The organism is Rhodococcus sp. ARC_M6 (assembly GCF_022810305.1).
Classification (GTDB): Bacteria; Actinomycetota; Actinomycetes; order Mycobacteriales; family Mycobacteriaceae; genus Rhodococcus_F.
Map to the genome: position 1 here is coordinate 1 of NZ_JALGQH010000039.1, position 47132 is coordinate 47132.

A 47132-nucleotide genomic window follows, 5' to 3' on the forward strand; every position below is an offset into this window, starting at 1 on the left:
CCGGACGGCCAATCCCCTTCGGCCATCAACAACAGCGACGAAATGCCAGCCATATCCGGCATCCCTGGGCGATCTAAGCCTAGAACTCGAAACCTCGTAGATCACCCTTCTTAAAACGTAAGGACTGGAATACGAACGTGCTTCGACGCTGCTTGCGCCGCAGTTGATGTAGCACCGACTGTTGCGCTCGAGGCCAGTAATCTGGGGATTATCGTCTCGCTCGCCGCACAGGGGTTGGGATGGCTGTTCTTCCCGAATCTGCGGTGGGGCAACTGCATCGAATTGATCTCGAGCCCGAGGCGCGCTCACGACTGGAGTTGGTGTGGCGCGTCGTCGGCGGTAAGAACCCCGCGGCGTCGGCACTTATCGATCTGGCGCGAGTTGCTCCCGCCGAGTGACTTCGGCCTGAGCGCGGTCGAGACCGCCATGTTCGAGCGCAGCCAGGTGAGAAGTGTCGGTCCAGACCAGGGTGCCGCGTTTACGTACCGTCACCGTCATGGTTCCGCCGAGATGCTCGAGTGCTCCGGGAACATTTCGGCGTTCTGCGGGTAGTGGAACCGGAAGGATATGGGCGTCTGAGAGTGGGGCGCTGCCTTCGATCTCGACGCTCCAGGTGCGGTTGCGCCCACGCAATGACCAACGGTCGTCGGAGACAACGGTTTCGACCGGTGACGTAACCGGGTTGCCGAGCCGGAACACAGTTCCGTCGGGTAGTGCCACAACAACTGCTGTGACTTCGGTATGGAATGGTCCGGCACTGATCTGGCCGCCGGCAAACGCGACGCAGGCAGTGGGATCCGTGAATCCCTGAGCCTGGCCCCACCACCAGGATTCGGGGAAACCGCCTTTGCCCCAGTTCTTCTCGCCGTACACGTGTGCTCCGGTGAGATCCCACTCCTGACCGTCCAAGACGGCACTGCCCTCGGCGCGGCCACCGAGAAGCCACGGGTGCCAATACTGATTGAGGGCAGGAACGGACTGGAAGTAGCTCGAACCACCGAAGCGTCGGCGCGGCCAGAATCGTGGCTCGGTAATCCGCACATCCAATTGCGCGTTCCCGAAGTCTGCTTGGACATGATCCGCGCTTCCGCGAAAAGCGTTGTCCGCGTAAGCGCCCAGCGTGTCGGGATCCGTTTCTCCGCTGGGATGCTCGACTGCGCACAGGAATCCGCCGGGATGCGCTCCGACTCCGAGTGTCGACCAGTGGTCGTCGGAGGCCCGATTGATCCCGGCAAGCGCGATCACGACTCGGTTGCTCTCGGGCAGGGTGAATCGCCAGAAGTAGCCCTCCATCGCAACGTCATGCGAAGCAAGGAGATTGCCGTACGGCACGGTGGCGCCGGAGGATCGGTACCCGGGAAGGTTCACGGCCTCAACACAGCCTGCGATGCCGTGACCTGAGCGACCAGACGGCCCTCGTCGTCGCGCAGTTCCGTCACAATCGCGATGGTGCTGCGGCCTGCATGGAGTGGCCGGGCAGTCGCGGTGACAGTGCCCTTGCGGACGCCGCGGGTGAAGACAGTCGAAGAACTGGTGGTGGACGTACCGGCGCCGGCCGGCAGGTTCAGGAATGCACAGACGGCGCCGACGCTGTCTGCCAGCGTCATCAGTGCGCCGCCGTGCATTCCATTGCCCGCGGTGGTGCGGTGGTCATCCCAATCCAGATGCCCGACAACCTGTTCGGGAGCCGCGCTGTCCAGCTCGATTCCGGTATGTACTGCAAACGGCATTGTTGCTACAAGCTGTTCGAGATCCATACCTACCGATGCTAACCAGATACCGAAGCCGATGTGAGGTTTACAAGGGCAACGTCTTACAAAGGCAGTGCAGACTCCGCCAGCCCGGCCGGCGCATTGCGTCGTCGGAACCACTCGGTGCCGAATGCTGCTGTGAGCATTTCCGTGGGCATTTCGAGGAACGGGCCGAAATCACCGACCTGTGTGGCGTGCGCGTACATGGCGGCCCGCTTGGAGCCGATCACCGAACTGACGTCGACAGCCGTCGTGAGCTGTTCGGCCGGTAGCCCGAAGGATTCGATGTCCGGCGGCTGCGCCTCGTCCGTCCATTCCGGGTTGGCCTGCATCAGCATCTTCATGTGATCTCGGTTGGTGGACGCTTCGTAGACGTACGGGGTGCCCGCGAGTTCCGCGGCGCGGATACCGACATAGTGGACCTGAATGTGGTCCGGGTGACCGTAACCGCCGTTGGAGTCGTAAATCGTCAAGATGTCGGCATTTTCTTCGCGAAGCACCTCGGCCAGACGCTCGGCAGCCTCGTCGACGTCGGCATTGCAGAAAGCGTCGGGGTTTTCGTTTTCGGGCGTGCCGACCATCCCGGAATCGGGGTAGTGCAGCGATACGACGCGGCTGGCACCCAGAACGTCGGTAGACGCCTCGAGTTCACGGCTACGACGCTGAGCCAACGTTTCGTGCTCATCGAGCAGTCCGTCGGGATATTCACCCAAGGCGCCGTCGGTGGCAGTGACAACTACGACGCGATGGCCTGCGTCGGCAGCCATTCTCATAACGCCACCGGTAATGAATACTTCGTCATCGGGATGGGCGTGGAACAACACCAGGACACTCATTCGCGCAATCGTAAGGCAAGTTACCGACAGTTCAACCTGAGCGCACACGAAAATCGATTTGTCGAGACGGCCTCGGCTCTGTGAACCTTGATCGGTGTACGAGAAGCAGTCATGACCGAATCCGCTGACAAAAGCCTGATGGGCGCCTATCGCGAGATCTTTGCCGCTCCCGGATCGGTGGCCTTCTCGGCCGCCGGATTCATCGCGCGACTGCCGATCGCGATGATCGGCATCGGCATCGTGACGATGATCTCGCAATTACGTGGCGACTACGCCCTTGCCGGCGCACTGGCTGCGGTGTTCGCGCTCTCGTGCGCCGTGATCGCGCCCGCTGTCTCCCGTGCCGTTGATCGCTTCGGTCAGCGGGCAGTACTGCCGTTGGCCGCTGCGGTCAGTGCCATTTCGATCGGAACCCTGTTGCTCGCCGTCCGATTCGAAGCGCCGGTCTGGCTGCTGTTCGCACTGGTCGTTCCGGCCGGTGCGACCCCGACCATCGGTGCCATGGTCCGAGCGAGGTGGGTGGCAATCTACGCCGGAAAGCCTCAGATGCGCACGGCTTTTGCCTTCGAATCCGTGGTCGACGAACTCTGCTTCGTGGTCGGCCCCGTCGTCTCGGTCGGATTGAGTATCGGCCTCTTTCCCGAGGCCGGACCCTTGGTGGGGCTGATCCTGCTGGTCGTCGGCACGCTCCTGCTGGTGGCGCAACGATCGACGGAACCCAAGATTCATCCGCGTCGACCGGGCCGTGGCCGTTCGGTACTCGCGAACCCGGCAATGTGGATTCTCATCACCGTGATGGTGATGCTGGGGACCATCTTCGGCGTCATCGACGTGGGTGCCATCGCATTCACCAAGGAACAGAACTCGCCGGGCTCCGCGACAGTCCTCCTCGCGCTGTTTGCCGGTGGATCGGGACTCGTGGGCCTGATTTTCGGCTCCATGCACCCGCGGAGATCCCTGCGCGGACAACTGATGATCGCTTCGGCGGCCGTCACGATTCTGAGCGTCCCACTCTTGCTCGTCGGCAATGTTGCGGCCCTGGCCGGTGCCTACGTACTGGCCGGCGCCACCATCGCGCCGACGCTCATCATCGCCACGGCCCTCGTCGAGCAGATCGTTCCACCCGAGAAACTCACCGAAGGTATGACGCTCACCGTCACCGGACTCGGTGTGGGCGTGGCGTTCGGATCGGCCCTGGCCGGGCAGTTGATCGACCGGTACGGCGTCCATTCCGCGTACCTGCTTGCCGTCGGTGCCGCTGTCACAGCCTCTATCGTGACGGCATGTCTATTCGTGAAGCCGTCAGCGTCGACGGCACGTCCATCGTCTATCGAGTAACCGGAAATCCTGATGCGTCGCCTCTCGTGTTGCTACACGGCTGGGCGCAGTCCTCGCAGTGCTGGGGCGAGCAGGTCCTGAGCGATCTGGCGTCGAGGTACCGGCTGATCGCCGTCGATCTCCGTGGACACGGCTACTCCGACGCCCCGGAAGCCGGCTACGACGAGTCCGCGAACTGGGCCGGCGACGTTGCCGCAATCCTGGAGGCCGAGGGCATCACCGAGAACGCCGTACTTCTCGGTTGGTCGTACGGCGGACTGGTGATCTGCGACTACCTGGCCGCGCATGGCACCGGCGCGGTTGCCGGAGCCGTTCTGGTCGGCGCGATCACCAGCATCGGACGCGGCGAGAAGGGCGGCAAGGTCGGATCGGCGATGCGCAGCGCAGTCCCCGGCGCGATGTCCGAAGATCCCCGCGAGGCGATCCGCGCGCTCGGTGCTTTCGGCAATGCGCTCACCGGACCCCCGGAAGGTAAGGGAGCTCAATCGCAGGCTCTGTTCGGTGCGAGTCTCGAGACACGCCCGCGCGTGCGCGCCGCACTGTTCAACCGTGCCGTCGGTCACGACGACCTGCTCCGCGACCTCGACATCCCGGTCCTCGTCCTGCACGGCACCGAGGACTCCGTCGTCGACGTGAGCGCAGGTAAGCACGCCGAGGAACTCATTCCGAAGGCCCAGGCGTCGTACTGGGAAGGGTGCAATCACGGGCCGTTCGTCGAAGATCCCAGTCGATTCGTGTCGGAAGTGAGCGACTTCATCACCGGCCTCGGTTAGAACTAGAACCCGGTGAGGGGGCACTATGGAACCGTGACTCCCACGCACACTTCGCGCCCTCGCCGGGTGGCCGTTCTCTCGGTCCACACCTCGCCCTTGGCGCAACCAGGCACCGGTGATGCCGGTGGGATGAACGTCTACGTCCTGCAAACCGCGATTCAGCTCGCAAAACGTGGCGTCGAGGTCGAGATTTTCACTCGCGCGACGTCGTCCGCCGACGCCCCCGTCGTCGACGCTGCACCGGGGGTTCGGGTGCGCAACATCGCCGCTGGGCCGTTCGAAGGCCTCGACAAAGCGGATCTGCCGACGCAACTCTGCGCATTCGTCGCCGGTGTTCTGCGTGAGGAAGCGCGTCACGAACCCGGCTATTACAGCCTGATCCATTCGCATTACTGGTTGTCCGGTCAGGTCGGCTGGCTGGCTCGCGACCGTTGGGGTGTGCCACTCGTCCACACCGCGCACACACTCGCCGCGGTCAAGAACCTGTCGATGGCCGAGGGTGATACTCCCGAACCGGCGGCTCGTCAGATCGGTGAGCAACAGGTGGTTGCCGAGTCCGATCGACTGGTCGCGAACACCACCGACGAAGCCAAGGCGCTCCACGAGTACTACGGAGCCGACCCGACGCGTATCGACGTCGTCGCCCCGGGAGCGGACCTGACTCGCTATCGACCGGGTAACCGCGATCAGGCTCGTGCGTCGTTGGGATTGAACCCGAACGAAGTGATCGTGACATTTGTCGGACGCATCCAACCGCTCAAGGCCCCCGACGTACTGCTGCGTGCAGCGGCCGAGGTCATTGGTCGTCAGCCGGGACTGCCGCTGCGCATCCTGGTGGTGGGCGGACCCTCCGGAACCGGGATGGCTCGACCGGACGTGTTGATCGAACTCGCGCGTAGCCTCGGCATCACGGCGCAGGTGACCTTCATGCCGCCGCAGGCGCCGGAGCGGCTGGTCGACGTGTACCGGGCGTCGGATCTTGTTGCAGTGCCTAGCTATTCGGAGTCCTTCGGCCTGGTCGCCATCGAGGCGCAAGCGTGTGGAACGCCGGTGATCGCAGCCGACGTCGGAGGTTTGGGTGTTGCCGTGCGCAACGGTGAGACCGGGTTGTTGGTGCAAGGGCACAAGACCGAGGACTGGGCCGGCGCCCTCGAATCCTTGGTCACCGAGCCGGCTCGACTGGCGGCCCTTGCGCAGCAAGCGCCCCGTCACGCCGAGGATTTCTCGTGGGAACACACCGCCGACGGATTGCTCGAGAGCTACCGCAAAGCCGGCATCAACTACAACAACGGAACCGGTCCCAGTGACTTCTCGCCTCGCCGTGCGCGGGGCCTGTGGCGCTTGCGACGGACCGGGGGAGTGCGTACATGAGCAGCATTTCGGACACGATCGAGCAGGCACTCACCGAGCGCGAACTCGAATTCACCAAGCGCGACGACGCCCATTTCATCGTCGAACTTCCCGGTGAGCACAAGCTCAAGACGTCGACGCTGCTGACCGTCGGCAACCACGGTGTCCGCGTCGAGGCGTTTGTCTGCCGCAAGGTCGACGAGAACTTCGAGGGCGTCTACAAGTTCCTGCTCAAGCGGAACCGTCGCCTGTACGGGGTGGCGTACACCCTCGACAAGGTCGGGGACATCTATCTCGTCGGCAAGATCTCCGAGCATGCCGTGACCGCCGACGAACTCGATCGCGTCCTGGGCCAGGTTCTCGAGGCAGCCGACGGCGATTTCAATGTCATTCTCGAACTCGGCTTCTTCTCGTCCATCAAGCGTGAGTGGGCGTGGCGCGTGTCGCGTGGCGAGTCACTGGCGAACCTGCAGCCGTTCAAGCACCTCATCGAATAGTTCACCCGAGCCTGAGCGCACACAAGGTGTACGCGAATGCGTTTTCCCGCGAATCGCGCGGACTTGTGTGCAGAAATACCCACGTGCGTACCGCAGAGCCAAGGTGGTCGGCGCTCTCGGATGCGCTCGTGCCAGGATTGACGGCATGACTATCGGAACCCTGGTCCTGCTCCGCCACGGCGAGAGCGAATGGAATGCACTCAATCTGTTCACCGGCTGGGTGGACGTCCACCTGACCGACAAGGGCATGGCCGAAGGTAAGCGCGCCGGCGAACTGCTCGCCGAGCACGATCTCCTTCCCGACGTTCTCTACACCTCGCTGCTGCGCCGTGCGATCAGCACCGCCAACATCGCGCTCGACGCCGCTGATCGCCACTGGATTCCCGTCGTCCGCGACTGGCGCCTCAACGAGCGCCACTACGGCGCTCTGCAGGGCAAGGACAAGGCGCAGACCAAAGAGGAATACGGCAACGAGCAGTTCATGCTGTGGCGTCGTAGCTACGACACCCCGCCGCCCGCTATCGAAGCCGGCAGCGAATACAGCCAGGACGCAGATCCTCGCTACGCGGACATCGGTGAGGTCCCGCTGACCGAATGCCTGCTCGACGTCGTCAAGCGACTCATCCCGTACTGGGAAGACACGATCTCGAAGGACCTGCTCGCCGGCAAGAACGTGCTCGTCACCGCGCACGGCAACTCGCTGCGCGCTTTGGTCAAGCACCTTGACGGAATTTCCGACGAGGACATTGCCGGTCTCAACATCCCGACGGGGATTCCGCTGCGATACGACCTGGACGAGAACCTGAAGCCGCTCAACCGCGGTGGCACGTACCTCGATCCTGCCGCCGCCGCAGCAGGCGCTGCCGCAGTCGCGAATCAGGGCGCGAAGTAGTCCTGACATGGTGACCTCCGAAACCCCTCGAACAGTGAGTTCGGGGGGTTTCGGCCAACAGAAGATGAACAGCACGCCAACGCAGTCCACCGGGCGGATTACGTGGGTGGAAATGCCCGAACCCGCCGTAACCAACCCGTCGCTCGAACGTACGATTGCGCCGTGAGTGTCGCAACGGGAGTGCTGCTGGTCGTGATCGGCGGCTTGGTCGGTTACCTCGTCGGGGGTGTGCTGATTCCGCGGTTGAACTCACGCCACAAACAACGAGTTGCCGAGCAGACCGGGTTGACCATGTCGCAGGTCCTGGACTTGATCGTGTTGGCTTCGGAGAGCGGCATCGCCGTTGTCGACGGTTTCCACGACGTGGTGCTGTTCAACCCCCGAGCCGAAGAACTTGGCCTCGTCAAGAATCGCCTGGTCGAGGAGCGGGCCTGGCAGGCCGCGCAGAAGGTGCTCGAGACCGGTCAACCCGTCGAGTTGGATCTGACCGCAAAAACCGTTCAACGTGGCCGCGAACGGATCGCAGTGCGCGGCACAGCGCGTTTGCTCAGCAAGGACGACCGCAATTTTGTGGTCCTTTTTGCCGACGACGACTCCGAGCAGGTCCGGATGGAAGCGACCCGACGCGATTTTGTCGCCAACGTCAGTCACGAACTCAAGACTCCGGTCGGCGCCATGAGCCTGCTGGCCGAGGCGTTGCTGGAATCGGCAGACGATCCGGAATCGGTGCGGCACTTCGGCGAACGAGTGCACAGTGAATCGATTCGGCTGGGCAAGATGGTCACCGAACTGATCGCTCTCTCGCGTCTGCAGGGAGCAGAAAAGCTTCCCGATCTCGATGTCGTCGATGTGGATACCGTTGTGTCCGAAGCGCTGTCGCGATCGAGGCTCTCGGCGGAGGCGGCCGGAATTACCGTCACCACCGACCATCCCAGTGGACTCGAAGTGCTCGGCGATCAGACGCTGCTCGTGACAGCACTGTCCAATCTCATCGAGAATGCGATTGCATACTCGCCCAAGGGTTCTCCAGTCTCCGTGAGTAGGTCGGTGCGCGGCGACAACGTCGCCGTTGCCGTCACCGACCGCGGGGAAGGAATCGCGAAAGCCGACCAGGAACGCGTATTCGAGCGATTCTTTCGCGTCGACAAAGCGCGTTCACGCCAGACCGGCGGTACCGGTCTCGGGCTCGCGATCGTCAAACACGTTGCAGCCAACCACAACGGCTCCATCGATTTATGGAGCAAACCAGGAACCGGATCTACCTTCACGATGCAGATTCCAGCGCATGTGGAAGAAGACGACATCGACTCTGACGATTCGGGAACCACTGGTTCCGTGCGGATCGGCAGACGAGACCCAGGCAGTAAAGATCAAGGCATGGAGGCCAAACGATGACGAGTGTGCTGATCGTGGAAGACGAGGAGTCGTTGGCGGATCCGCTGGCGTTCCTGCTCCGCAAGGAAGGCTTCGAGACGACCATCGTCACCGACGGACCGTCGGCGCTGGCGGAATTCGACCGCAGTGGCGCGGATATCGTCCTGCTGGACCTCATGCTGCCCGGCATGAGCGGCACCGACGTGTGCAAGGCGCTGCGCACCCGTTCGGGTGTCCCGGTCATCATGGTGACCGCACGCGACAGTGAGATCGACAAGGTTGTCGGCCTGGAACTCGGCGCGGACGACTATGTGACCAAACCGTATTCGGCTCGCGAACTGATCGCCCGTATCCGCGCGGTGCTGCGACGCGGCGCCGAGAACGAGGCTGATCTGGCGTCGGACAACGGTGTACTCGAAGCCGGACCGGTCCGGATGGATGTCGAGCGTCATGTGGTCCAGGTGAGTGGAAATCCGGTCACGTTGCCGCTCAAGGAATTCGACCTGCTCGAATACCTGCTCCGCAATTCCGGTCGGGTGCTCACCCGCGGTCAGTTGATCGACCGAGTCTGGGGAGCGGACTACGTCGGGGACACGAAAACCCTTGACGTACATGTGAAGCGGTTGCGATCGAAGATCGAATCCGATCCGGCCAAGCCGGAACACCTCGTCACCGTTCGCGGCTTGGGATACAAGCTCGAAGGCTGACCCGCATTACAAAATTCGGCCGCCCACGCAACTGCGTGGGCGGCCGAATTATTTTTTGAACTTGTCGATCAGTGCTGAGCGTTGTTCTGAGCGATTGTCGTCGCCGGATGGACTGCGATAAGCCCCAACCCCGCACGACGCCTACAGAGGCGCGACAGCTCGTCGTAAACGGCCTTGCCGAGCATCTCCGTCAACTCGGGACCGTACGACTGCCACACCTGCTTCTGGCCGACATGGGCGTCGGGCGAGCCTGAGCAGTACCAGGAAAGCTCGTCGCCGCCCTCACCCCAACCCCGACGGTCGTATTCGGTGATGGTGGTTTTGAGGATCTGGACTCCGTCCGCGCGGTCCACCCAGTCCTGGGTACGACGGATCGGGAGTTGCCAGCACACGTCCGGCTTCACTTCGAGGGGCTCGATGCCCTTCTTCAGCGCCATCGAGTGCAACGCGCAACCGGGACCGCCCGCAAAATCCGGTCGGTTCAGGAAAATGCACGCACCCTTGTAGCGGCGAGTTCGGAGCGCCGGCTCGTCCTCGAGATCGTCTTCCTCGACGTATCCCTTCTTGCCGAGACCCTTCTCCATGAACTGCCAGTCGTCAGCTGTGAGCATTTTCACTGACGCATCTAGCTTGTCCTGATCCTCCTGATCGGAGAGGAAGGCGCCGTGCGAGCAGCATCCGTCGTCCGGGCGGTCGCTGAGAATGCCCTGGCACGCCGGCGTGCCGAACACGCAGGTCCAATGCGAGAGAAGCCAGGTCATATCTGCGGAAATGAGGTGCTCGGAGTTGTCGGGGTCGACAAATTCGACCCACTCGCGAGGGAAGTCGAGGTCGACCTCGGGGCTAGGAGTCATCTTGTGGGACCGGTCTGGGTTACCTGCTGTCACAAGGGCAGACCGTAGACCCAGTACCGTGGCGATGTGCGACTAGGGGTACTCGACGTCGGAAGCAATACCGTCCATCTATTGGTTGTGGACGCCCATCGCGGCGGCCACCCCACACCCATGAGCTCCACCAAGTCCACCTTGCGGCTGGCGGAGAACACGGACGACCGCGGAGACATCACGGTTTCCGGAGCTGATCGCCTCGTCTCGACGGTGGCGGAATTTGCTGGAATCGCCAAGATGTCCGGGTGCGAGGAGATGATGGCGTTTGCGACCTCCGCCGTGCGTGACGCCAACAACTCCGAAGCCGTCCTCGCCCGGGTCCGCGAAGAAACCGGCGTCCGGCTCGAGGTTCTCTCCGGCGTCGACGAAGCCCGATTGACCTTCCTCGCGGTTCGCCGTTGGTACGGCTGGAGCGCCGGACGCATCCTCAATCTGGACATCGGTGGAGGTTCTCTCGAACTCACAGCCGGCGGCGACGAAGATCCGGATGTTGCGTTCTCACTGCAGCTCGGTGCCGGACGGTTGACCCGCGACTGGCTCCAAGCCGACCCGCCCGGCAAGCGTCGCGTCGCCGTACTGCGCGACTGGCTGGATGCAGAACTTCTCGGACCAGCAAAGGAGCTCCGCGCAGCGGGGGATTGGGACCGGACCGTCGGCACTTCGAAGACCTTCCGCTCACTCGCGCGACTCACCGGAGCAGCGCCGTCGGCAGCCGGGCCGCGCGCCAAACGGACCCTGACGGCCAGCGGACTCAGGCAACTCATAGCCTTCATATCCAGGATGACGGCGTCGGACCGTGCAGAATTGGAAGGAGTGAGTGCGGATCGGTCACAGCAGATTGTGGCCGGCGCGCTCATCGCGGAAGCAACCATGCGGGCGCTCGGAGTGGACGAACTCGAAATTTGTCCGTGGGCATTACGCGAAGGTCTGATTCTGCGAAAGCTCGACACAGAAATGGGCGGTGAATTGGTGGTGAGTGCTTGATGACCGAGGACAGTCAGCAGATTTCCGTAGCGGAACTGCTCAAGCGGAACGGTCAGACGGTCGAATCCCGAGGTGGGCGTCGACGCCGCGGTGTTGCCGGCGGCATCTCCGTAGCTGAACTGACCGGTGAGATACCGATCGTTCGGCCAGCCGCTTCCCGTTCGGCCGCTGAGCCCGACGCTGTTGAGGAACCGAAAGCTGTCACGGAACCGGAAGCCGCCGTCGAGACGAAGCCTGTCGAGGCTAAGCCCGCTGCGGCTAAGCCTGTCGAGACCAAGCCGGTCGAGACCAAGCCGGTCGAGACCAAGCCTGATGTGGCCAAGCCCGTCGAGCAGTCCGTCGACGAGACCCAGATCGATCTCCACAAGCCCGTCTCCAAGAGCGTGCCGGGTCAGTGGGTGAGCCGGACGCCGGCGAAGCAACCGGCCGCGCCGGCCAAGTCGATACCGGCCGCGCCGGCCAAGTCGATACCGGCCGGGCCGGCCAAATCGATACCCGTCGCTCCTGCCCGGGTGACGCAGGAGCCCGCATTGCTGTCGGGCCAGACGTTGGCCGGTGACCTCATGCGTCAAGAGCGTGAGGTCGCTCAGAACGCGCAGAGTCCGGCTATGCGAGCGCCTATCCTGCCTCCCCGAGTGGCTCCGGCTGCCCCGACTGCTCCATCCGTGGACGTCAGCACGGAGTTGATGGACAAGGTGACGGACAAGGTCGATGCGGATCCCGCAGAGACTGCCGCCGTTGATATGACGGGTGTGCTGGGTTCTTCGACGGAGAACCGGGTGGCGGACGCGGCGGCTGCACTGGTGGATGCACCAACCGAGGACGCGGAAACAGCAGAATCCGATAATCGCAGTTCCATCCGCGAATGGGCGATGCTGGGCGGGCAGGTTGTTGTTGCTCTCATCATCGGCGGCGCGATGTTCAAGGGCTTCGAGAAGCTGTGGGACATGCTCCCGTGGGTTGCGTTGGTGCTTGCGCTGATCGTGATCGTCGGCCTGGTTGCCGTTGTTCGCGTTCTGCGGAAAACCGATGACATCACCAGCTTCGTGATCGCGGTGGTTGTCGGCATGATCGTGACGTTGGGTCCGCTGGCGTTCTTGCTGACTTCAGGTTGATTTGCCGATGATTGCTGTGGGCTTGTCGACGGCTTCGGTGTATCCCGAGAACACCGAAGCTGCGTTTCGCTATGCGGCTGAATTGGGTTACGACGGTATCGAGTTGATGGTGTGGGCGGAGTCCGTCAGCCAGGACATCGGTGCCGTTGCAGCATTGGTACGTAAGTACCAGATTCCGGTGCAGGCGATTCACGCACCGTGCCTGCTGATTTCGCAGCGGGTGTGGGGCGCCGATCCGATCGAAAAACTCGAGCGTTCGGTACGCACCGCGGAATCGTTGGGCGCTGCCACAGTGGTCGTGCATCCGCCGTTCCGTTGGCAGCGGAAGTACGCCGACGGTTTTCCGGATCAGGTGGCAGAACTCGAATCACGAAGCAGCATCGTCGTGGCAGTCGAGAACATGTTTCCGATGCGCGCCGACAGCTTCTTCGGCGGCAAGGACAAATCGGCAGAGCGGCTTCGTAAGCGCGGCGGCCCGGGTGCCGCGTTGTCGGCTTTCAGCCCGTCGTACGATCCCACCGATTCCGATCATGCGCACTACACACTGGATTTGTCCCACACCGCAACTGCGGGAATGGATGCTTTTGCGCTTGCGGCAAGAATGGGTTCCGGACTTCAGCATCTGCACCTGGCGGACGGTCGGGGAGCCTCGATGGACGAGCACTTGATTCCGGGGCACGGTTCGCAGCCGTGCGCCGAACTGTGCCAACATCTTGTCGCCACCGGGTTTACCGGTCAAGCAGTCATCGAGATCAATACGCAGAACGCTCGGACCCGACGCGAGAGGTCGTCGATGTTGGCGCAGGCCCTCGCGTTTGCACGCGAGCATCTTGCACACTGACCAAGCATAAGCATGTCTGACTTGATCGGGTAGAGGAATTCGCGACCACGCACGATTATCGCGCGCAGTGCCCGCTAACTGATCGTGAAAAGGGTTTCACCACAGCCTCTTCCGGCTGTGGTGAAACCACCGACTCAGCGGTGTCCGGCGGCTAACGTAGCCTCGAACTTCGCTCGGACTTCCTCGATGCGAGTATCGAGATCCTCGAGCTTCCAGTCCGCGGTGGAGATGGGATCGAGAACCGAGACGTAGACCGGACCCGGATGTGCGACAAGAGAATTGCGCCACATACGCTCGCCGGCATTGTGAATTACGACCGGCACGATGGGAACACCGGCTTGCATCGCCATATGGAAGGCACCCTTCTTGAAAGCCCCCAGTTTGGGTGTGGGGGAGCGGGTTCCCTCCGGTGCGATGACTATGGAGACGCCGCTCTTGAGCTTGTCGACGACGGGCTGCAGTGCGGCCTTTGCCTTGTCCGTGTTGGTTCGATCGATGTACGCCACGTCCAGCAACGCCCCGATCGGTATGAACCGTGGGTCGTTTGCTGCTTCCTTCTTGGCTACTCCGGTCACGTCGCGTTTGATGACGGTGCCCAGAACCAGCATGTCCAACGAGCTTTGATGGTTGAACATGAAGACTGCGGGACGCTGATCCCACACGTTGTGCTCACCGTCGATTTCGACGTCGATGCCGAGCAGTGACAGCGAGATGTCCGGGCCGTAGGTGCCGACGAGGTTGGCTCCCAGTTGCCGGTTACCCGTGACCAATCCGGCCGACGCTCCTACCACGGCGGTAGCGGCGAGGGCGCCCATCGCGGTGGCGGTACGGATCGTGGAGATCGGGGTCGCGCCGCGCTGCGGTTTACGCAACGTAACGCTGGGCCAACCATTGAGCCGGGCAGTTTTGGCCAGTGACCGATCGGGATTGAGCGCAACCGGCCGGCCGACGGCTTCGAGCATCGGAACATCTTCGGCGCCATTGGAATAGGCAAAAGCATCTCTCAAGGCTGCGCCACGTTTTTCGGCATACTCGGCGAGTGCGTTTGCCTTGGCCGGACCCCACAGCGCCGGCGTCGTCAGTTCTCCGGTGAGCATCCCGTCAATCACTTCGGGTTGGGTGCACAGGACATCTTCGATATCGAGATCTTCGGCGACGTTGCGTGCCTGGAACGGTGTGGCGGACGTTGCCATCACGATGGTGTGACCGGCCTTGCGATGCGCTGCTAGTAGTCCGCGCGCATCGGGGTAGATCATTGCCGCAATTTCCTGCTTGAAGAGCCGATTTCCCCAATCGTTCAATTCTTCTTCGGTGCGGCCGGCCAGCGCGCGGACGCCGATGTCCATCAGGGCGCCGACGTCGGCACCCCGGAACTGGGTGTCGATGGCGGCACCGGTGGTGCGCAGCAGCTCGCCGACGCTGATGTCCAAGCGTCGCAGTCGATCCCGGTAGACAACGCTGGCGGAGTACCCGCTGATGAGGGTGCCGTCCAGGTCGAATGCCGCGATGGTGTCAGGTCCGGGTGGCGCCGCGGCAATCGCGGCGTGCAGACGTTCGAGTCCGGTCACAGTCCTGCTTCCTCGTCAAGATTGATGTTCTCGGCCGCATCGGGTTTTTCGAATGCCTCGAGTCGAGCGTGGGCGAGGCGTCGGATATGGCGCAATCGCTCGACCTGTACCCGAATTTCCTCGGCAAAGGCTGCCCGGCGCGCCGTCACATCGTTGTCGTCGGCTTCGACGAGATTGCGATTGCGTGCCAAATTCAGTGCAGTGGCAAACAATTCACCGGATACGGATTCACTACTGGCGATTTGCTGGCGCAACCGTCGTTCGTGGGCAACGTCGATGCAGGTTCGGGTGAAACTTTTTTCGTCGAAAGACTTCGAGACCGGCGTCAGGACCAACTGATCGGCCACCACCTGGTATGCCTCGAGGAACGGTTGGAGTACCCGCGGCGCGAGGTACGGCCGAATCTCTTTCACGATCTGCGAGGTACGGTCCGGGTCTGCGGTGATCGAATCCCAATTTGGGTCGATCAAGTGCAGTTCGGTGCGCATCTCTTGTTCGAAGGTATCCCGGTCGCTGAAGAAGAACTCGAACTTCATCAAGTCGCGAATTCGTTTGGCCTCGTTCCAGCCGTCGAGGATGGGGTCGGCGGACTTCTTCTCCGCCATCGCCTGCAGGACCAGTTCTGCGATTGCCCGGACAACAAGAAAGTGAATGGTGTTGTTGCGGTAGAACGCCGCGACCAGACCCTGATCTTTGCCCAGGTAGAAGACCTTCTCGCCGCCCTTGTCGAAGTGCATCAGCACTCCGGAGTCGACATGCGTCTGCAGTGCCTTTTCGATGACGTGCGGATCGTCGAGTTCGACGTCGCCGGCCAGCGGAAGGTTGCGCGCTGTGATGTATCGGAAGAGCGGTTCGAGAATGGCGGTGAGTTCGGCGACGGTGAGCGCGCGGTCCTCGATGCCGAGGAACGCGAGCATCGCGAGGGAGGAGACCGTCACCGGAGTCACCTCGTTGATGCGGTGGCACACCTCGATCGCGGCCTTCTGAATTGCCAGGCGCTGGTCCGGTTCCTGACTGAGTGCATCAGCGAGGGAGAGTGGGCGTCCGATCGACACGTGTGCGACGCCGTTTCTTTTGCCCTGCGCGCGCACGTAGCCGACCATCCAGCGCAAACCTTCGGGCTTCTTCTCGGCCCCGAGCGCTTCGGCGGCCATTGCTCCGACTTCGTAGAGTTGGTCGTAGCTCAGTGCGACAGGTACGAGGTAGACATCGGAAGCACCACTGACCTGAAATGCCTTGGCCAGGTAGGTCATCAGCCCGAAGCGTGGCGGACGAAGTTTCCCGGTACGCCCGCGGCCACCTTCGATGTACCACTCGAGATTGAAGCGTTTGGTGAGCAGGTAGCGCATATACTCGTGCATCGACCACTTGTAGACTTCGTCGTCCCCGATGGTACGACGGATGAAGACCGTGCCGCTGCGCTTGAGGATCGAACCCATCGGCCAGAAGCTGATGTTGAGACCACCCAGGACATGGTTGAGTGGAAGTCCGTTCTTGATGAGTGCCGGGCGTAGCACCAGAGGATCGAGGTAGGAGCGGTGGCTGGGGAGGAACACGAGTGAATGTTCCTTGTTGAGTTCGCGCAGTTCTTCGAATCTACTGGTGTCGACGTCGATGGTGTAGGCGCGAGAGAAGTAGCGACCCAAGCGATCCCACACGGCGATGGCCTCGCGAGTCTGGGTCGCGACCATTTCGTGCAGCGATTCGCGGGCACGCCGATCCACCTCGGAGACGGCGATTCCGAGGCGGTCGGCCAAAGCCATTGTCTCAGTGGTGAACCGGCGGGTATCGGTGATTTCGTCGACGACGAACCGCGACACCTTGTACTGGTTGCCGATCAATCCGAGTTCGGTTCGTTCGAGAGCCAAGGCGGCCTGGCGGCGAATGAACTCGGGCAGTGATCCACTGCCGCTCTCGTCGAGGCGTCGAGCCAGGTCGCTGAGCGGTGCCGGTTCTCCTTCGATGACCTGGCACCGCGAAGGATCGGTGCGCAGCGTGCGGCGTTGCGCACTGCGGCCGGGATGTAGCGGGTCACGTGGTGCCAGCGCATTCCGAACGCGTCGGACGACGTTCTGTTCGGTCTGAGTGTCCGGCAACCACACGACTCGGAGGGGTGTGAGCATCGGATCGTCGGTTCGACGGGCGAGATCGGCGAGGGTGCGGTCCGTGATGGCGACGGTTGTCGCCGGCTTCGTGGTTCCCTGGGCCTTGTCAGCGAGCCATTTTCGAAGCACACCGGCTTCCGCTTCGGTCATGGTTTCCGTCAGGTAGACCTGTGGGCGGATTGCACTGGTAGCCATGGCTCACACACCTTCCGTAACGGTTCCGAGTGCCACTATCTCGTCGAGGCTTTCCTGCACACATTCCATGAACAGTGCGGGTTTCGTGACGGCTGCGGTGTCGAGGTTGATTCCGATGCAGCACACTCCGACGTGCGAGACGAGTGTTGCCATGACGGCGCAACCCGGGGCAGGACCGAACGGGAACATCCGCTCGATCTTCGCTCCGGCCAGGTAGACCGGAACCGGAACGCCGGCAACGTTGCTCGCCTGCAGGTCGAGTCCGGTCGACTGGGACAGGTACCAGCTGGCGAGGAGTTGATTCGGGAGACGTGCCAGGATCGGCGCCGCCACGTCGAGGGCGTCGAGGGCAGGTTCTTCACGAAGGTTCAGGACGATTTCGCGGACTTGCCGGATCCGCTTGGCCGGGTCGGTTTCGGAGATCGGCCCGCTGAAGCGCACGGCGGCAAACCTGTTGCCGCCGGACGGATCCGAACCGCTGCGCATACTTACCGGCATGCCCATCGGGATGCTGTTCACCGACTGCCCGAATGCGTCGTGGTACCGACGGAATCCGCCGAGTAGCGCAGCGACATAGGCGTCGTTGAGGGAACCTCCGGCCGCCTTGGCGCCCGCTTTGAGTTCGGGCACACCAACTTCCAATGTCCCGAACCAGCGGCCGAGTCCGCGTTCGCGGAGCAGTGGTGACCCGGACCGGGCCGGCGGTGTGACAATTCTGCGGAGCGAATTGGCGTAACCCAGGACCTCGGTGGCGGTGTCGATCGGTTGAGTGATGGCGGTGGCCGCGACGCTCGCGGCGCCGCGAACGAGCTTGGCCACTCGGGACGGGGCGCGTCGGATGTCGCCCGCCACCTCTTCGCCGAAAGCACCGAATGAGGACAATCGCTCTGCGGGCGGCGGAGTGCGGTCCGGCTTGTCGGGGGTGTGGTCGCGGCGTCGACTGTGCAGAAGCGTCATCATCTGGATGCCGCCCATGCCGTCGGTGATGGAGTGGTGGGTCTTGACGACGAAGACTGCGCGACCGTCGTCGAGACCTTCGATGAGTAGCGCACTCCACGGCGGACGAGCCTTGTCGAAAGGCTCGGTGGCCAGGTGCCGGCACATCCGCAGCGCGTGATCGAAATCTGCGGGTGCGGGCAGGCGCACGCGTCGAAGGTGGTACCCGATGTCGAACTCGGGATCCACCGACCAGACCGGATTGCCGAGCTGCAGGGCAGGTTCGACAGCGCGCATGCGGATGCGCGGGACGATGTGCGACGCCCATTCGAGTGCTTCGGTCAGGCGGTCCCAGTCGGGAGCGTGGTCGAGGACTTCAACTGCGACGATCGGCGAACGCAACTGCGGCTGCGCTTCTTCCATCCGCCACATCCCGGTCTCGAAATCGGACATCGTCCGGTTCGCGCCCCACGCGACCGCGGAGAGGTCGACGTCGACCGCACTAGGAGGAACAAATGGATTGTTGTCGGCCATGCTTCAAGAACTCCCTCGGTCTTCGGGTCCACCCCGTCGTTCTGTGTCTAAGTGTGGACCCGCGACCCGGGGTGCGTCCCGGTTTCGGTGTCAGCGAAGCGCTGTGACATTCACCTAAACGGTCAAATGGGATGGTTGCCCGTTACATCGAGGTGCTAATTGGAAAGTGCGACAGCCTTCAAGGCGATCTCGCGATAGAGAACACTGACTTCGGTGGGCGTCTGGGGTCCGTCGGGTCGGAACCAGAGGACCACTGACTGGCACATGCCCAAGAGAGCTCGGACGGTGCCGGCGATGTCGGTCGCGACGAACTCACCTCGGGTTACACCCGCGGTCAACACGTCGGCGAGAAGATTCTCGAGGTGTTTCCGCTTGGCGGCGTAGACTTTTCGCTCCTCGTCCTCGAGGTAGCGCAGTTCGGAATCCAAGAATGCGATGTCCGCCCGACTGGTCATGTGGAGCACGCACGCTTCGACGAGGTTGCCGAACTGATCGGTCGGGGACGGGCCTGCTGCGTCGACCGCTGCGCGGGCTCGGGTGGTGACTTCTTCGATTCCGGTCATCATCAATGCCACGAGGATGCCCTGTTTGTTTCCGTGGTGGTAGTACAACGTGGGAACCGTGACACCGGCGCGTTTGGCAATGTCGCGGACGGAGGCGCCGTGGTATCCGAACTCGTGGAAGACCTCCAGGGCAGCGCTGAGCAGGGGCGTCAACGTCAGGGGTTCGACAGTGCGCCAGGTGTCCGACGGTGAATTTACTTCTGTTGCCATGTTGCCCGTGAACTCCGCTCGACTTCTCTTCATAGTGTTCGCTAGAACGTCCGAGCGTAGTGCACCCCAGGGTGTGGATTCGGCACAGCACAGTAGTTGGATAGTATCGGTATCTAATTTGTGATGGGAGCGCGATGAAAATTTCCGAACTGTCGGCACGATCCGGCGTCGCACTGCCCACCGTGAAGTACTACCTGCGTGAGGGCTTGTTGATGCCCGGCGAGCCCACCAGTGCAACAGGTGCTCGGTACGGTAGCGAGCACATCCGTCGGCTCGGACTGATCAGGGCGCTCTCCGGGGCCGGACTGGCCATTCCACGGATTCGGGCGGTATTACGACTGATCGAGGCGACCGAGTACTCGGAGTTCGAGACGTTCGGTCGGGCGATTGCGCAACTGCCTCCGTATGTCGACGTTGCTCCGGACGCCGAATTCCCCCGAGCGAAGAAGGTTCTGGATTTTCTGGGTCAGGTGTACGAGCCGAGGTACGTCGGCGTCGCCCACCTGGAACAAGCGCTGATCGGACTCGAGGATGCGGGACTGACTCTGTCGGAAACTCGCTTGCGGGCGTACGGCGAACACATCCGGGCGATCGCCGAGGTGGAAATCGAGTTGATGCCGACCGCGTCGACAGAAGAAGGAACATCGACCGAAGAAGCAATTAGATATGCCGTTCTCGGCACCGCGATGTACGAGCCGGTCCTGATGGCTCTGCGGCGGTTGGCTCACCAAGATCTTGCAGCAGTTAAACACTCTCACCACATCGAATGAGGAAAATTGATGAGCACCAGCCCTTTTCGTGACCTGAACCGTCTGACATCACTTGGCGACGGCCGCTTCGGCGCCACCATCGATCCCATCTGGACTATCGGTCCGAAGGTTCACGGTGGGTCGATGATGGCCGTCTGTGCAGCCGCAGCCCGGCAAGCCTTGCGAGACGCCTCCGGCGAGAGTGAGGGCGTTCTTGCAATGCAGCCCCTCGCAGTCAGCGCGAACTACCTCGCGGCGCCCGACCCCGGCGACGTCGACTTGGTCGTGACAATCCAGAAGCTGGGGCGTCAGGTTGCCTTGGTGGACGTCGAATTGAGTCAAGTGGGGCGCGTAGCTGTTCGTGCCGCCGTCACACTTGGATTGCCCGACGGCAACGATCCGACTTTCGTGACCTCCTCGTCGATCGACGACATGCCCGCGGAACCGTCGGAGGCCGCCGTTGCCGTCGTCGGCGAGCATCCGATGGCACAGATCGTGCACGTCGGTCAGGGTTGTGACATGCGCATCGATACGACATCCGCGCACTTCCTCACCGGCAGCCAAGGTGAGCCCGAGGTGCGGATGTGGGTGCGGCCACGGCCCGCGGACGAAGCAGACGTCGACACCGCTGTGTTGTTCGCGATCATGACCGGAGACATCAGTGCCCCGGTGACGATGAACCGCGGACTGTTCGGGTGGGCACCGACCGTGCAGTTGACCACCTACCTGCGGCGACTGCCCGCTCCCGGTTGGCTGCGTGTGCGCGCACGTTCGGATGTTCTGGGAAGCACGTGGTTCGAGGAGGACCACGACGTCCTCGATTCCACCGGCGCAGTCGTCGTACAGAGTCGGCAACTCGCCATGATGCCCCGGTAGGGACGTCCGTTTCAGGCGTGGCAGGCTTGTCGACCATGACAAGAATTGCGATTATCGGTGGCGGCAAGATCGGCGAGGCGCTGATCTCCGGGCTCTTGCAGGCCGGCCACGCGATCAGGGATCTGGTTGTCGCCGAGCAGTATCAGCCGCGTGCCGAAGAATTGATCGCCGAGTACTCCATCCGGGTCAGCACCATCGCGGATGCCGCGGAAGGTGCCGACGTCATCGTCGTTGCGGTCAAGCCGAACGACGTCGAGTCGGCACTGACCGAACTCGCCAAGATCGATCTCGACGGTGACCTCGAGCAGTTGATCGTCTCGCTCGCGGCGGGAATCCCGACCGGGTTCTACGAAACGCGCCTGCCCGCAGGTTTTCCGGTGGTTCGTGTCATGCCGAACACGCCGATGTTGGTCGGTGAGGGCGTGAGCGTCTTGGCGCCGGGTCGCCATGTCAAGGCCGAGCACCTGGAATTGGTGCGGGGAATTCTGGGTAGCGTCGGCAAGGTCGTCACTGTTCCCGAATCCCAGATCGATGCTGTGACGGCGGTGTCGGGTTCCGGCCCCGCATACTTCTTCCTCGTTGCCGAAGCGATGATCGACGCCGGTGTCGGCCTCGGACTCACGCGCGCAGTGGCGACGGAATTGGTGGTCCAGACCATGGTCGGCTCGGCTGCGATGCTCGATCGCACCGGGGATAGTGCTGCAGAGCTTCGTGCTGCCGTCACATCGCCTGGTGGAACGACGGCTGCTGCTGTCCGGCAGCTGGAAGCCGGTGGTCTCCGAACCGCGTTCTTCGAGGCACTCGACGCCGCGAAGACACGTTCCGCAGCGATGGGTGTAACTGCCGAATAGTCGCCCGTTACGCCACACCCGTCGCTTTAACCCCACTAGTACAGCTAAGCTCGGGTTAGTACGTACGTGTCTGTTCCGCCGGAGGGGAAGCCGGCGGCGCGAGTCGTACTGGAGGTATGTGGATTTATGGTGTCTACAAACAAGTCGTCCATGGGTTCGTCCCACGACGGAAAGCCGGCTGTGGCCGGCACACAATTCCTCACTGTTGCCGAAGTGGCAACTTTGATGAGGGTGTCGAAAATGACCGTGTACCGGTTGGTGCACAGTGGCGAGTTGCCTGCTGTTCGAGTGGGCCGTTCGTTCCGTGTGCATGCGAAAGCGGTACACGACTATCTCGAAACCTCGTACTTCGATGCCGGCTGACCAGGCGGTTCGAAGAGGATGAGCTCGGCGTAGGCCGAGTCACGGGCACAGCGGTAGCTGTGCCGGAGGCTCGGTTTATGTCGGGTGACCCCACACCGGTACGATGAGCAACTGTCGTACCAGCAAGCTGGTGTCGTAAGGCGCTGAGCTAGTTAAAACGAGGGCCAGGCGCCAGTTGCTTGGCGCAGGCGTACGTGACCGGCGTGCGCAGGAACGCTATAGAAGAACGTGAGGGACACCCGCTATGGGTTCAGTGATCAAGAAGCGTCGCAAGCGCATGTCCAAGAAGAAGCACCGCAAGTTGCTTCGTCGTACCCGAGTGCAGCGCAGGAAACTCGGTAAATAAGCAGTATTTTTCAGTACGCATCGATGCCCGTCACCCCATTTTCGGGGTGGCGGGCATTGATGTATTGGGGGGATTTTCGCGAACCGTCTCACTAGGTGGACGGTATGTCTTGAATGCGCGCGATGCGGGTAATCAGCGCAAGTCCTCGACTGGCCGTAAAGTGGGGACCACTTGTCGCGAAGGTGTTTCGGGAATGCGTGTTTGTCCTGGATATGGGGGTACTTGGTGGTAGATCGTGACATAACAACAAGCGACAATGTGGCCGAAAAAACGGCCGATGAAACGAAGTCGAACAGCACTGTTCCCCGGGTTGTTCTTGTGACGGGGGCAAGCCGATTCCTCGGCGGCTACCTGGTGCGCCGGCTGGCGCAGAATCCCGAAATCGAGCGTGTGATCGCCGTCGACTCGGTCAGCCCGAGCAAGGACATGCTCCGCCGAATGGGCCGCGCCGAATTTGTGCGCGCCGACATCCGCAACCCCCTCATCGGCAAGGTCGTCCGCGGCGCCGAAGTCGACACTGTCGTGCATGCGTCGACGCTGCAGAAGGCCCCCAAATCAGGCTCTCGCGCCGCGATGAAAGACATGAACGTCATCGGAGCGATGCAGCTGTTCGCGGTCTGCCAGAAAGCTCCCAGCGTCCGTAAAGTCGTGCTCCGATCTGCATCGGTTGTCTACGGCTGCAGCGCCAAGGACCCGGTCAAGTTCACCGAGGAGATGAGCGCGCGTCGTCGTCCGCCGGGTGGATATGCACGCGACAGCCTCGAAATCGAGGGATATCTGCGAGGCATGGGGCGCCGTCGACCCGATATCGACGTGGGAATTCTGCGGCTCGCTCCGCTGATCGGCCCCCAACTCACGGCCACGGTCGGACACTACGTGAGTGCGCCGGTGGTGCCGACGATTGTCGGGCGCGATGCCAGACTGCAGTTGCTTCACGTGGAAGACGCGTTGGCCGCACTCGAATGCGCCACGGTCTCGGCGGTGGCCGGGACATACAACATCGCCGCTGACGGCGTCGTGATGATGTCGCAGGCCATTCGGCGGGCCGGACGCATTCAAGTCCCCATGCCGCTGGCGCTGTTCCGTAGTGCCGGCAGCGCGCTGGTGGGTTCGGCGATGCGGTTGTACACGGACGAACAACTCGAATACTTCCGATTCGGCTGTGGTCTCGACACCACGCGAATGCGGACCGAGATGGGTTTCTCGCCCAGATGGACAACGATGCAGGCTTTGGACGACTTTGTCCGGGCCACGCAGACGCGGCGGATCATCGGTTCCGGCTGGATCGATCGCGCCGAGCAGACGTTGACTGCAATCGTCGGCGGCAACGCGGTATCTTCCCCGGGATCGCAGAACGCCGACGTCCTGTCGATGCCGGATACCGGCACTGGTGTGGTGGAGCGATGAGCGACGTGGCCAAGGTAATTCCGCTGCGACCGCACGGCGGTCGAAGCGATTCAGCGCGTACGCGAACACGTGAATCCGTCACCGGCACCGAACGAATGGTGCGGGAGCAGAGTGAACGTCGACATCCGTCCAGTTCGTCGTTGCCTCCGCACACCTCTGCCGAGGGCTCCTTCATCGACTCCGCACGATCGAGCTTGGTCGATCAGATCGCTTCGGCGGCAGAGTTCTTACGGCGTCGAGTAGCCGGTGACTACGAGGTCGACGAGTTCGGATTCGATCCGCATTTTGCGGACAATATCGTGATGCCGATGCTGAGGCCGCTGTTCGAGAAGTGGTTCCGCGTCGAGGTGAGCGGTATCGAGAACATCCCACTCACGGGTGGCGCCCTGGTAGTTGCGAATCATGCGGGCGTGATCCCACTCGACGGATTGATGACGTCGGTTGCCGTGCACGATCATCATCCGGCGCACCGACCGCTGCGAATGTTGGCTGCGGACATGGCATTCGAGATGCCGGTGGTCGGTGGGCTTGCACGCAAGGCCGGGCACACACTGGCCTGCAACCCCGATGCCGAGCGGCTATTGAGCGAGGGCGAAGTGGCGGCAGTGTTCCCCGAAGGATTCAAGGGAATCGGTAAACCGTTCAGCGAGCGGTACAAGTTGCAGAGGTTCGGACGCGGTGGCTTCGTCTCGGCTGCCATGCGCTCCGGAGCGCCGATCATTCCGTGCTCGATTGTCGGATCCGAAGAGATCTACCCCAAGATCGGTGACCTGACGACACTCGCGCGAGTGCTGGGCCTTCCGTATTTTCCGGTCACCCCATTGTTTCCACATCTGGGACCGCTCGGCCTGGTTCCGTTGCCGTCGAAGTGGCACATCGAGTTCGGAACCCCGATCGTCACCGACACGTACGGCCCAGGCGCAGAAGAGGATCCGATGGTTCTCTTCGAAGTGACCGACCACGTACGAGAGACAATCCAGCAGACGCTCTACCGGTTGTTGGCCAAGCGTCGCAACATCTTCCTCGGCTGAAGTTGACGTCCGGATCGGCAGTCGCCGATCCGGACGTCAACTACTTACGCGCTCTGTTCTTTTCTTCGCGCCAGGATGACGGCGAGTGCCCCGCCGATCGCCCCGAGAATCAAGGCCGTGGGAACGCCGATCTTGGCAGCTTTGCGGGCGGTGCGGAAATCACGCACCTCCCAGCCGCGGTTCTTCGCGAGTTCACGAAGATCGGCGTCGGGATTGATCGCGACAGGCGTACCGACCAGGGACAGCATCGGAACGTCGTTGTGGCTGTCGGAATATGCAGAGCATCGTTTGAGATTGAGACCCTCACGGACCGCCAGTGTGCGGACGGCGTGCGCCTTTCCCATGCCGTGCAGGATGTCGCCGACGAGACGGCCGGTGAAGACACCGTCCTCGCTCTCGGCGACGGTGCCCAGCGCGCCGGTCAGACCCAGACGCTCGGCAATGACCTGCGCCAGTTCGACGGGGGTGGCCGTCACCAGCCAGACCTGTTGGCCGGCGTCCAAATGCATCTGCGCCAATGCGCGGGTACCCGGCCAGATCTTGTCCGCGATCACTTCGTCGTAGATCTCCTCACCGAGGCGAGCGAGTTCGGCAGTGGACCGACCGGCGACAAACGAGAGGGCTTTCTCGCGGCCCTCGGCGACGTCGTCACTGCTTTCGCGCCCGGTGACCCGGAATTTGACCTGCTTCCAGGCAAAATCCATGAGATCAGACGTCTTGAGGTACTTGCGGGCATGAAGGCCACGCGCAAAGTGAACAATCGACGCACCCTGAACCATGGTGTTGTCGACGTCGAAGAATGCTGCGGCCGTGAGGTCGCGCGGAACCGTCGGCGACTCGTCGTCCGCGGTGGGCTCGACCGGGGTGGCAGCGGCGGTGAGCGCAAGCGCTGCATCCACACTGGCCTCGCCGGCGAGGTTGGCTCGAACTTCCGATTCGCTCGGGCCAAGCGGATTCTTGACGCGGCGACGCCCGGGGAGAATGACCCCGGCCAGCCCCGATCCGAATCCGGAGCCGTTCGGTAGTGATCGCGCAGGCACCCGCACCTCCTGTGTTGCACCGTTGAGCAGAAAACTCTTCGAGTCAGCCTATCCTCCACAACGCGGCACCAAGGGTTGGATGGCGATGAGCGCGGCGAGTGTGTGACCTTCCTCTCCGCCGATTTGGTATCGAGGGGGCGGCAGACGGCAGACTCGGGGGATAAGTAGATGAGCATCCAGCCCCGGAAAGGTACTTACTCGATGACTGCGGAGAGACATGTTGTGACCCTGTTGACACGCGCAGGATGCGCTTCCTGCGTCGGCGCGGCGGAGGCGGCGCGAAGGGTCTGCAGTGAGTTCGAGCTTGAAGTGACGTGCATCGACGTGGATGAAGCTGCTGTGAGCGACCCTGAATTGCGGGCCGAGTACGGCGACCGATTACCGGTCATTCTTCTCGACGGGCGTGAGCACGGTTACTGGGAAGTCGACGAAGAGCGCCTTCGAGACGATTTACGCAAGTAAGGCAACCCTCAATCGGGAGAAATCGATGGCTTTGCAGGTTAAAGGCACATCGAACCCGTTCCAAGCAACTTTGTGCATGGGTTCACAAGCGGTTACCGTGGTGTGAACATTCCCCCGGAGCATCGTGGAGGTCGACAGTTGTGTCGGTCGGACGAGGAGCCAACGACGTGACCGAACCGCACCAGACGCCTGAGCCGCTGGCTCAGCGCGTCACCGGCGCTGCGGACACTTCTGTCACTACAGTCAGTGCCGCTGCTGCGGATTCCTCGGCTACTACACAGGATCGCGTCATCCCCCAGGCTACGGTGACCCGGTTGGCCGCGTACCTGCGGGTCCTCGGAGTGATGTCAGACCGCGGCACTTCCATCGTCTCCAGTGAAGAACTCGCGCAGGCCTCAGGCGTCGGATCAGCGAAGTTGCGCAAAGATCTGTCGTTCCTCGGCCCCAACGGTGTTCGCGGAGTCGGATACGACGTCACCAAGCTGCGCATCCGCATCGAGCGAGCTCTCGGGCTTGATCGTGGGCACAAAGTTGTCCTCGTGGGTGTCGGTAACCTCGGCAAAGCTCTGGTCGGATACGGCGGATTCAGCCGACGAGGCTTCGAGATGGTCGGACTGTTCGACAGTGATTCCGGCCGGGTCGGAACCCAGGTGGGGGAGTTGGCCGTTCGCGATACCGCCGAACTCGAATCCGCCTGCCGGGAACTGAAGGCCACCATCGGTGTCATCTCCACTCCCGACGAGGCCGCTCAAGACGTCTGCGATCAGTTCGTCCGGGCCGGCCTTCGGTGCATCATGAGCTTTTCGCCCATCGCCCTCGATGTACCGGACCACGTGGAACTTCGCCGCGTCGACCTGGCCGTCGAAATGCAGGTCCTATCCTTCAACAGCGCACGCAACGCAGATCAGGCGTCCAACGGGCCCCGAGTACGCGTCGCACATGCGGCATCCGCTTCGTCTATCCCATCCACAAGTTCACCCGCTCCCGTCGGGGCAGGTTCGACCAGAAACGGATCAGTGATCGCGCCGTGAGTGTTCTGCTTGTCGGGGTCTCGCATCAAACCGCACCCGTGCCGGTTCTCGAGCGAGTGGCTGTTACCGACACCGATCGTCCGAAGTTGATCGACAAGCTTCTGGCGTCGTCACACATCACCGAGGCGATGATCGTCTCCACCTGCAACCGGGTGGAGGTCTACGCAGTAGTGGATGCGTTCCACGGTGCGCTCGCAGAGGTTGGCGAGATTCTGTCCGACCATTCGGGCTTGGATCTCACAGCTCTGCATATGCACGCCTACGTGCGCTACAGCGAAGCCGCCGTCGAACATCTCTTCGCCGTAGCCAGTGGGCTCGACTCGATGGTGATCGGCGAGCAGCAGATCATCGGTCAGATCCGCACTGCTTACGCGTCTTCCGATGCACAGCACGCCGCCGGACGGGTCATTCACGAGTTGGCGCAGCAGGCACTGCGTGTCGGCAAGCGAGTCCACACCGAAACCGGAATCGACTCTGCCGGAGCATCAGTGGTGTCGGTAGCGCTCGACCGTGCCGCCCGAATCATCGGTGACGGCGGGTTGGCCGGACGTACCGCAGTGGTCGTCGGCGCCGGAGCGATGGGCGGGCTCTCCGTTGCGCACCTGACCCGGGCCGGTATCGACCGCATCATCGTCGTCAACCGCACCCGCGAGCGTGCCGAGCACCTTGCTGACACTGCGCGATCCAATGGCGTCGTCGCAGAAGGCGTTGCCTTCGAAGAGCTTTCGTCCGCTATGGCGCAGGCCGACGTTCTGGTGACCTGTACCGGGGCAGTCGGAGCCGTTATCACGCTGGCCGACGCTCACCGGGCGCTTGCTCATCCGGGCCGCGACGCCACCAAGCATCTCGTGATCTGCGACCTGGGCCTGCCCCGTGACATCGACCCGGCCGTCGCCGGCCTTCCCGGCGTCACGGTGCTCGATATGGAAGCGCTGCAACGTGATCCGGCCGCCGGTGCCGCAGCATCCGACGCCGAGGCTGCCCGCGCAATCGTTGCCGGTGAACTGGCCACCTACCTGGCCGGTCAGCGACTCGCCGAGGTCACCCCGACTGTCACCGCGCTGCGACAGCGCGCCGCCGACGTCGTCGAAGCCGAACTGATGCGACTCGACTCGCGTCTGCCCGGACTCGACGATCCGCAACGAGACGAGGTAGCACGCACCGTGCGTCGCGTCGTGGACAAACTGCTGCACGCGCCCACAGTGCGCGTCAAACAACTGGCGTCCGCGCCAGGCGGCGACTCGTATGCAGCGGCGCTCCGTGAGCTCTTCGAGCTCAGCCCCGGATCGCCCGCTGCAGTTGCCGCGCCCACCGATCTGGTGGACGAACGCTTCGGAAAGGAACCGCGGGCATGAGCAGTAATATCTTGCGGATCGGTACTCGCGGAAGTCTTCTCGCCACTACCCAGGCCGGAACCGTGCGCGACGCACTGATTGCGGCCGGGCATCCGGCAGAGCTGGTCATCATCAAGACCAAAGGCGATCAGTCCACTGATCCGGTGCAGACCATCGGTGTCGGTGTCTTCACCGCCGAGCTCCGAGAAGCTTTGGCGGACAATCGCGTCGATGTTGCCGTGCATTCGTACAAGGACCTTCCGACCGCTCAGGATTCTCGCTTCGTGATCGCGGCAATCCCGGTTCGTGAAGATCCTCGCGACGCGCTGGTTGCCCGTGACGGACTGGTGCTCGGTGAACTGCCGGTCGGCTCAAAGGTCGGAACGTCTGCGCCGCGACGAGTTTCGCAGTTGCGCGCACTCGGCCTCGGACTCGACATCGTGCCGCTGCGCGGAAACCTGCAACGCCGGTTGGGCAAGGTCGAATCCGGTGAACTCGACGCCGTGATTCTCGCGCGTGCCGGCCTGTCCCGGATCGGTCTGCTCGATCTCATCACCGAGAACATCGAACCGGTTCAGATGCTGCCCGCGCCCGCGCAGGGCGCGCTGGCAGTCGAATGCCTCTCCGCCAATGAAGAATTGGTGGCGATACTCGCGCAGCTCGACGACGCGAGTACTCGGGCTGCGGTTACCGCCGAGCGGTCACTGCTCGCAGAACTCGAAGCGGGATGCACAGCGCCCGTCGGGGCAATCGCCGAAATCGTCGAATCGATCGACGAAGACGGCAACATTTTCGACGAACTGTCGATCCGCGGCTGCGCAGCCGCACTCGACGGTTCGGACGTCATCCGTACCGGTGCCGTCGGTGCACCGGACAAGGCCGAGGAACTCGGCCGAGCGGTGGCGCGTGAGTTACTCGAACTCGGCGCCCGAGAGTTGATGAACGTGACCACAGGCGAGGCCGCCGATGTTTGACACAACCAATTGCACTTGCACCAAGTTCCCATTTCGATACAGCGCACTGGAGAATCACCGATGACCCGAGTCCGAAAGAACACTCCCGGACGGATCCTGTTCGTGGGATCGGGACCGGGCGACCCCGCCCTGCTCACCGTTCGCGCCCGCGACGTCCTCACCGGCGCAGCTTTGGCGTTCACCGATCCTGATGTGGACAAGGGCGTTGTCGCTCTTGTGGGCATCGACATGGGTCGGGACGAAGAAACCGGTGAACTGATCGCCGACGTGCGACCCGCTCTCGGGGAGCCCGCCGAGGTTGCCAAAACTCTTGTGCACGAAGCGAAGAACGGCCACGACGTGGTCCGTCTCGTCGCGGGTGATCCGCTTACCACGGATTCCGTGATCGCCGAGGTCACCGCCGTAGCCCGCACCCAAGTTCAGTTCGAGGTTCTACCCGGACTTCCGTCAGGTTCGGCCGTGCCGAGCTACGCCGGTATGGCACTGGGTTCGGGTCACACCGAAGCCGACGTCCGCGGCGAGGTCGATTGGGCTGCTCTGGCGGCAGCACCGGGACCGTTGGTTCTGCACGCTACCTCCGGGCACCTCGCCGAGACGGCGAGTGCACTGGTGGAAAACGGTATGGCACCACAGACGCCCGCCGCTATCACCGTGCGCGGCACCACGCGTCAGCAGCGCACCGTCGAAGCAACATTGGCAACGCTCAACGAAGCCGGATCTGAACTCGTCGGCTCGCTCATCGTGACTGTCGGCAAGGTAGTCAGCCAGCGCAACAAGATGTCCTGGTGGGAATCACGCGCGCTGTACGGCTGGACTGTCCTCGTGCCGCGTACCAAGGATCAGGCCGGCGAAATGAGTGACCGTCTGGTCACCCACGGCGCCATCCCGATCGAGGTTCCGACCATCGCCGTCGAACCGCCGCGTAGCCCGGCTCAGATGGAGCGCTCCGTCAAGGGTCTCGTCGACGGTCGTTACCAGTGGGTCGTCTTCACTTCCACCAATGCTGTTCGCGCAGTGTGGGAGAAGTTCGAAGAATTCGGTCTTGATGCCCGCGCATTCTCGGGTGTGAAGATCGCCTGCATCGGTGAAGCCACCGCAGCCAAGGTTCGCTCGTTCGGCATCAACCCCGAGCTGGTACCCAAGGGTGATCAGTCCAGCGAAGGTCTGCTGGCCGAATTCGCGCCCTACGACGACGTTTTCGACCCGGTCAACCGAGTTCTGTTGCCCCGCGCCGACATCGCAACCGAAACCCTCGCCGAGGGTCTGCGTGAACGCGGTTGGGAAATCGACGACGTCACCGCTTACCGCACCGTGCGCGCTGCACCGCCGGCCGCCGAGACCCGCGAGATGATCAAGACCGGCGGGTTCGACGCCGTCTGCTTCACCTCCTCCTCGACGGTTCGTAACCTCGTCGGTATCGCCGGCAAGCCGCACGCTCGCACCCTGGTTGCGTGCATCGGACCGAAGACCGCCGAGACTGCCATCGAGTTCGGCCTGCGCGTTGACGTGCAGCCCGAAACTTCGCAGGTCGGCCCCTTGGTCGAGGCACTTGCGGAGCACGCTGCTCGACTTCGTGCCGAGGGCGCACTGCCGCCCCCGCGGAAGAAGTCTCGTAGGCGCTAGTTTTTCCTCTGCTGTGCGCCTTTATTAAACCGCCCGCGGTTAATAAAGGCGCACAGCAGTCCCGACGTAGGAGGGCCTCCTGTGTTTCCGACCCATCGTCCTCGCCGACTCCGGCGCACTCCGGCGCTTCGGCGCCTGGTAGCGGAGACCACGCTCGAGCCGCGGCATCTCGTGTTGCCGATGTTCGTCGCGGATGGGATCAGCGCCCCGCATGAGATCAGTTCCATGCCAGGCGTTTATCAGCACACGCTCGATTCACTACGCGTCGCGGCTACCGAGGCCGTGGCAGCCGGCGTCGGCGGATTGATGTTGTTCGGTGTCCCCAAACCTGAAGACAAGGATCCGCAGGGTTCGGGAGCCACCGACCCCGACGGAATTCTCAACGTCGGATTGCGTGCTCTCGCAGAAGAGCTCGGCGATTCGACGGTCATCATGGCCGACACGTGCTTGGACGAGTTCACCGATCACGGTCACTGCGGAGTCCTTAGCCCTAGCGGTGCCGTCGACAATGATGCGACTCTGATTCGATACATCGAAATGGCTCTCGCGCAAGCAGATTCAGGGGCTCATCTCCTCGGTCCGAGTGGAATGATGGACGGCCAGGTTGCAGCTATCCGCGGTGCGCTCGACGCTTCCGGTTACACCGAGGTCGGACAGTTGGCCTACGCAGCGAAGTACGCGTCGGCGTTCTACGGACCTTTCCGCGAAGCTGTCGGATCCTCGTTGGAAGGTGACCGTCGTACCTACCAGCAGGACGCGGCCAACCGTCGTGAGTCGATGCGCGAGGTCGACCTCGACATCGCCGAAGGCGCAGACATGGTGATGGTGAAGCCGGCCATGTCCTACCTCGACATCCTGCGTGAGACCGCCGACCGCTCGCCGGTTCCGGTGGCTGCCTACCAGATCTCGGGGGAGTACTCGATGATCACGGCGGCAGCGCAGAACGGCTGGATCGACCGGGATGCGGCAATTCTCGAATCGTTGACCAGTATCCGGCGGGCCGGAGCAGATGTTGTGCTTACTTATTGGGCTGCCGAAGTTGCCGGCTGGTTGTGAAGTGACGCGAGCATTGGTGAGTATGGCTGCTCCGACGGATACGCTGTCTTCATGACCGAGCAGTGGCCGCCTCCTCGCCAGGAACCCCCGTACGACAACGAGCAGTACCAACACCAGCAGTACCAAAACCAGTTCCACCCCCTCGGTCCGATGCCGACCAATCCGTCGCCGCATTCGTCGGGAAACAAGGCTGAACCGCCGACCGACGTGGTGACGGCGATTCAGTTGTGGTGGGCGGTGACCGTGCTGGGTGTCGTGCAGGGCGGCGCGATGATCGCGATAATGCTCGGCCAGAAGTCCACGTTTGTCGACGAGATGCTCCGCAACCCCGCTGCAGTTGACGCGGGCCTCACGCGTGCCGACATCGAGAACGTCTTCCCGATGGCAGTTGTGATGGCAGCAGTCATGATCCTGATATTCACGGCCTTGTTCCTACTAGTCGTGCGATCGATGAGTCGTGGCAAGAACTGGGCACGCATGCTGTTGACGTTCGGCGGAGTCTTCATGGTGGTCTCCGCAGTACCGGTGATTCTGGGCCTCGGCGTCGGCGGCGGTACGACGCTCTTGCTCGGTGGCGCACAGATCCTGCAGGCGGTTGCCGCGGTTTTTGCGATTGTGATGATGCACCGCAAGGACTCGAATCCATATTTCCTCAGATTTCCCCCGCAAGCGCGGTGAACATGATGGCGGATAGCCCAGGCGGGGCGCTGTGAGATCGTCGAGTAAAGTCCGGCCGCCGACTACGGTCGACGCGGCCTTCTGGTTGTGGATTGCGAGCGCATTCCTGCTGATCCTGTTCGGCTTGATCAATCTGTCGAGCGCCTCGTACTCACTGCGAGAACAGTTCTCCGGTCAGGGCATTTCTCCCGGCAATATCGATACCTATGTCACTTTTGTGCGCGTCTTCGGTGTGGTGTTGCTGCTCAGCGGACTGATTGTCGGCGGTCTGGCCACTCCGACGCGGATGGGCCGGAGTCTGTATCGACGAATTCTTGTCATTTATTCGGGTGTGTTCTCGGTACTGCAGATCGCTTTGGTGGTTGCCGGGATCAGCACGCTCCTGGCGCTCGTCGTTCCCGTCATGCTAATTGGTGCCGGTGTGTCGATCTATCGTGATTCGACGCGGAGTTGGTTTGCCCATGGTTGAAGATTCGCCAGAGGTCCTCTTCTACGAGCCGGGCTCACGGATGGTTGCCATCGCATTCGGCCCGATTTTCTGTGTGATTGCGCTGATCATCGAACTGTTCACCGGTCCTGTTGTGCACTGGTTCGGGTTGGCGATGTTCGCGGTAATCCTGACCGGGTTGGTATACGTGCAGGTGATTGCTGCGCGTCGGCATGCCAGCGTCCAATTGACCACCACGACGCTGCGCCAGGGCACCGAGGAGGTGCCGCTCCAGGAAATCGCGGAGATGTTTCCCGAATCGGATGACGCCGCCTACGAAGAGGACATGGAACCGTGGGAGACCGCTCGGGCACTGGGCGAACTCTCGGGTGTACCGCGCCGGCGGCACGGCATTGGTTTACGGCTGACAACCGGTGGTTTGGTTCGGGCCTGGGCGAAGGATGACAAGGCATTGCGCGAGGCCTTGAACCAGGTGATGGGCGCTGAAAAGGAAAGCGTGAACGATGAATGAGCGACGCGGTGGCGTCAAAGAGGGTGCCAAAACTTGGGTGGGTGTCGTCGGTGCTGTGGCCGCTCTGGCGCTGGCGGTGATGTGCTGGAATGCCGGCCGAACCACCTCGACCTTCGCTCCGCTGATCGAGGGTGCACCGCCGTTCGAAGGGACCCACTACGACGGCCTGTGGATTTCGGGTGCAGGATTGTCTGTTCTGCTGGCAGGTCTGATGATGATCGATGTGATTCGACGAATACGTATGGGGTCTGTCGCACTTCACTGACCCGCACTTCAACCACCCGGATACGGGTAGGGGGTATGCTTGCGGTATGAGTAGTTACAGCCCGGAGCAGGAAGACCTGCTCAAACGTCTTCGTCGCATCGAAGGTCAGGTCGCCGGTATCTCGCGCATGGTTGCGGACGACCGGTACTGCATCGATGTCCTCACGCAGGTATCTGCGGCTACCAGTGCATTGCAGTCCGTGTCTCTGAAACTTCTCGACGCCCACCTTGCCGGGTGCGTCGTCGAAGCAGCCAAGCAGGGCGGTCCCGAAGCGGACGTCAAGATCAAGGAAGCTCAGGCCGCAATCGCACGTCTCGTAAAATCCTGAGCAATGGTTCGATTTATGCTGTGATGGCCCGCGCGAGTGCGCGGGCCGAGACGTTCATCAGGTGCTCCGGGGAGAGTTCCTTGGCGATGTTGTTGACGATGGTGTCCGCCAGGCCTTTGAGTCCGGAGAGTACGACGTGGATCAGCGCGGGGTCATCCAGCAGGGAACTTCCCTCGGCTGCGGCAGCTTCGATGAGGGCGCGAATCAGCGCCGCGTTGTAGACCGCCACGGAGGCATGAAGTTCGAGCATGCTCTCCCTCTCGGATCCGGCCATGCCCTCGATATCGCGCCAGGTGGTGGTGAGTCGACCCACCCTGGCCCAGTGCCGTGCAAATTCCGGAATTATCGAAGCCAGTAGTGTCGTGAGCCCTTGGTCGCGGGGGAGCGAGTTCACGAAATCGGCCATCTCGAGTTGGCTTTCGCTGAGTAGCGCCGCAAAGATGTCCTGCTTGTCGACGAAGTACTGATAGATCAATCCTGTGCTGGTACCCGCACGTTTCGCGACGGCGCGGATGGTCAGTGCCGAGTACCCGCCTTCGTCCAGGAGCGAGATCGCCGCATCCAGTGTTCGGCGTCGACGTACTTCGGCGTCACCGTAGATCGAGTTACTGCTGGTACTGCTCATTCGATCACCGTAGCCGGGACTGCGTCCAACCTCAATTGCGGATGAACACTGTTCGTTCTCGAGCACTCAAGGGTCGGTAAGGTAATACGCATCACAGAAAAAACATTGTTCAAAATAGAATGAACATCGTTCATTCTTCTGCTACTGTGTGCTTCAGGCCACAGTCGAGGTGCTCCGACAAACCGAACCCTCGCCGGTCTAGAAGATTCGGGCTACCGGCTCGATCGCAGACATTTAGTTCCTCCCCGGCGCGAAAAGCGCGGGAGGTCTACACAGTTGTGGAGTACAAATGACACGAACCACGGACGAGCAGGCGGCCAGCGACGTCGCTACTGCGGCCGGTGTGCTCTTGCTCGAACATCGGAAAACTCTCGGTGACGCTGGATTGGACCCGGCACAGTTCAAGAACGCTGCGGATCAGCTCAGCCACGAGTTCATCGTCGCCGAACTTGCCCGACGCTTTCCCGGTGATGCGGTGCTTTCAGAAGAGGGCGCCGACGACACTGCCCGTCTGAGTGCCGATCGTGTGTGGATCGTCGACCCGCTCGACGGCACCCGCGAGTACGGCGAAGCCGGCCGATCGGATTGGGCCGTGCATGTTGCTCTGGTCGAAAAGGGTTCTCTCACCGTAGGAGCCGTCGCGATGCCTGCTCTCGGGGTTACCTACTCGAGCGCCGATGGCGACGGTGGACACAGTTCGGCCACACCGGTTCGAGTTGTGGTGTCGCGGACGCGGCGCCCAGAACCGGTCATGCGGATGGCGGATTCGATGGATGCTCAGTTGATCGAGATGGGCTCCGCCGGAGCCAAGGCCATGGCGGTGGTGTGCGGGGACGCAGATGTCTACGCCCACGCCGGTGGCCAGTACGAGTGGGATTCGGCGGCACCGGTTGCCGTTGCACGCGCTGCCGGACTGCATGTTTCACGTATCGACGGCAGCGAGCTGCGCTACAACCAAGAGAATCCGTGGTTGCCGGATCTGCTGATCTGCCGACCTGAACTCGCCGCCACAGCACTGGAGGAATTGGGACGATGACCGTTACACTGACCCATCTCGAACGGCTCGAAGCCGAGAGCATTCACATCATGCGTGAAGCTGTGGCGCAGAGTGAGAACCCGGTGATGCTGTATTCGGTGGGTAAGGACTCCGCCGTGATGCTGCATCTCGCGCGAAAGGCCTTCTACCCGTCGAAGCTCCCGTTTCCGTTGCTCCATGTCGACACGACCTGGAAGTTCCGCGAAATGTACGACCTTCGTGACGAGACCGCAGCCTCAGCGGACCTCGATCTGATCGTGCACACCAATCCGGAATGTGTGGAGAAGGGGATCAACCCGTTCACCCACGGCAGTGCCGTCCACACTGATATGTGGAAGACCGAGGGCCTCAAACAAGCCCTGGATCACTACAAGTTCGATGCGGCCTTCGGTGGCGCTCGCCGCGACGAGGAAAAGTCACGGGCCAAGGAACGGATCTTCTCGATTCGATCGGCTGCGCACCGCTGGGATCCGAAGCAGCAGCGACCGGAATTGTGGCGGATGTACAACGTCCGCAAATCGCCGGGGGAGAGCCTGCGCGTGTTCCCGCTCTCGAACTGGACCGAGCTGGATGTGTGGGAATACATACGCCAGGAACAGATTCCGATTGTCCCGCTGTATTTTGCGGCGAAGCGGCCCGTCGTCGAACGTGACGGTGCGTTGATCATGGTCGACGACGACCGGATGCCGTTGCTGCCGGGTGAAACACCGGAACTCAAGAGCGTTCGTTTCCGGACCCTCGGGTGCTACCCGTTGACCGGGGCCGTCGAATCGACTGCCACCAGCTTGACCGAGATCATCTCGGAAATGTTGCTCACCACCACTTCCGAACGCCAGGGCCGGGTCATCGACCACGATTCCAGCGCGTCGATGGAGAAGAAGAAGCAAGAGGGGTACTTCTGATGACTGTTTCCTCGGATCTGATCGCCGACGACATCGAGGCTTACCTCGAACGGCACGCCAACAAGAGCATGCTGCGCTTCATTACCTGCGGCAGCGTCGACGACGGCAAGAGCACCTTGATCGGCCGTTTGCTCTACGAGTCGAAACTTGTTTTCGACGACCAACTTTCGGCACTCGAAGCGGATTCGCGCAAGAGCGGAACACAGGGCGAAGGGCTCGATTTTGCGCTCCTCGTCGACGGGCTCGCAGCCGAACGTGAGCAGGGCATCACCATCGATGTCGCCTACCGTTACTTCACGACCGAACGTCGTAAGTTCGTTGTCGCGGACACACCGGGACATGAGCAGTACACCCGCAACATGGTGACCGGCGCTTCGACCGCTGATCTCGCGGTGATCCTGGTCGACTCGCGCAAGGGCATCCTGACGCAGACCCGCCGACACTCGTATCTCGTGTCGTTGCTCGGCATCAAGCACGTAGTGCTCGCGGTCAACAAGCTCGATCTCGTCGACTACTCGCAGGAGGTGTTCGACACTATCGTGGCGGACTACACGTCCTTCGCTTCCGAGATCGGACTCGACGGGTTCGTGGCCATTCCGATGTCGGCGTACAAGGGTGACAATCTCACCGAGCGCAGTGCTCTCACGCCCTGGTACACGGGTCCCAGTCTGATCGAGCACCTCGAGAGCGTCGATATCGACGACTCCACCCAGCGCAGTCCGTTCCGGATGCCGGTGCAGTGGGTTAACCGACCGGATCTCGATTTCCGCGGATTCTCCGGCCAGATCGTCTCCGGGACAGTGCAACCCGGCGACTCGGTACGGGTACTGCCCAGTGGGAAATCGTCGACAGTGGCTCGCATCGTCACCATGGGCGGTGACCTCACCGAGGCGGGTGCCGGGCAATCCGTCACGATCACCCTCAACGACGAGATCGACATCAGCCGAGGTGACGTTCTCGCAGTCGCGGACGTTCCGCCGGCAGTCTCCGATCAGTTCGAAGCGCACATCGTCTGGATGGGTGAAGGCGAGATGCTGCCCGAACGGCCGTATCTCTGCCAGATCGGCAGCATCACCGTTCAGGCACGTATCACCAAGCCGAAGTACAAGATCAACGTCAACACACTCGACAAGAACGCCACCACCACACTGGCGCTCAACGAAATCGGTGTCTGCAACATCAGTTTCGACCGCGCCGTGCCGTTCGACCCGTACACGGACAACCGTGACATGGGTGGCTTCATCCTCATCGACCGCCTCACCAACGGCACGGTCGGTGCCGGGCTGATCAAGCATTCCTTGCGTCGGTCGGACAACATCCATTGGCAGGCAGTCGATGTGGATGCCAATGCCCACACCCGACTCAAGGGACACAAGCCGGCGGTTCTGTGGTTCACCGGACTCTCGGGATCGGGAAAGTCGACGATCGCGAACGATGTGGAGCGTCGACTGCACGCCCTCGGTGCCCATACTTATCTCCTTGACGGCGACAACGTTCGTCATCGTCTCAATCGGGATCTCGGGTTCACCGAGGCTGATCGTGTCGAGAACATCCGCCGCGTCACCGAAGTCGCCCGGTTGATGGCCGACGCCGGCCTGATCGTTCTCGTCTCCTTCATCTCGCCGTTCGACGCTGAACGGCAGGCTGCGCGAGAATTGATCGGTCCGGAACAGTTCTCCGAGATCTACGTTGACACCGACATTTCCGTCGCAGAGCAGCGTGACCCGAAGGGCTTGTACAAGAAGGCTCGCCGCGGTGAGCTCAGTAACTTCACCGGCATCGATTCGCCTTACGAGCCGCCGCAGCACCCGGACCTTCGGATCGAGACGGCAACTACGTCTCCGGCCGTCGCCGGTGCTGCTGTCATCGAACACCTCCGCACCCGCGGAATCATTTCCTGACACGAAAGAAATATGAGGAGTAGCTGTGCCAAATCGATCTGAAATCGTCTCTGCTGTCGAAGATTACGTCAATCACCTCGGGAACCATGACGTCGACAAACTGGTTGCGTTGTTTGCGGACGAGGCTCTTCAACACGAACCTCTGGGCGTCAAGACATACAGCGGGATCGACGAAATCCGAGCCTTCGATACGGCGAACGCTCAGGTCGACTTCACTGTGAGTCTCCTCGGTCCGATCACGGTGACGGGAAAGTACGCAGCGATGCAGTTGCGGGTGCAACGCGCGGGTATGGCGGATTTTGCGACCACGGATCTCTTCGAGTTCGACGAGAACTGCAAGATCGTTTCTCTGAGTGTGGTTCTCGATTCGCAGGCCCTGTGTTGAGCGCTTCGGGCCTACTGGCCGGGAAGGTTGTTGTGGTCTCGGGAGTGGGGCCGGCGTTGGGGCGTTCGATTGCCCTGCAGAGCGCGGCGGCCGGGGCGAGCGTCGTCCTGGCTGCCCGCACGCGGGAGCGCTTGGAATCAGTGGCAACGGAGATCCGTGATCGCGGCGGAATCGCGCTGGCAGTTCCCACCGATCTCACCGACGTCGATTCGATTGAGGCGTTGGCGCAGAAGGCACTCGACGAGTTCGGGGCCGTGGACGCCCTGGTGAACAATGCCTTTGTTCAACCGGCACAGGTCCCGCTCCTGGATGCGGACTTGACGTCCATCCAGTCGGGGATCGACATCAACCTGATTGCGGCGCTCAACGTCACCCGCGCATTGGTGCCGGCACTGACTGCGTCACAGGGGTCCATCGTGATGGTCACGTCCATGGTGCTGCGTAATCAGCTTCCCGGGTTCGGGGCGTACCGGATAATGAAAGCCGGACTTCTGGCAATGGCGCGCAGCCTGTCGATCGATCTCGGTCCCAAAGGGATTCGAGTCAACTCCGTTGCCCCCGGCTATATCTGGGCGGATTCGGTCAAGAACTTCTTCGACAAGAAGGCGGCGGCCGCCGGGGTCGACCCCAAGGTCATCTACGACGAGATCGCAGCCGGCACCGATCTACGCCGGCTACCGGAGCCGGACGACATCGCCAATGCTGTCGTGTTTCTCCTGTCCGACTCGGCCAGAGCCATCGCCGGGCAGTGTCTCGACGTCAACTGCGGCCACACCCACCACTGAACTAGAAGGACTGATCGATGACACACGATTACGACGGGATTGGTTCCATCGAGGACCTGCACCAGGCCGCGCGTGAGACAGCCGGGTACGACGATTTCGGCAGTGACGGCTATCTCGAAGGGCTTGGGGTTCTGCTCGAGTCGTTCGAGCGGGAGGCCGACCTCACGCCCCAGGGGAAGGTGATCGCTCGCAAGATGATCACCGGAGCGCTTGCGGGGCGCCTGACCAGCGAGGCCGGCTTCGCGAAATACCCCGAGCACGTCGACGTTCCGATCGAGCGTCCGATCTTCGTGGTCGGGTTGACGCGGACTGGCAGCACTGCCCTCCACCGGTTGCTCGGTGCGGACCCGGCGCATCAGGGTGCCGAGATGTGGCTCGCCGAGACACCGCAGCCACGCCCCGATCGCGACAAGTGGTCGGAGAATGAAGATTACATTCGCTCCGATGCCTTCTACCGAGCACGCCAGCGCAACGAGGCAGACTTGATGAAGGTGCATTTCATGGGTGCCGAGGAGGTTGAGGAATGTTGGCGTCTGCTGCAGCAGACGATGCTCTCGACCGCGTTCGAGACCATCGCGCACGTACCGAGCTACTCGCAGTGGCTGGAGAAGCAGGACTGGACCGAAACGTACGCGCGGCACAAGAAGAACCTGCAGCTGATCGGGCTCAATGACCAGGATCGGCGGTGGGTCCTCAAGAGCCCTAGCCATGTCTTCGCGATCGACGAAATCATGCGGGTCTACCCGGATGCGTTGTTCGTTCGCACCTTCCGCGATCCGCAGACGTCGATGGCGTCCACCTTCAGCCTTGCGGAGCAGGGTGGGCACGACATGTCGAAGGCGTTCGACCGCCCGACCATCGGACGCACCCAACTCGACCTGTGGGCGCGCGGTAACGCGAACTTCAACAGTGCGCGTGCCCGTTACAATCCGGAGCAGTTCATCGACGTTGACTTCAAGGACTTCCTCGCCGACGCGGTCGGTACGACCTCGAAGATCTACACGCAGTTCGCACTGCCCTTCACTGACGAGGCTCGCGCCGCCGTGGAGGTGTCGCATCAGGCGAGCCTCGCGGAACATCGCCGTCCGTCGCACCAGTATTCGCTCGAGGACTTCGGCGTGACAACCGCCGACGTCGAAGCAAAGTTCGCCGCGACAACCCCCGTCGCTCCGATCGCCCCCACCACCGTCTAGATGCTCGAAATATCAACTAGAACAAGGAGATTCAGATGAACGCTACTTGGGAAAAGTTCTGCGCAGAGTTGCTCGACGTCGGAAAGATCCTGGAGGACGAGATCGTCCCTCAGGATCCGCTGACCCAGGCCGAGGGCGTCCGCTACTTGAGTCGGTTGCTCCGGTACGGAACGATCAACTGCGTCGAGTACACCGATCCGCGGTGGCCGCAGTTCTCGTCGGCTCCCAACCCCAACATGATGACGAAGATCGGTGCCGATAACCCGGACAACGTCTACATGCGTGCCAATATTTCCGGCAAGTTCAGCTACCGGATTATCGGCACCCGGGGCACCGTCCCGCTGATCACCTTCGGTTCACGCGTCAATCGATACCACATTGACGGCACCATGTTGCAGACCGGCGACCTGCACATTCACGACCTCGAGGTTGACGAGAACGGTCGTTTCGAGTTCATCGCGAGCGTGGACAAGCCCGCCGAGGGTGCCTGGCTGCCGTTGGCACCCGACAGCAACCTCATCTCCGTCCGGCAGACCTACAAGGACCGTCGCAACGAGGTTATCGGTGAATTGACTATCGAGTGCCTGAACCCCGAGGGGGAGTTCGTACCGCTTAGCCCGGAGGAGATCGGCGAGCGTCTGAGCAAGTCGGTCGGGATCGTGAAGGGTATGGCGGAGACGTTCCTCGAGTGGTCCCGCAAGTTCCAGCCGCACACCAACGAGATCTTCGACTGGGGGCAGGATTACTTCCAGAACGCGGGCGGCGACCCGACGATCTTCTACTTCCACGGGTATTGGAAGCTCGCCGAGGACGAGGCGTGGGTCATCGAGACCGAGATTCCGAACTGCGAGTACTTCAACTTCGTGCTGCAGAACTTCTGGGTGGAGTCGCTCGACTACAACCGGACGAACATCTACATCAACAACCACACCGCGAAGCTGAACGACGATGGAACCATGACAATCGTTGTGGCGGCGAAGGATCCGGGCTACGGAAACTGGATCAACACCGATTCCCACGCGGAGGGGACTTGGGCGATGCGCTGGATCAAGGCGGACTCGCACCCGATCCCGACCGCGAAGGTAATCAAGCTCTAAGCAGGCAGGCTCACCCGGTCTTGTGTGAACAGTCGTACTACGCGGCCGTATCGGCCGTGTAGTACGTCGCCTCGTTGGGCGGAAAGTTCACCGGCCCGTCTCAGCAGGGGAATCGTATGCACACCAAGATAATTCGATCCTGTACCAGCCTGATTGCACTCGCAATTTCAGGTGCAATGTTGTTGACCGGCTGTGCGTCGAGTAGTGGTGACGCCCCAGCCGCAGACTCCCTCGCCGGTAGTAGTGTGGCAGGCTTCGTGGGCGCACCGGATGCCGGAGCACCGATCGACGGAGGCAATCTCACCTTCGGGTCGTATTCATTCCCGGCAGTGCTGGATCCAACCAAAACTCAAACCGCCGGCTCAACTGGCGGAACCGAAATGGCTGCAATCTACGACACGCTCATACGCAGCAACTCGGCAACCGAGAGCTTCGTGCCCCAGCTTGTGAAGACGCTGACGAGCAATGACGACTTCACGGTATTTACGGTGACGTTGCCGGAAGGTCTGACCTTCAGCGATGGAAGCACTCTCGATGCTGAAGCCGTGAAGTGGAGCATCGACAGATTCGTGGTCGGCAAGGGCGACGTGTCGCAGTCCTGGCTGAATATCGTCGAGCGAGTCGATACTCCGAACGCAACCACAGTCGACTTCGTGCTCAAACGGCCGTGGAAGCAGTTCCCGGCGTTGTTGTCGATGGGCCCCGGAATGATCGTCGCACGAAGTTCAGAGGCGGGCGGAACGTTCACCCCGATCGGGGCGGGGCCGTTCACCTTGGCCAAGTTCGCGCCGCACGAGGAGTTGGTACTCGCTGCGCGCAAGGACTATCAGGGTGGTAAGCCTCCGTTGGACACAGTGCGGTTCGTTCCCACCTCGGGTGCCCAGTCCCAATACGAGTCGCTGAAGAGCGGCCAGATCGACATGACATACATCCTCCGTGACGAAGGCGTCATCAAGCAGGTTCTCGCCGACGGATACTCCGGCTACCTCAGTCCTACCGGTCAGAACGGAATCGGCACGATCAACAACCGAGCCGGCAGGCCGGGTGCTGATGTTCGCGTTCGACAGGCGATCGCCTACGGGGTAGACCCGGAAGCGATCAATACTCGTGCGAACAACGGGTTAGGTACCGCCAGTTCCGAACTGGTCCCGGAGTCGTCGCGTTGGTACAGCAACACCGAAGGCATTCCCTTCGATCCGGAGAAGGCGAAAACTCTGCTCGATCAAGCGAAAGCCGAGGGGTACGACGGCAAACTCCGCTACCTCGCAACGTCCGAACCCAACCAACAGGCCACCGCGTTGGCCGTGCAAGCGTCGCTGAACGCAATCGGCTTCGACGTGGCTATTGACTACGCAACCGACGTGACGGACCTGGTCCGGCGGGTGTACAAAGATCATGATTTCGATATGACCCGCGGTGGCGCGCCGGTCGGGGAAGAAGCGCCCTACATGAATTTGTACAACAGCATGGCCAGCGATTCGAAGAACAATCCTTCCGGGTTCGCTGACCCGGAGATGGACACCCTGATCACAGCGGTCCAGACCGCACCGACTGACGATGCTGTCAGTGACGCAATCAGCAAAGTGCAGAAATATGCCAATGTGACTGTGCCTTATGCGATCTGGGGTCCAGCTTCGGTATTGACCGCGTGGGATGAAAACATTCACGGCGTCAAGCGCAATATCACGGACATCATGTTCTTCGACGAGGCTTGGATCTCGCCGAACTGATCTGCCGCGGGGACGACCGGGGCGGAATTTCTTCGTCCCGGCCATCAGGACGAGGTGTTTTGTTCTGTACTGCAAGACAATACGGTCGTGGATGTAATACCGGTCGAAGAGCGATGAAATGGTGGAGCGATGAAGTGGTCGTTGGCGGGCGCGATGATCGATGCCCTGGATTTGTGCGAGTTGGCTCAGGTTGCAGAAGAAGCAGGATTCGACGGTCTGTCGATGTCCGATTCGGTGTTCTATCCGGAACATGTCTCGGCGCCTTACCCGTACTCGCCTGACGGTAAGCGGATGTGGGCACCGGAGACTCCGATGCCGGATCCCTTCATCGCCATGGCAGCGATGGCCGCCGTGACACAGCGAATCCGGTTCTATACCAACGTACTCAAGCTCCCGTTGCGAGATCCGCTGTTGACGGCCAAGCAGGTGTCGACCATGGCCGTGATGTCCCGAAATCGGGTGGCTATCGGCATTGGACTCTCGTGGATTCCGGAGGAATTCACGTACACGCGCACAGAAATGCGTACTCGAGGTGCCCGCACCGATGAGGCAATCGAGATTTTGAAGGCGGTGTGCGCAGGTCGCGGCCCGGAATGGGTCGAATACCACGGCAAACACTACGATTTTGATGCATTGATGATCAGCCCCGCACCCGATGCGCCTGTTCCGATCTTCATCGGCGGACACAGCGAACCCGGTCTGCGACGCGCCGCCAGGTTGGCCGACGGTTGGATCTCGGTGAATGTGACCAAAGACGAATTGGCCTCTGCTATTGAGCGTCTCGCACAGTTGCGGGCCGAATACGGTCGATCCGACATCCCGTTCGAGATCAACGTTTCGCCGACCGATGTCCGCGACATCGACGGGTATCGGGAACTCGAGGCTCTCGGCGTCACAGAGATCCGGGTGTCTCCGTGGCATCGGTACGGTATTGCTGCCGACGATCGCCGGGGACGCCTTGATTCGATTCGTCGTTTTGCCGACGAGGTCATCGCGCAGTACTGAACGATCAACGTCTGGACTTCCGCTTGTGAGTGCTCGGACGACCCACTGTCGGTCGACGACATGGTGAAGCATGAGGCTCGATCCCGACCGCGGAGGTAGTGAAGATCTAGAGACCGTCACAGGGTGACGGCTGCCGGTTTCCGCCGCACCGACCCCATGACTCTGAACCTCAACTTGAGAGTTGACCTGGGGTTATTGTCGTTTTTTATATACCGTCCAGTAACTTGCGCAAAACTGTAACGAGTTCCGCTTTTCAGTGAGAAAGTGTGTTGGATTTCACTCAACCACGATGCCTGTGACGGTTACCACCTGGTCGGGCGCAAGGAGTTTCAATGTCGAAATCCTCGGTACAGCGCGTTGCTGTACCGATCACCAGCGTGGCAGTTGTCGCTGGAATGATGCTGATCGGTAGTCCGGCCAACGCCGAGACGACGTCCACCCCGTTCAACAGTTCTTGCCAGGCCAAGTCTCTCGTCACCGTCGACAAGACCGTCGCCGCCTCGATGACCGTCGACGCGCCGGCGACAGTTGCGCCGGGTGAGATCTTCACCTACCGCATCAAGCCGAACGCGTCCTCCTATCCCAACTCGGACTCGGGTGCGACGACGACCAACCTTTCACGACTGAAGTACGACTACGCGATCCCCGCCAATGCCGAGTTCCAGAGCGCCGCAGTCGTGGGCGCCGGGATCAACATCGGCGGCGTGACTCCCAATGTCCTGCGCGTCAGTGAGGCCGGCGCCGTCGACAATGTCGCCGGCCCCATCGTCCGGCTCTCGGGCAATAACGAGGTCATCGGCAACGGTGCGAACAACAACCTCAAGGCCGAGGGCGGCATCCTCGTCCCCAAGAACAAGAAGAATATCGACGGCTCGGCGAACGCAGGTGGCGACAGCTGGTACCAGCTTCCGGCGGTCGACATCACGGTCAAGGCCCTTGCGCCCGGCGTGATCACTCCGAAGGTACGCACCGCCGGCAGCGCCGCCAACTACGGCGCTGACCAGAACTTCAGCACCTCGCTGGCGAAAGCCTCGGTCCCGGTTCTCGGAACCCAATGGGCGCCCACCCGTTGCATCCCCAGTGACAACAAGAGCGCTCTCAACGCCGGCGCCGGCGCCCTGGCCACCATCACGGTCGCCGAGGCAGGTCCCGTCGTCGTCGACACTGCCACCACGCTGAATGCTCCGGCGACTGCCAAGACGGGTACGGCTGTGGATCTCACGGCTACCGTCGCTCCGGCGGGTGCTACCGGTACCGTCGATTTCAAGGACGGTGCAACAGTTTTGGGTACCGCACCGGTTAATGCTGGTGTTGCGACGCTGAACCACACGTTCACCACCGACGGCAGCCATTCGATCACGGCTGTGTACTCCGGTGACGCCACGAACCGTACGTCTACGTCGGCGGCTTCGACGGTCGAGGTTTCCACGGATCCGGTCATCGTCGATTCCACGACCACGTTGAACGTTCCGGCGACAGCGAAGACGGGTACGGCTGTGGATCTCACGGCTACCGTCGCTCCGGCGGGTGCTACCGGTACCGTCGATTTCAAGGACGGTGCAACAGTTTTGGGTACCGCACCGGTTAATGCTGGTGTTGCGACGCTGAACCACACGTTCACCACCGACGGCAGCCATTCGATCA

49 protein-coding genes are annotated in these 47132 nt (G+C 61.9%); 39 read left to right on the forward strand and 10 right to left on the reverse strand.

The features are described 5' to 3' along the window. The first annotated feature begins 239 nt into the window (after positions 1-239). The gene (locus MTX36_RS26505; RefSeq protein WP_243622650.1) at positions 240-398 is read left to right on the forward strand and encodes a hypothetical protein; all 159 of its coding nucleotides are present in this window, start codon (positions 240-242) and stop codon (positions 396-398) included. On the opposite strand, the gene MTX36_RS26510 is transcribed toward MTX36_RS26505, so the two are convergent. Genes MTX36_RS26510 through MTX36_RS26520 form a run of 3 tightly spaced genes read right to left on the reverse strand, consistent with a single transcriptional unit; the run spans position 364 to position 2587 of the window. Continuing rightward, positions 364-1368 (reverse strand): tocopherol cyclase family protein, encoded by a 1005-nt coding sequence (locus tag MTX36_RS26510; RefSeq protein ID WP_243622651.1) that lies wholly within the window; start codon positions 1366-1368, stop codon positions 364-366. The genes MTX36_RS26505 and MTX36_RS26510 overlap by 35 nt on opposite strands. Further along, complete coding sequence (locus tag MTX36_RS26515; protein ID WP_243622652.1) at positions 1365-1757, reverse strand: PaaI family thioesterase; 393 nt, start codon at positions 1755-1757, stop codon at positions 1365-1367. The genes MTX36_RS26510 and MTX36_RS26515 overlap by 4 nt, the downstream gene beginning before the upstream one ends. A gap of 56 nt (positions 1758-1813) precedes the next feature. Continuing rightward, positions 1814-2587: a PIG-L family deacetylase gene (locus MTX36_RS26520; RefSeq protein WP_243622653.1), complete on the reverse strand. Its 774-nt coding sequence runs from the start codon at positions 2585-2587 to the stop codon at positions 1814-1816. Positions 2588-2698: 111 nt separating this feature from the next. Here MTX36_RS26520 and MTX36_RS26525 point away from each other — a divergent pair, with 111 nt between their 5' ends. The 7 genes from MTX36_RS26525 (at position 2699) to MTX36_RS26555 (ending at position 9518) form a co-directional block, all read left to right on the forward strand. Then, a complete protein-coding gene (locus MTX36_RS26525; RefSeq protein ID WP_243622654.1) occupies positions 2699-3925 on the forward strand; it encodes an MFS transporter in 1227 nt (408 codons plus the stop codon). After that, a complete protein-coding gene (locus tag MTX36_RS26530; protein ID WP_243622655.1) occupies positions 3871-4698 on the forward strand; it encodes an alpha/beta fold hydrolase in 828 nt (275 codons plus the stop codon). Before MTX36_RS26525 ends, MTX36_RS26530 begins: the two co-directional genes overlap by 55 nt. A 12-nt stretch (positions 4699-4710) precedes the next feature. After that, a complete protein-coding gene (mshA, locus tag MTX36_RS26535) occupies positions 4711-6069 on the forward strand; it encodes a D-inositol-3-phosphate glycosyltransferase (protein WP_243622656.1) in 1359 nt (452 codons plus the stop codon). Then, on the forward strand, positions 6066-6545 hold the full coding sequence (locus MTX36_RS26540) for a YbjN domain-containing protein (protein ID WP_243622657.1): 480 nt from the start codon (positions 6066-6068) through the stop codon (positions 6543-6545). Before mshA ends, MTX36_RS26540 begins: the two co-directional genes overlap by 4 nt. A 136-nt stretch (positions 6546-6681) precedes the next feature. Further along, on the forward strand, positions 6682-7437 hold the full coding sequence (locus tag MTX36_RS26545; RefSeq protein ID WP_176459712.1) for a phosphoglyceromutase: 756 nt from the start codon (positions 6682-6684) through the stop codon (positions 7435-7437). 162 nt (positions 7438-7599) lie between these two features. Further along, the gene (locus MTX36_RS26550; protein ID WP_243622658.1) at positions 7600-8832 is read left to right on the forward strand and encodes a cell wall metabolism sensor histidine kinase WalK; all 1233 of its coding nucleotides are present in this window, start codon (positions 7600-7602) and stop codon (positions 8830-8832) included. After that, positions 8829-9518 carry a response regulator transcription factor gene (locus MTX36_RS26555; RefSeq protein ID WP_094271719.1) on the forward strand — a complete coding sequence of 230 codons (690 nt, stop codon included), beginning with the start codon at positions 8829-8831 and terminating at the stop codon, positions 9516-9518. The genes MTX36_RS26550 and MTX36_RS26555 overlap by 4 nt, the downstream gene beginning before the upstream one ends. Before the next feature lie 68 nt (positions 9519-9586). Here MTX36_RS26555 and MTX36_RS26560 read toward each other — a convergent pair whose 3' ends face one another. Beyond that, positions 9587-10372 carry a hypothetical protein gene (locus tag MTX36_RS26560; protein WP_243622693.1) on the reverse strand — a complete coding sequence of 262 codons (786 nt, stop codon included), beginning with the start codon at positions 10370-10372 and terminating at the stop codon, positions 9587-9589. 66 nt (positions 10373-10438) lie between these two features. Between MTX36_RS26560 and MTX36_RS26565 the strand changes: the two genes are divergently transcribed. The 3 genes from MTX36_RS26565 to MTX36_RS26575 are packed head-to-tail and all read left to right on the forward strand — an operon-like array spanning position 10439 to position 13345. Continuing rightward, positions 10439-11389, forward strand: coding sequence for a Ppx/GppA phosphatase family protein (locus tag MTX36_RS26565; RefSeq protein WP_243622659.1), 951 nt, complete (start codon positions 10439-10441; stop codon positions 11387-11389). Next, on the forward strand, positions 11389-12504 hold the full coding sequence (locus tag MTX36_RS26570) for a hypothetical protein (protein ID WP_243622660.1): 1116 nt from the start codon (positions 11389-11391) through the stop codon (positions 12502-12504). Before MTX36_RS26565 ends, MTX36_RS26570 begins: the two co-directional genes overlap by 1 nt. Positions 12505-12511: 7 nt before the next feature. Continuing rightward, a complete protein-coding gene (locus tag MTX36_RS26575; RefSeq protein ID WP_243622661.1) occupies positions 12512-13345 on the forward strand; it encodes a sugar phosphate isomerase/epimerase in 834 nt (277 codons plus the stop codon). Positions 13346-13479: 134 nt separating this feature from the next. On the opposite strand, the gene MTX36_RS26580 is transcribed toward MTX36_RS26575, so the two are convergent. From MTX36_RS26580 to MTX36_RS26595, 4 genes are all read right to left on the reverse strand, one after another. Continuing rightward, positions 13480-14913 (reverse strand): HAD-IB family hydrolase, encoded by a 1434-nt coding sequence (locus MTX36_RS26580; RefSeq protein WP_243622662.1) that lies wholly within the window; start codon positions 14911-14913, stop codon positions 13480-13482. Further along, positions 14910-17213: a glycerol-3-phosphate 1-O-acyltransferase gene (locus tag MTX36_RS26585; RefSeq protein ID WP_243622663.1), complete on the reverse strand. Its 2304-nt coding sequence runs from the start codon at positions 17211-17213 to the stop codon at positions 14910-14912. Before MTX36_RS26585 ends, MTX36_RS26580 begins: the two co-directional genes overlap by 4 nt. 3 nt (positions 17214-17216) lie before the next feature. After that, the gene (locus tag MTX36_RS26590; protein WP_243622664.1) at positions 17217-18683 is read right to left on the reverse strand and encodes a wax ester/triacylglycerol synthase domain-containing protein; all 1467 of its coding nucleotides are present in this window, start codon (positions 18681-18683) and stop codon (positions 17217-17219) included. A gap of 155 nt (positions 18684-18838) precedes the next feature. Further along, complete coding sequence (locus MTX36_RS26595; protein ID WP_243622665.1) at positions 18839-19456, reverse strand: TetR/AcrR family transcriptional regulator; 618 nt, start codon at positions 19454-19456, stop codon at positions 18839-18841. A 134-nt stretch (positions 19457-19590) separates the two neighbouring features. On the opposite strand from MTX36_RS26595, the gene MTX36_RS26600 reads away from it, so the two are divergent. The 7 genes from MTX36_RS26600 (at position 19591) to MTX36_RS26630 (ending at position 25079) form a co-directional block, all read left to right on the forward strand. After that, positions 19591-20226, forward strand: coding sequence for a MerR family transcriptional regulator (locus MTX36_RS26600; RefSeq protein ID WP_243622666.1), 636 nt, complete (start codon positions 19591-19593; stop codon positions 20224-20226). A 9-nt stretch (positions 20227-20235) separates the two neighbouring features. Then, positions 20236-21081 carry a thioesterase family protein gene (locus tag MTX36_RS26605; RefSeq protein WP_243622667.1) on the forward strand — a complete coding sequence of 282 codons (846 nt, stop codon included), beginning with the start codon at positions 20236-20238 and terminating at the stop codon, positions 21079-21081. Between the two features lie 35 nt (positions 21082-21116). Further along, on the forward strand, positions 21117-21932 hold the full coding sequence (proC, locus tag MTX36_RS26610) for a pyrroline-5-carboxylate reductase (protein ID WP_243622668.1): 816 nt from the start codon (positions 21117-21119) through the stop codon (positions 21930-21932). Positions 21933-22058: 126 nt separating this feature from the next. Then, positions 22059-22295, forward strand: a complete 237-nt coding sequence (locus MTX36_RS26615) for a helix-turn-helix domain-containing protein (RefSeq protein ID WP_243622669.1) — start codon at positions 22059-22061, stop codon at positions 22293-22295. 244 nt (positions 22296-22539) lie between these two features. After that, positions 22540-22641, forward strand: a complete 102-nt coding sequence (locus tag MTX36_RS26620; RefSeq protein WP_003402602.1) for a 30S ribosomal protein bS22 — start codon at positions 22540-22542, stop codon at positions 22639-22641. A 258-nt stretch (positions 22642-22899) separates the two neighbouring features. After that, complete coding sequence (locus MTX36_RS26625) at positions 22900-24048, forward strand: NAD-dependent epimerase/dehydratase family protein (protein ID WP_374230548.1); 1149 nt, start codon at positions 22900-22902, stop codon at positions 24046-24048. After that, positions 24045-25079 carry a lysophospholipid acyltransferase family protein gene (locus tag MTX36_RS26630; protein ID WP_243622671.1) on the forward strand — a complete coding sequence of 345 codons (1035 nt, stop codon included), beginning with the start codon at positions 24045-24047 and terminating at the stop codon, positions 25077-25079. Before MTX36_RS26625 ends, MTX36_RS26630 begins: the two co-directional genes overlap by 4 nt. A gap of 44 nt (positions 25080-25123) precedes the next feature. On the opposite strand, the gene MTX36_RS26635 is transcribed toward MTX36_RS26630, so the two are convergent. Next, positions 25124-26119, reverse strand: a complete 996-nt coding sequence (locus MTX36_RS26635; protein ID WP_243622672.1) for an HAD family phosphatase — start codon at positions 26117-26119, stop codon at positions 25124-25126. A gap of 201 nt (positions 26120-26320) precedes the next feature. On the opposite strand from MTX36_RS26635, the gene MTX36_RS26640 reads away from it, so the two are divergent. The 11 genes from MTX36_RS26640 to MTX36_RS26690 all read left to right on the forward strand — a co-directional run bounded on the left by MTX36_RS26640 (position 26321) and on the right by MTX36_RS26690 (position 34829). Beyond that, positions 26321-26581 carry a glutaredoxin family protein gene (locus MTX36_RS26640; RefSeq protein ID WP_243622694.1) on the forward strand — a complete coding sequence of 87 codons (261 nt, stop codon included), beginning with the start codon at positions 26321-26323 and terminating at the stop codon, positions 26579-26581. A gap of 140 nt (positions 26582-26721) precedes the next feature. Continuing rightward, positions 26722-27612 (forward strand): redox-sensing transcriptional repressor Rex, encoded by an 891-nt coding sequence (locus MTX36_RS26645; protein ID WP_243622673.1) that lies wholly within the window; start codon positions 26722-26724, stop codon positions 27610-27612. Further along, positions 27609-28967, forward strand: a complete 1359-nt coding sequence (locus MTX36_RS26650) for a glutamyl-tRNA reductase (protein WP_243622674.1) — start codon at positions 27609-27611, stop codon at positions 28965-28967. The genes MTX36_RS26645 and MTX36_RS26650 overlap by 4 nt, the downstream gene beginning before the upstream one ends. After that, on the forward strand, positions 28964-29920 hold the full coding sequence (gene hemC, locus MTX36_RS26655) for a hydroxymethylbilane synthase (protein WP_243622675.1): 957 nt from the start codon (positions 28964-28966) through the stop codon (positions 29918-29920). Before MTX36_RS26650 ends, hemC begins: the two co-directional genes overlap by 4 nt. 60 nt (positions 29921-29980) lie before the next feature. After that, positions 29981-31543: a bifunctional uroporphyrinogen-III C-methyltransferase/uroporphyrinogen-III synthase gene (locus MTX36_RS26660; RefSeq protein WP_243622676.1), complete on the forward strand. Its 1563-nt coding sequence runs from the start codon at positions 29981-29983 to the stop codon at positions 31541-31543. 81 nt (positions 31544-31624) lie between these two features. Further along, a complete protein-coding gene (gene hemB, locus MTX36_RS26665; RefSeq protein WP_243622677.1) occupies positions 31625-32599 on the forward strand; it encodes a porphobilinogen synthase in 975 nt (324 codons plus the stop codon). A gap of 51 nt (positions 32600-32650) precedes the next feature. Further along, positions 32651-33277 carry a hypothetical protein gene (locus MTX36_RS26670; RefSeq protein WP_243622678.1) on the forward strand — a complete coding sequence of 209 codons (627 nt, stop codon included), beginning with the start codon at positions 32651-32653 and terminating at the stop codon, positions 33275-33277. Positions 33278-33308: 31 nt separating this feature from the next. Beyond that, a complete protein-coding gene (locus MTX36_RS26675; protein ID WP_243622679.1) occupies positions 33309-33746 on the forward strand; it encodes a hypothetical protein in 438 nt (145 codons plus the stop codon). Next, positions 33739-34236 carry a hypothetical protein gene (locus MTX36_RS26680; protein ID WP_243622680.1) on the forward strand — a complete coding sequence of 166 codons (498 nt, stop codon included), beginning with the start codon at positions 33739-33741 and terminating at the stop codon, positions 34234-34236. The genes MTX36_RS26675 and MTX36_RS26680 overlap by 8 nt, the downstream gene beginning before the upstream one ends. Next, the gene (locus tag MTX36_RS26685) at positions 34229-34501 is read left to right on the forward strand and encodes a hypothetical protein (protein WP_243622681.1); all 273 of its coding nucleotides are present in this window, start codon (positions 34229-34231) and stop codon (positions 34499-34501) included. The genes MTX36_RS26680 and MTX36_RS26685 overlap by 8 nt, the downstream gene beginning before the upstream one ends. Before the next feature lie 46 nt (positions 34502-34547). Then, positions 34548-34829: a metal-sensitive transcriptional regulator gene (locus MTX36_RS26690; RefSeq protein ID WP_094271743.1), complete on the forward strand. Its 282-nt coding sequence runs from the start codon at positions 34548-34550 to the stop codon at positions 34827-34829. Positions 34830-34842: 13 nt separating this feature from the next. On the opposite strand, the gene MTX36_RS26695 is transcribed toward MTX36_RS26690, so the two are convergent. Then, entirely contained in the window at positions 34843-35454 is a 612-nt protein-coding gene (locus tag MTX36_RS26695; RefSeq protein WP_243622682.1) for a TetR/AcrR family transcriptional regulator, read from the reverse strand. A 289-nt stretch (positions 35455-35743) separates the two neighbouring features. Between MTX36_RS26695 and MTX36_RS26700 the strand changes: the two genes are divergently transcribed. From MTX36_RS26700 to MTX36_RS26745, 10 genes are all read left to right on the forward strand, one after another. Further along, complete coding sequence (locus MTX36_RS26700; RefSeq protein ID WP_243622683.1) at positions 35744-36490, forward strand: 3'(2'),5'-bisphosphate nucleotidase CysQ; 747 nt, start codon at positions 35744-35746, stop codon at positions 36488-36490. Then, complete coding sequence (gene cysD / locus MTX36_RS26705) at positions 36487-37392, forward strand: sulfate adenylyltransferase subunit CysD (RefSeq protein ID WP_243622684.1); 906 nt, start codon at positions 36487-36489, stop codon at positions 37390-37392. Before MTX36_RS26700 ends, cysD begins: the two co-directional genes overlap by 4 nt. Next, complete coding sequence (cysN, locus tag MTX36_RS26710; protein ID WP_243622685.1) at positions 37392-39293, forward strand: sulfate adenylyltransferase subunit CysN; 1902 nt, start codon at positions 37392-37394, stop codon at positions 39291-39293. Before cysD ends, cysN begins: the two co-directional genes overlap by 1 nt. A 25-nt stretch (positions 39294-39318) precedes the next feature. Next, the gene (locus MTX36_RS26715) at positions 39319-39678 is read left to right on the forward strand and encodes a nuclear transport factor 2 family protein (RefSeq protein WP_243622686.1); all 360 of its coding nucleotides are present in this window, start codon (positions 39319-39321) and stop codon (positions 39676-39678) included. After that, positions 39672-40463 carry an SDR family oxidoreductase gene (locus tag MTX36_RS26720; RefSeq protein ID WP_243622687.1) on the forward strand — a complete coding sequence of 264 codons (792 nt, stop codon included), beginning with the start codon at positions 39672-39674 and terminating at the stop codon, positions 40461-40463. Before MTX36_RS26715 ends, MTX36_RS26720 begins: the two co-directional genes overlap by 7 nt. Before the next feature lie 17 nt (positions 40464-40480). After that, positions 40481-41656, forward strand: coding sequence for a sulfotransferase (locus MTX36_RS26725; protein WP_243622688.1), 1176 nt, complete (start codon positions 40481-40483; stop codon positions 41654-41656). A gap of 35 nt (positions 41657-41691) precedes the next feature. Then, complete coding sequence (locus MTX36_RS26730; protein WP_243622689.1) at positions 41692-42753, forward strand: DUF1214 domain-containing protein; 1062 nt, start codon at positions 41692-41694, stop codon at positions 42751-42753. 116 nt (positions 42754-42869) lie between these two features. After that, positions 42870-44483: an ABC transporter substrate-binding protein gene (locus MTX36_RS26735; protein WP_243622690.1), complete on the forward strand. Its 1614-nt coding sequence runs from the start codon at positions 42870-42872 to the stop codon at positions 44481-44483. A 129-nt stretch (positions 44484-44612) separates the two neighbouring features. After that, positions 44613-45488 carry a TIGR03619 family F420-dependent LLM class oxidoreductase gene (locus tag MTX36_RS26740; protein WP_243622691.1) on the forward strand — a complete coding sequence of 292 codons (876 nt, stop codon included), beginning with the start codon at positions 44613-44615 and terminating at the stop codon, positions 45486-45488. Positions 45489-45820: 332 nt separating this feature from the next. Then, positions 45821-47132 (forward strand): Ig-like domain-containing protein (locus MTX36_RS26745; RefSeq protein ID WP_243622692.1); only part of this gene is annotated, 1312 nt, incomplete at its 3' end.

What these genes read in the sequence shown, in the direction of transcription:
- MTX36_RS26505 (WP_243622650.1), top strand. Translation starts at nt 240, where the DNA reads ATGGCTGTTCTTCCCGAATCTGCGGTGGGGCAACTGCATCGAATTGAT.
- MTX36_RS26515 (WP_243622652.1), bottom strand. Translation starts at nt 1,757, where the DNA reads ATGGATCTCGAACAGCTTGTAGCAACAATGCCGTTTGCAGTACATACC.
- MTX36_RS26520 (WP_243622653.1), bottom strand. Translation starts at nt 2,587, where the DNA reads ATGAGTGTCCTGGTGTTGTTCCACGCCCATCCCGATGACGAAGTATTC.
- MTX36_RS26525 (WP_243622654.1), top strand. Translation starts at nt 2,699, where the DNA reads ATGACCGAATCCGCTGACAAAAGCCTGATGGGCGCCTATCGCGAGATC.
- MTX36_RS26530 (WP_243622655.1), top strand. Translation starts at nt 3,871, where the DNA reads ATGTCTATTCGTGAAGCCGTCAGCGTCGACGGCACGTCCATCGTCTAT.
- MTX36_RS26540 (WP_243622657.1), top strand. Translation starts at nt 6,066, where the DNA reads ATGAGCAGCATTTCGGACACGATCGAGCAGGCACTCACCGAGCGCGAA.
- MTX36_RS26555 (WP_094271719.1), top strand. Translation starts at nt 8,829, where the DNA reads ATGACGAGTGTGCTGATCGTGGAAGACGAGGAGTCGTTGGCGGATCCG.
- MTX36_RS26560 (WP_243622693.1), bottom strand. Translation starts at nt 10,372, where the DNA reads ATGACTCCTAGCCCCGAGGTCGACCTCGACTTCCCTCGCGAGTGGGTC.
- MTX36_RS26570 (WP_243622660.1), top strand. Translation starts at nt 11,389, where the DNA reads ATGACCGAGGACAGTCAGCAGATTTCCGTAGCGGAACTGCTCAAGCGG.
- MTX36_RS26575 (WP_243622661.1), top strand. Translation starts at nt 12,512, where the DNA reads ATGATTGCTGTGGGCTTGTCGACGGCTTCGGTGTATCCCGAGAACACC.
- MTX36_RS26585 (WP_243622663.1), bottom strand. Translation starts at nt 17,213, where the DNA reads ATGGCTACCAGTGCAATCCGCCCACAGGTCTACCTGACGGAAACCATG.
- MTX36_RS26590 (WP_243622664.1), bottom strand. Translation starts at nt 18,683, where the DNA reads ATGGCCGACAACAATCCATTTGTTCCTCCTAGTGCGGTCGACGTCGAC.
- MTX36_RS26595 (WP_243622665.1), bottom strand. Translation starts at nt 19,456, where the DNA reads ATGGCAACAGAAGTAAATTCACCGTCGGACACCTGGCGCACTGTCGAA.
- MTX36_RS26600 (WP_243622666.1), top strand. Translation starts at nt 19,591, where the DNA reads ATGAAAATTTCCGAACTGTCGGCACGATCCGGCGTCGCACTGCCCACC.
- MTX36_RS26605 (WP_243622667.1), top strand. Translation starts at nt 20,236, where the DNA reads ATGAGCACCAGCCCTTTTCGTGACCTGAACCGTCTGACATCACTTGGC.
- proC (WP_243622668.1), top strand. Translation starts at nt 21,117, where the DNA reads ATGACAAGAATTGCGATTATCGGTGGCGGCAAGATCGGCGAGGCGCTG.
- MTX36_RS26615 (WP_243622669.1), top strand. Translation starts at nt 22,059, where the DNA reads ATGGTGTCTACAAACAAGTCGTCCATGGGTTCGTCCCACGACGGAAAG.
- MTX36_RS26620 (WP_003402602.1), top strand. Translation starts at nt 22,540, where the DNA reads ATGGGTTCAGTGATCAAGAAGCGTCGCAAGCGCATGTCCAAGAAGAAG.
- MTX36_RS26630 (WP_243622671.1), top strand. Translation starts at nt 24,045, where the DNA reads ATGAGCGACGTGGCCAAGGTAATTCCGCTGCGACCGCACGGCGGTCGA.
- MTX36_RS26640 (WP_243622694.1), top strand. Translation starts at nt 26,321, where the DNA reads ATGACTGCGGAGAGACATGTTGTGACCCTGTTGACACGCGCAGGATGC.
- hemC (WP_243622675.1), top strand. Translation starts at nt 28,964, where the DNA reads ATGAGCAGTAATATCTTGCGGATCGGTACTCGCGGAAGTCTTCTCGCC.
- MTX36_RS26660 (WP_243622676.1), top strand. Translation starts at nt 29,981, where the DNA reads ATGACCCGAGTCCGAAAGAACACTCCCGGACGGATCCTGTTCGTGGGA.
- MTX36_RS26670 (WP_243622678.1), top strand. Translation starts at nt 32,651, where the DNA reads ATGACCGAGCAGTGGCCGCCTCCTCGCCAGGAACCCCCGTACGACAAC.
- MTX36_RS26680 (WP_243622680.1), top strand. Translation starts at nt 33,739, where the DNA reads ATGGTTGAAGATTCGCCAGAGGTCCTCTTCTACGAGCCGGGCTCACGG.
- MTX36_RS26685 (WP_243622681.1), top strand. Translation starts at nt 34,229, where the DNA reads ATGAATGAGCGACGCGGTGGCGTCAAAGAGGGTGCCAAAACTTGGGTG.
- MTX36_RS26690 (WP_094271743.1), top strand. Translation starts at nt 34,548, where the DNA reads ATGAGTAGTTACAGCCCGGAGCAGGAAGACCTGCTCAAACGTCTTCGT.
- MTX36_RS26695 (WP_243622682.1), bottom strand. Translation starts at nt 35,454, where the DNA reads ATGAGCAGTACCAGCAGTAACTCGATCTACGGTGACGCCGAAGTACGT.
- MTX36_RS26700 (WP_243622683.1), top strand. Translation starts at nt 35,744, where the DNA reads ATGACACGAACCACGGACGAGCAGGCGGCCAGCGACGTCGCTACTGCG.
- cysD (WP_243622684.1), top strand. Translation starts at nt 36,487, where the DNA reads ATGACCGTTACACTGACCCATCTCGAACGGCTCGAAGCCGAGAGCATT.
- cysN (WP_243622685.1), top strand. Translation starts at nt 37,392, where the DNA reads ATGACTGTTTCCTCGGATCTGATCGCCGACGACATCGAGGCTTACCTC.
- MTX36_RS26725 (WP_243622688.1), top strand. Translation starts at nt 40,481, where the DNA reads ATGACACACGATTACGACGGGATTGGTTCCATCGAGGACCTGCACCAG.
- MTX36_RS26730 (WP_243622689.1), top strand. Translation starts at nt 41,692, where the DNA reads ATGAACGCTACTTGGGAAAAGTTCTGCGCAGAGTTGCTCGACGTCGGA.
- MTX36_RS26735 (WP_243622690.1), top strand. Translation starts at nt 42,870, where the DNA reads ATGCACACCAAGATAATTCGATCCTGTACCAGCCTGATTGCACTCGCA.
- MTX36_RS26740 (WP_243622691.1), top strand. Translation starts at nt 44,613, where the DNA reads ATGAAGTGGTCGTTGGCGGGCGCGATGATCGATGCCCTGGATTTGTGC.